Origin of the sequence: Paenibacillus sp. ALJ109b (assembly GCF_010747435.1) — a bacterium.
In the GTDB taxonomy this organism is placed as follows: Bacteria; Bacillota; Bacilli; order Paenibacillales; family Paenibacillaceae; genus Paenibacillus; species Paenibacillus taichungensis.
Window position 1 is genome coordinate 1 of record NZ_JAAIFP010000022.1, and the last position, 57,671, is coordinate 57,671.

The following is a 57,671-nucleotide window of genomic DNA, read 5'->3' on the forward strand; positions in this document are numbered from 1 at the left end:
GAGCGATAAGCTCATTTTGAAACTGACGATTCATTATGAATCAAAAGTTACTATCCATTTGTTCAGTTTTCAAGGAACTTGTTGTCCGTTTGTGTTAATGCTTGTCAACCGGACAGGAATCTTATCTTATCATGTTGACTGACTAACTGTCAACTCTTTTTTTTCGTCAGCGTTCAAAGCGTTTCGACAATCATTCGTTTGAGGCGACAAGAAATAATATATCATGATCTAATATATTTAGCAAGCACTTTTTATTAAGCTTTATATAAATACTTTATAATCCACAATCCCTCTAACTAAGGAGACTCTCAACTACATCAATCGACAGATTATATGAATGCAGAAGGAACAACTCTATTTACATACAGATACTTCGGGTTACTGAATAAATGAATTCTATTTATAAAACAGATGGGTGCATCTACTTGTGAACAAATAGTAATAGATAACCATTTAGAGGATACTTTTATATAAGAAGTGTCATCCCCTACACTTTTGATGCAAGTGATCCAAACGCTCTATAATAAGGTATATATAATATAGAATAAGGAATGAATATGATACTCCCTTTCAAGTAGTCACTGACACAGTACTCAATAATACTAAATTCAGAACCCGCTCTCTAATCACAATTGGCTTCATTTATATCGAAGATGCTCTGATGAATAACCTATATGGGGTGAACGCATATGAAGCAATGGCTAAAGAACATTCGAAAGGGTTATGGTAAAAAGCTCGTTTCCATTCATGCCTGGAATGCCTGGATTGTTGTCATCCTCGCGGTATCAGGTCTTATGTTGGTCGGTGGATTCTGGCGTGAGTTACTCGGGATTGGACGCGTATGGTTAAAGTGGCTACATATTATCGTCGGTCTAGCTATGCTTGCACCCGTGGTGTATTACTTACTTTTGGCCGGAAAGCACTGGAAACAACTTCGTAATAGGCCTTGGCAGAGAGCAAATACAATCGTTGTTCTTGCATTGCTTGTAGGGTGGCTGTTATCAGGTCTAGTGTTATGGCAGTTCAAACTCGCTGGGCCAAGATGGTCGAATGGCGCGCTTCTGGTTCATGATTTGCTGACTTGGGTGGGCCTGCCTTATATTATCTACCACTCCATCACGCGAACGAGATGGTTAAAAGATCCTGCACGCCGTGCAGTAAAAGCAACGACAGTTGTAGCAGAGGGTAAGAATGTGGCGAATCCAGGTGCTGCTCCTGAAGAAAATACGACGCCCGCAGCGATAGTTTCTACCGAATCTATACGTACCATTAAGGAGAGTCCTCTCCATCAACCAGAGAAACCTCAACCTGTGTATACACGGCGGGCATTTATCCGGTCTGCTGTAGGAGTGGGTTTAGCTGTGACTTTGGGGCCAACTTTTATATCATGGGTTGGACGAAACCTCAATATAGACAACAGTATTGATAGCATGCTGGAGAACGACCCCAATCACATGGTGCCCTTACCACAAGCACTGCCCGCTTCCTCCCCTCCCGTCGGAGGCGGGGCTGAAGGTCATTTTCGCGTATACACGGTAACACCGATACCTTCCTTTTCCAATGCAAACTGGTCATTCCGGATAGATGGGCTTGTTGAACGGGCGCAAGTATGGAACTGGGAGCAATTCGTGAAGCTTGCTCGTACCGTTCAGGTCAGTGACTTTCACTGCGTAACAGGCTGGTCTGTTTATAAGAACACCTGGGAAGGCATATCTCTTAAGCAACTATTGACCCAAGCCGGAGTAAAACCCGAAGCGCACAGCGTGAAGTTCTACTCAGGAGACGGTGTATATACAGATGCGATAACGATGGATCAGGCACAAATGGAGGATATTATGGTAGCTGTCATGCATGATGGCAAACCGATTCCAGCAGATCTGGGCGGTCCGGTACGATTGGTCATTCCCCAGATGTATGCCTATAAGTCCGTCAAGTGGCTGAATCGTATTGAACTGATCGAAAGCGAACATATCGGCTACTGGGAAGAAAGAGGATACGACAAGGATGCATGGCTTTCTGGTGCTTCACAGGCACGTTCCTGATTGGAGTTACTGCCGAGATACAGTTGAGTTTAAATAAATGTGCAAACCAAAGACCCCCGTTCCACTTATTCGTGGTACAGGGGTCTTTAAGTTATCTATTACTTATTCGAGTTACGCTGCGATTTAATCAAAGCCTACTCACATTCAGAATCTATCCCTGTTGATTCAAAAGACGTACAAGTTCGTCCTCATCCTCAATGGTAGGAATACCGAGATCATGAGCTTTGGTCAGTTTAGAACCTGCCTTCTCTCCGGCAATAACGAGGTCTGTCTTTTTGGAGACACTACCCGTTACCTTCGCTCCAAGTGCTTCCAATCGTTGCGTTGCCTCTTCCCGCGTGAGTTGATGCAGCGTTCCGGTCAGCACGACCGTTTTGCCACTGAAGAAGGAATCTTCCACAATCGCTACAGGTGCCTCAGGCGCCTGAGCTTTCACACCCAAATTCAGCATCTTCTCGATAGCTGCCTGTGTAAACGGGTCTGCAAAGAAATTCACAATGCTCTCAGCTACAATGCCGCCAACATCAGGTAGTTCAACGAGTTCCTCTGCCGTTGCATTCATAATGGCATGTAGGTCGCGGTAATGGTCAGCCAGCATACGTGTAGTCGATTTACCTGTATTCGGAATACCCAGTGAATATAGGAACGAAGCGAGGTCACGATCCTTACTCTGCTCCAGGGCAGCAATAAGGTTGTTCGCTTTCTTTTCACCAAACCGCTCCAGTTTCACCAAATCATCGAATTGCAATGTATACAGGTCAGCGGGCTCACGCACGTTCAATTCATCGTACAGCTGAATCGCCGTTTTCTCGCTGAATGTCTCGATGTCCATTGCATCACGGGAAGCAAAATGAGAAATACGGGCCACCGTCTGCGGCTTGCACGCCAGCTTGTTGTTACAGAATAAATGCGCTCCACGCTGTTCCAGTGGGAATCCACATGCCGGACATTGCTCAGGGAACACAATTTCCTCGCCATCACTCTCTTCAGTCACTTTACCCAGTATCTCAGGAATGACATCGTTGGACCGACGGATAAAGACCCGTGTACCCAAGGCAAACTTCAGATTTTTCCGCTCAATGTCACCTACGTTATTCAATGTGCAGTTCTGTACCGTCACCCCAGCTAACTCAACCGGTTCAACTCGAGCAAGCGGAGTTACTTTGCCGGTACGGCCCACATTCCAGACAACAGAGTTCAGAACGGTCGTAGTCTCTTCCGCCTCGAACTTATACGCTACCGCCCAACGAGGGAATTTATCCGTGTAACCCAATGCCTCACGGGTGCGCATGTCTGTGATTTTAATAACAGCTCCATCGATCAGGTAGTCCAGTTGACCACGGCTCTCTTGTATCGCAGCCAATTGCTCCATCACATCATCAAACTCATGGAAATACGTAATGGATGGATTGACTTTGAATCGATTCTCACGGAGAAAATCCATCATCTCCTGATGGTTGGCAAACTGAATATCATCCGAATAACCTACATTATAGAAATAGGCGTTCAACCGCCGCTCTGCGGTAGTCTTCGGATTCAGGTTGCGCAGCGCTCCTGCTGCGGCATTCCGGGCATTTTTGAGCGGTTCTGCTGCCGTTTCATTATATCGATTCAATACAGACAGGTTCATGATGCCTTCACCCTGGACTTCAATCGTGCCGCCTGTATACGGGATTTTGAGCGGGACAGACTTAATCGTTCTAACCTGAGCCAAAATGCCCTCGCCTACGGTTCCGTTTCCACGCGTAGAGGCTTGAACCAACTCACCGTTTGAGTACGTTAGATTCAGGGTCAGACCGTCAAACTTCAGTTCGATTACATAGCCAGGTTCGGGCAACGGATTGTCTGGATTTTTGGTATTGAAGTCATTGACCAGCTTGAGCACACGAGTATTCCAGTTTCGCAGCTGCTCTATATTCTGGGCTTTGTCCAAGCTCCACAATGAGGATAAATGGCGATGCGGTGTAAACCCTTTGAGCAGTTCACCACCCACACGCTGTGTCGGAGAATCAGGCAAAACCATGCCACTCTCCTGTTCCAGCGTAACCAGTTCGTCATACAGAAGATCATACTCCTTATCACTGATCTGCGGCTGATCCATCGTGTAGTACTGATAATTATGCTGGTTCAGCTCGGTAACGAGTTGCTCCATCCGGTGCATCGGGTCCATACAGGGCTATCCCTCCGTTATTATAATTTGGATCTATGTAGAAAGAACACTCAAATTTGCACTTGAACTAAGATGGCAGAACAACTCTCCGATCGCTGTTATCCCCAAATTTCTTTAATTCGTTATAAAGGGGGAAATCCGGGGATAAAGGCGAGTGGATGCTTACGAAGCAGCTTTCCTTAGGAAAGCTTTCAGCTCCGCTTCTTCAAGTTATTTCTGCCCTCTTAGTTATTGTGCATTTATTGAAGTTTCGTTCTTAATCTATTCCACTTTGGTAATGGGAGCAAAGCCTGCAAGCAGACGTTTTAGGCCAACCGGGGCCGGGAATGCGATCTGAAGCTCTGTGTCATTACCTGTGCCTTTCACCCCAACAATGGTACCTGTTCCCCATTTGCCGTGTTGTACTTTATCTCCGGCTTTGAAACCATCAGAACCAGCTCCGGCAGCGACCGGTTTAGATGCTGACGACGGGGCAGGCGTGCTGGATGTGCTGGACGACGTACTCATGGTAACTCGTGAGGAAGTAACTGACGAAGCGGAAGAACCACTTTGGCTCTGACGATCAAACAGCTTGCTTGCTCCGCCACCAAAATTGCTCCCTCCACTGGCACCAAGCCCACGGCCACCATATGATCCACCTGCGCTGCTACCACGACGATAGCGGTCACGAGCGATGGAGGTATCTTCTTTTAGCTCATCCGGAATTTCGTCCAGGAAGCGTGAAGGCGGGTTCGCCGTTGTGCGTCCGAACAAGGTCCGCATTTGCGCGCAAGACAGGAAGAGTTGTTCTTCCGCACGCGTAATGCCCACATAAGCCAGTCTGCGTTCTTCCTCCAGCTCCTCGTTATCCATAAAGGCCCGGCTGTGCGGGAAAACTCCTTCCTCCATACCAACGATAAAGACGACAGGGAATTCCAGACCTTTGGCACTGTGCATCGTCATCAGGGTAACTGCATCACTCTGATCCTCTTCATCATCGTTCATGCTGTCGATATCCGCAATCAGTGCGAGATCGGTGAGGAACGAAACGAGCGTTTTGTCTTCATTATTTTTCTCAAATTCCATGGTAACGGACAGGAACTCATCAATGTTCTCGAGCCGTGCACGGGATTCCAGTGTGTTTTCATTTTGCATCTCTAGTCGGTACTGGCTCATTTCGAGAATCTTCTCGGTCAATTCGGTCACAGACAGATACTCTACCATCTGATGCAGCGCGGCGATCATGTCATAGAACTCCACCAGCGCATTCCGCGTTCGACCGGCAAAACCAAGATCGTCCACGACCTGAAGCACACGGTATATTGAAATCCCCCGTTCTCCTGCTGCAGCTGCCAGCTTCGCTACGGTTGTATCACCAATGCTGCGTTTTGGTACATTAATAATCCGGGTAAGGCTGATATCATCATCAGGGTTGGAAAGCAGACGCAGATACGCCAGAATGTCCTTGATCTCTTTACGATCATAGAACTTGATGCCGCCAACGATCTGATACGGAATATCAGACTTGATCAAAATTTCCTCTATAACCCGGGACTGGGCATTGGTACGGTACAAAATAGCATGGTTCTGATAGGATTTGCCGTTCTTCACATTTTTACTAATCTCGGAAGTTACAAAATACCCCTCATCATGTTCGGAGTCCGCACGGTACACCTTGATCTTCGAGCCACCCTCTTTGTCCGTCCACAGTTTCTTCGGTTTGCGCCCAGTATTCAGGCCGATTACCTCATTCGCTGCATTCAGGATATTCGAAGTGGAACGATAGTTCTGCTCGAGCAAAATCGTATTGGCTTCAGGGTAGTCTTTCTCAAAATTCAGGATGTTGCTAATATCCGCTCCACGCCAGCGATAGATTGATTGGTCACTATCCCCTACGACGCAAATGCGGTGGTGACTGTCAGCAAGCATGCGGCAAAGCATGTACTGTGCACGGTTTGTATCCTGATACTCATCCACGTGAATGTACTGGAATTTCTTTTGGTAAAAGTCGAGAACTTCCGGTACTTCTTTGAAAAGTTGAATAGTCGCCATGATGAGATCGTCAAAGTCGAGCGAGTTGTTGGCTCTGAGCCGTTTCTGGTACATCTTATACACTTTCGCCACAATGCCTTCAAAATAGTCAGCAGCCTGCTTCTCATATTGCTCCGGACTGATCAATTCATTCTTCGCGGTGCTCATCATCGACTGAACAGCTTTTGGTTCAAATTTCTTGGTGTCGATGTTCTGGTCCTTCATACAACTACGAATGACAGATAACTGATCAGATGAGTCCAAAATGCTGAAATTGGAGGTGAAGCCAATGCGTTCAATGTCACGGCGCAGAATACGCACGCACATGGAGTGGAACGTTGATACCCAAATGTCACGCCCCTGAGAGCCGCCAACCAGTTGGGATACCCGGTCTTGCATCTCGCGTGCTGCTTTGTTCGTAAACGTAATAGCCAAAATGCCCCACGGGGGTGCTTTCCGTGTTGCAATAAGATAGGCAATCCGGTGGGTGAGCACCCGGGTCTTACCACTGCCCGCTCCGGCCATTATCAATAGCGGTCCATCCGTCGCCTCGACGGCTTGCCGTTGGGGGGTGTTAAGCCGTGCAACGGCATCATGTATATTTACAGGTTGCATGCATGCATGCTCCTTTCGTTGGTTGATCGATAAAACCAATGAAGGTTACACTCGGACTCCGACTGCAGCACCATCTTTCGATCGCTGTTATCCCCAAATTTTTTGATTCACCTTTTCAAAGGTGAAAATTCGGTGATAAAGGCGAACGCTTCGCTTCTTCAGATTGGTCCTGCTGTCTCCGTTGTAGTGTAAACAACATTACGTTTATACAACTTGTTTAATTAGTAAGGTCAAAGTTCTATTTTAACAGATCAGGAGGGGAAATTGGGGGAATGGTAAACTAAACCGATTAAACGGATTGTTTCACAGCTTGGACCGTCTCCAACGCCTTGTGCAAATCACTGTACACAATGTTGCCAACCACTACGGTGTCTGCGACCTGAGCAGCTTGTCCAGCTTTCTCCGGACTATCAATCCCGCCGCCATAGATGAGATGCGCCTTGGTGAGTTGTCTATGCGTCTCTCCAACCAGCTCCATATCACCAAACGTCCCACTATACTCCATGTATACGATAGGCAGGTTAAGCAGACGTTCCGCAGCCTGGGCGTAAGCAACCGCAGCATCCGTTGTTAATTCCGTATCCGCTCCGGTCATTCGGGCAACAGTGGAGTCGGCATTAAGAACAATATAGCCTTCTGCAATAAGCAGATCCCATGGAATCAGATAACCGTAACGCTCGATGGCTTGCTGGTGCTGTCCGATCATCCATTTGCTATCCGTTGCATTCAGCACCATCGGAATCAGATATCCGTCAAAACCAGGCACAACTGCCTCCAGCTCGGATACTTCAAGCACGCAGGGTAGCTCGTAGCGACGTATTCTGGACATCAGGTCAACCGTGTTTTCATAGGTAATTCCCGAAGACCCACCAACAATAATGGCATCGGTTCCCGACATACAGATTAGGTCGAGTGCTTCATCCGATATTTCCCGGTCCGGGTCTAGCTTAAATACATGTCTCCACTGCTTAATCATGTCTATCAACGAACATTCCTCCAGAGGTTCTTCTGCATCCTAAAAAGCTTGTAAACTAAGTCTAAGTCAGCAGGGAGTGAGTGTCAATGTTCGTATAAAAAGGGGAACAAAAAATCACAGACTTTTCCCTGGAATTGCAGGAGAAGCCTGTAATTTTAGATGGTAGGGATGTGATGCTACAGAATTTAAGCCAGCGCCTAGTGCCAGTTCGAACATCAATATCTTAAGTAGGGTTGGATCCAAAGTCTCAAGTAGGAACACTGCATCCTTTGAATCAACATTTAATACTCAAGGCTTCCAGGCAAAACGTGTGTCCATCTCATCCAGTTCCTGCTCGGTTAATACATCCGAATACACGCCGTACACGCCCCATTTCTCATAGTTTGCTACCTGATCGGTGTCATTAATGGTATGCACGTAGGTGACGGCTCCAGCCTGCTTCAGCTTGGCAACGAAATTCTGATTTACTTTATATTCCGGCATGGTTACGGCATCGATGTCATTCTTTTGTACAAAATCAACCACCTGGGCTTCAGTATCCTGCGTAGCATAAAGGGTATAGATAATAGAAGGAAACGCGTAGATTTCTTTCACGGTTTCGAGCATCGGCTCGTTATAGATCTGAACTACAACCCGATTAAGGATTGAAGAGTCATGTTTCTTGGCTGCGTCCACGAGTGATTTTAGCACCTGCTGAATATCCTCGTCCTTCTGTTCTTTTGTATCGGTCACGATATACATATCCGGGTACTTGGCCAATACATCCATAATGCCGTCGGCATCCATAGGTTGGTACATGCCCAGAATGGGCGTATTCATAAATTCATCATGTGTCAATGCCCCAGCCTGTTTGTCTTCGGGTAACTCCTCGTCCTGTCCCAGCATTTTGCTCATATTCGCGGTCCATTCATGTCTGGCTACTGCTTTGCGGTCCGAGGTCAGCATAAAGTCAATCTCAAACACACGTGTGCCCTTCTCATAATTGGCAATCATCGCCTCATAGGCGTTGGTGTAAGGCTGCTCACGGATACTGCCCATGGCATGAGCAATCAGTCGATAGGCCGTAAACCCATCGTGTTGCTCCTCGCTCTGACTGTCATAGGCAAAAAAGAGTGTGCCCACGGTTACGATGAGTAGTGTAATGACGGCGGCAATTCGTTTCATATAGCGTTCACATCCTTATCAGGGTGGTAGGGAAGGAAAAGAGTATGATTATCATGATATGACGAAGCATGTGCGGTTTTTCCTTTTTGATAGCTAACTACCCTGATTGGAGAGGTGTAAAACAAAAAGCCGCCCGAAGGCGGCTGTTAAATGGTGGAATGATTTGATATTCACACTGGTGGACAATCTAGCGCTTCAAGCCTAATAAGCATTCTTGAGGCCATTTCGAATGGTTTGCCATATAATTTTGATATCAAATAATAAAGACCAGTTTTCAATGTAAAAAATGTCCTGTTCAATTCGATCCTCGATCGACGTATCTCCTCGTAGTCCTTTACTTTGCGCCAAACCTGTAATTCCGGGGCGGACGTGATGTTTAATCATATATTTCGGAATTTCATCCCGGAATTGATTCACATAGTATGGGCGTTCTGGCCTTGGGCCAACTACGCTCATGTGACCTAGCAGCACATTGAAAAATTGAGGCAATTCATCCAGGCTGGTGCGTCTTATAAATGTGCCAAAGGTCGTACGACGCGGATCATTCTTCGTTGACCAACCGGTGTCCATTGCGCCTTCAGGGATAACTTTCATGGAGCGAAATTTATACATCATGAAGTTGCGTCGGTTAAGTCCAACACGTTCTTGTTTAAAAATGACCGGTCCAGGCGATGTCACTCGTACACCTATTGCCACAATGGCCATTACTGGAGACGTCAGGATGATTGCGACGAGAGAAAACAGAATGTCGAACGCACGCTTCATCAGTCGGTTTACTGCTATATCCAGTGGAATATCACGAACGTTAATCATCGGCATCCCTGCAAAATTGTCGAAATGAGGACGGGCCGGAAGATAATCAAAAAAGTCTGGAATAATCAGCGTCCGTACCCCCGCCTTTTCACACACATTAATAATATGCGAATACTTGTCATGAGCATCAAGTGGCAGTGCCAAAATGACTTCGTCAACAAGATGGGTTGATAAGAACTCTTCCAGTTCATCGATTCGCCCAAGGATGGGTTTGTATCTCGCCAGTTCTGTCTCATCCCAGTGACGGTAGTCATCCAGGAATCCAGTCACTTCGTATCCAAGCTCAGGGTAGTTTCTTAGGTTGTCATAGAAGCGTTTTCCTAGTGAGCCAGCACCGAGAATCAGTACGAACTGGCGGTTAAATCCTTTTTTACGCAACCGTTTCAATTGCAGTTTCACAATATAACGGTAGAACAGTGTGAAGGATAGATTGCCAATCATGTACATGGCGAGATATGCACGAGAGATGTTTACTTCTTTGAAAAAGAACATCAGGCTCAGCAGCATGAAGAAGGCCACGCCATGAGACTGAAGAATTCTCCAAAGTTCATCGACAAAGCGTTTTTTTCGCTTGGCTATATACAAAGAGGACATCAGTCCTGCCAAAATGGCAAGTACTGCGTAAACGAGGCTCCATAGCATATATTTTTCAATGGGCAGCGGATTCTGGTTTGTTAACAGATCACTCTCAAATTTCAGCCACCAGGCGAGAAGAAACGAAAGCTGGATCACGCCAAAATCAGCCGCAATATACAGTTGGGTTAGAAATCGCTGATTACGCCGAATCATGGGTTCACCTCGGAAGATACTTCATTCTCCGCTCTCATGCGGGTGGCAGTCTGCCCTGGGCGAACAGGAGGAGACAGCTTGCTGCGCAGCAGGGACAACGTAAACTTGAGCGAGATGCCCATCCACACGGCTGCATTCGTGAACGGATTGTATTTCTTGGCGTAGTGCTTGCGGTGGAACACCCACATCGCTCTATGAAACTCATACGTAATTTTCAAAGGTTTGCGACGGGCACTGCCGCCCTTGTAGTGCACAATATATGTACGCGGATAATAAAAAATGCCCCAACCCGCCTCTTTGATGCGATAACACCAGTCAATATCTTCTCCGTACATAAAAAACGTCTCATCCAAGCCGCCAACCTGCTCAATCGTCTCGCGGCGCACCAGCATGAACGCACCAACAAGACAGTCTACCGGATATTCATCATCCGGGCTGAGATGTCCCAATTGGTACTGGTTGAACTTCGGCCGATCCGGGAAGAGACGAGAAATACCGAATGCGTAATAAAAGGATGCCGATGGCGTAGGGAATCCCCGCTTGCACGCTTTGTCCAATGAGCCATCCGGAAGGATGACTTTGCATCCAGAAGCCCCCATCCCAGGATGGCGATCCATGAAGTAGATCATGGTATGTAGCGTGTCTGGTTGAACCACGGTATCGGAATTGAGCAGAAGGATGTAGCGGCCTTTGGAGATTTCCATGCCTTGATTGTTTGCAACGGCGAAACCTGTATTGCCATAATTTGCAATTAATCGAACTTCTGGGTATGCCTCTCGGATCGCTTCCACAGAGCCATCATGAGATGCGTTGTCCACAACGATGATTTCGTAGCTGTATGATGACAGGGAAGCATAGACGGACTCAAGGCAGTCCAGTGTGAGTTGACGGGTGTTGTAGTTGACGATGATGATGCTGGCGTCGACCATTTGGGATGATTCTCTTAATTGTAAACCGTCCGTCTGGGCGGCTTCTGCTACTTGGGTCATTTGTAAAACTCCTGACTTGTAGTGCTTTATATAATAATCGATCTTGAATTCAACAAAATAGATGATGATTAAACCTAGTAATAGCATCGCTACCACCCACTTAACGTGAGTATAGCATATTTTGGATAGAGGAGGCAGAAAGCAATGAAGACATTTTTAGAGTTTGCCCGCAATAATAACAAATTTCAGAACCATATTATCCAGAAAAGACTGTCTATAAAAAGGTGTCTTAAACGCATACCAAGCTCTATTAATAACACCTTTTTCTAAGCAATGAAGCAAGTCTCTTATTTCTTCCATTTGTGTATGGGTTAGGAATTCTTCATACATAGCAAGAAATAGTCTAGCCTGTTTACTTAAAATATAATGGTTTTTCCCGTTCACAAATCGATTTACACGCTTGCGCCATTTCTGAATCCATCCATCACGCCCCCCACCAAGTACATTACCTTGATGCTGCCGATACTGTATACCTGGTATTCCATCAAAGATTACTTCACCGAAAGTAGAGGCATACAGAAAAATCCACCAATCGTGCATAATCACCTGATTTACTTTGGACGGTAGACTGGCTCTGACTTGGTTAAAAGTAATGCTATTCATAACCATCGTGCACCCGACACACGAATTTTCCACTAATGCATTGTGTAGCTCAAGTCGCTTCTGAGGAACCTTAGGCCACACACCAATAGTGGTTAAGTGCTGATCTACCATCTGAGTTGAAGAACAATAAAGTAATGGAATTGCTGTACTTCTGTTCTGAAGCAATGTAACCGCTCGAATGAGCTTATCTTGTTCCCACACATCATCCTGATCACAAAAAGCATAATAGTCAAACGTAGGTGGTGAAGACCGCATTAATTCAAAGAAACTGCGAATAACGCCAAGATTCTGCTCTGAACGAAAATAAATCCGGTCCGGATATGCTTCTACGTATGGTCTCAACTTCTCTATTGTATCGTCTGTAGAGCCATCGTCTCTTATATAGATTTGAGTCTCCACATTTACTTGGGCCATCAAGCTGTCCATCTGTTCATTGATATAGCGCTCACCATTGTAGGTGGACATCATAATTAATACCTTGGGTTGTTTCACGTCGCACCTCATTGTTAAATAGCGTTAAGTCATTCTCTAATAGAGATTTTCTCTATTATAAACGAAATCTCCCGCTCATAAGTTACTGGGCGGGAGATTTAAATGACTCAATTTTGCTCTATGTGTATTTCTTTCAAAAAATCACGTAATCCTTCGCGCCAAGCTCTAAGGTCCTTTAAACCATTGGTACGGATTGACAAATGGTCCATCACCGAGTTTCGCGGGCGCGGGGCAGGACGAGGAAACTGATCTGTAATACAGGGCTCAAGCTCAGCCTGGATATCAATATCCGGGATTCTCTTCGCCTCTTCAAAGATCGCTTGAGTGAATTCATACCATGTACATGCCCCACTGTTGGAAGCGTGGTAGACACCGTATTTTTCAGTACTCATTAATTCAATCAGAAAATGGGCCAAATCAACCGTATACGTTGGTGAACCCTTCTGGTCATGTACCACTTGAAGCTTGGGCTTCTCCTGACCAAGCTTCAACATGGTTTTCACAAAATTATTTCCGTAAACGCCATACACCCACGAAGTACGGACAATAAACCATCGGGAAGATAACGATTGTACCAGCATCTCTCCGGCGCGCTTGGACTTGCCATAGACGCTCTGGGGATTGGTGTTATCATATTCCTGATAAGGTACATCGGAGGTTCCATCGAATACATAATCCGTACTTATATAGATGAGCTTTGCTCCAATTTGCTCAGCAGCTACCGCAATATTTCGGGTTCCTGTGGCGTTGATTAGGTAGGCTCCATCTACATCCGTCTCGGCGGCATCCACCGCAGTATAAGCCGCACAATGGATGACCGCCTCTGGATGATACGTCGATATAATATCATTGCTTTGAAACTGATCCGTAATGTCCAATTGTTCGCGACCACAAGCCATGACGGCATGCCCCTCTTTTTCCAAAAGAAGCACCATATCCCGTCCCAGCTGTCCATTGGCCCCAGTCACAAGTACCTTCATGCCTTGGCGTCTCCCAAACGAGAACCGTATTGCTTCGCATAGTAATCCTGATAGGCACCAGATTGGATACGCGTCCACCATTCCTTATTATCAAGATACCACTGGATGGTTTCCTTGATTCCCGTCTCAAAGTTATGCTTTGGCTTCCAGGCGAGTTCGGTCATCGTTTTGGTTGGGTCGATACCATATCTGCGATCATGTCCAGGTCGATCCTGCACATACGTAATCAAAGAATCGGGCTTGGCGAGTTGCTCCAGAATGGTTTTCACGATGTGCACGTTAGTCCGCTCGTTATTGCCACCAATATTGTACACCTCTCCATTGCGTCCCTGATGAATGACCAGATCGATGGCACTGCAGTGATCCTCTACATACAGCCAATCCCGAATGTTCAGCCCGTCTCCGTATACGGGTAGAGCTTCATCATTCAACGCACGCGAGATCATGAGTGGAATGAGTTTCTCCGGGAACTGGAATGGTCCATAATTGTTAGAACAGCGCGTAATATTTACCGAAAGACCAAAGGTCTCATGATAAGCACGGACCAATAGATCTCCTCCTGCCTTGGAGGCAGAGTATGGACTATTTGGTTGAAGCGGAGTCTCTTCTGTAAACAAACCTGTTGGTCCGAGAGAACCATACACCTCGTCGGTTGAAACTTGGACAAATTTGGTGATATTGTGTTTCTTGGATGCATCCAGTAACACCTGAGTGCCATTGACGTTCGTCTTCACAAAAACATCCGGTTCAAGGATACTGCGATCAACATGAGATTCGGCAGCAAAGTTAACCACCACATCCACGCCTTGACCGATGAGGCGGTCCATCTCTTTAGCATCAGTGATATCTGCTTTGACAAAGGTATGCCGCTTGTTGCCTTCAAGTGATTTTAAGTTTTCCAGATTACCGGCATATGTGAGTGCGTCTACGTTGATAATCTCATAGTCCGGGTACTGCTCAAGCATATAAATGACAAAGTTACTTCCAATAAATCCGGCACCGCCGGTAACGAGTAATTTCATGTAGTCGAAACCTCCTAATTACTTCACTTCGAAATCGAAGTTAATATCCGCATCTTGAAGCAAAGGATGCTTCTGGTCTTTCTCTGACAAAATCGGATTAGATGTAGGCCAATCAATCCCAAGTGCCGGGTCACTCCATAATATGCCTCGGTCGTTCTCCGGGGAATAGTATTCGTCTACTTTGTACAAGACTTGGGTGTTTGGGACCAACGTACAGAAGCCGTGAGCAAATCCCTTAGGTACCAACAGCTGACGGTGATTGTGCTCGCTAAGAATGAAACCCTCCCATTTACCAAAGGTCGGCGACCCTTTACGGATATCTACGATAACATCGTAGATTGCACCAGTAATAACGCGGATTAACTTGGTCTGTGCTTTCGGATTCAACTGATAATGAAGCCCCCGAAGTACACCAGACTGGGCAGACAATGACTGATTATCTTGAACGAATGTATGCTTAATTCCTTTATCTAATAAAACAGCTTCATTGAAACTCTCAACGAAAAAACCTCTATGATCACCATGAACCACTGGCTCAATCAAGTTTGCGCCTTGCAATTTTAAAGGGGTTATTATCATCTCCGTACCCTCCTACAATTTCAACTTGCCGAATTCTTCTCCGAAAACAATATCTTTAGCCAATTCATTAGCACGTGCTAATGAAGGGTGCGTACCTGCATCAGTCCACCAGCCTTGGAGAATATCAAAAGACAGTTGTTCTCTTTCAATATATGCATTGTTAACGTCTGTGATCTCTAATTCTCCTCTATCGGATGGCTTTAATGTTTTTACAATCTCGAATACGGTATGATCAAACATGTAAATTCCAGTTACCGCGTAATTACTCTTAGGAGCTTTAGGTTTCTCTTCAATTGATAGAATACGAGAACCATCAATTTCGGGAACACCAAATCGAGTTGGGTCATGAACTTCTTGTATTAGAATTTTTGCTCCAGCAGATTGAGTTTTGAAGTTTTCAACAAAAGGTGAAATATCATCTTCGAACACGTTGTCTCCTAGAATGACCACCATCTGGTCATCTCCGACAAAATGCTCAGCAAGATCCAACGCCTGAGCTATGCCACCAGCTTCGTCTTGGACCTTGTATGTAAAGCTAACCCCCATGTCACTTCCGCTACCGAGTAAGTTAACCACATCACCCATGTGATCTTTACCTGTTACTATGAGGATGTCTTCAATACCCGACTGTTTGAGTTTATAAACCGAATGAAAGATCATTGGATACTTCCCTACTGGAAGAAGATGTTTATTCGTGACTTTGGTAAGTGGATACAATCTTGAGCCAGTTCCACCTGCTAGAATTATTCCTTTCATTGCCTCTCTCCTATAGCATTTTTATAGTTTAGTTGTGCTGGTTGTACGTCATACTTTTTCTTATATAAGTCTAACAGAATTTTGATTAATAAAATATTTCCTTTCCAAGGGCTAATTTTGGTAGGAACTTTCCCTTTGGGATAAACCCTTTTAACAGGAATTTCTATCGTTCTATACCCCAATCTAGGTGCCTTGACAGATAAATACGCCAAGAGTTCATAGGTGTCGAATATATTTCTAAATGGTTGTAGATTCGAATCCAATAGTAAACGTGTTGAATGACCCCTAAAACCATTAGTAGTATCCGTATAGTGAAATTTAGCCATAAAGGAAATGAAAGGTGCATGTATCAATTTAATGGCCATCTTTCTGGATAAAGGAGTGTTAATCTCTTGTCCACCAGGAACATATCTTGATCCTTGCACAAAATCGTAACCTTCTTCTAGCTTTTCAATAAATAACGGGATAGATTCCACGCTATCTTTATTGTTTCCATCCACTGTTATAATGCCTTCATACTGTTCTCTTAAGCAGTATGCAAATCCCATTCTTAATTGTGCACTCAATTTCCCTTTGTCCTTCTTCGTTAACAAAGCACGAACATTATTAGAAACCAAAAACTCTCTATTTAAAGAGTCGTCCGTACTTCCCCCATCTAAAATAATTAGATCAATGATTTCGGAAGAGAAGGGCTTTAATTTCTCTAACTGCCTCTTAATCTTATCTCCCTCATTTATTACCGGGATACATACGCAATATTTACTTTTCTTAGGCTTAAATTCCTCAAGCTCAAATGCTGGCACTTTCCAGCCATCCGTATTCATAACACAATTGACTCTCCTTTATGAAGAATATATTTCCAACGCATAATTTAAAGAATTTTTCACATTTTCAATATTGCTAAATTCATTTAAGTTATTTTTCATTTCAATAGAGACCCACTTAGAGTACCCATTTTGGCGTAATTCCTCAGAAATTATTTTATGTTCAGTGTTCCCTGCTCCAATCAAATTTAAATATGGCTCACTGATATGAAAATGGTTGAGGTATGGAATGCTTTGTTCGATTACAACTGGTATGTTCTCGCGATTTATACTTAAAGCACCCGCATCTAAATGTAGTCGAAAACCAGGATGATTAACTTCCTTAACCAACAACATTCCCTCATCGCTATTTGTAATAAAATCACAAGCATACTCAGCAGGATTCGGTTCAATACACATAGTAACATTATTCCTCATTGCAATCTCAGCAAGTTCATGAAAAAAAGGAACTGCAATACCCATTTGCTCTTTTTTTGTTAAAGATCCCGCTAGTCTATTCTTTGGAGAACCAAAGACTAGAGACTGAACCTCTAGTTGACCGGCTAATTCCATAATTCGAGTGAGATATTGGACCATTTCAATCCGTGATTGTTGATTAGTGAATAAACCGAGTTGATTTTGACCAAACAACAATGATTGCATAGCTATAAACCGAACACCAGCACTCCGCCATCTTGTTTTCACTGTGTCTATCTCAACAATAGGAACGGCAACTGGATTTCCCCAAAATTTAGTTGGCGCTATTTCAATGCCTTCAACTCCTGCATTTTGCAGTAACTCTATTATAGCTTCTTCATCATCTGCATCCCATGCAATATTGGAAATAGAAAGCTTCATAGAATTATCTCCTTTTGTTCCTCAATAAAGTTAGAGATTTCTTGTAGAATCATTTTTTTAGATTTCATATATCCATCTTTTGAATTCTTGTTAAACATACTTGCATGTTTACTTCGCATATCATAAAAAACAGGAGCCTTTTCTGTTACATTTTTAAAAGATATATCTAAGGAAAATTCAGCAATCTCTTCAGCACTAACAGGTTCAGATGTCATGTTAACCAAACATATTTTAGAATCCAAAGCTATTATTATGTCTTCCCATAGATTATCCATGTTGTAGAATTGAAATTTGGATTTATGGTGCGTAATATCTAAAGCATTTGAATGTATAAGGTCATAAATAAAGTTTTTTTTCAAACCCTTTCCGAACAATCCCGGCAATCTAACAATTATATGATTCTCAAATTCACTCATTACAAATTGTTCCAAATAATATCTATGGCGACCATATGGCTCTGTTTCCTCTGAAAAAATCTCTGTATCTTCCATCACTTCTATGGGATTTTTGTAGACATCCACTGTAGAAATCAGGACAAACCTCTTTGCTTTAATTTCTTTAAGTGAGCTAATTAGTGAATTTATATTCTTCAGATCTTCTTCTGGAGATTGATTAGCCTTCCACTTGACTGCAGGAGCGGCGGCACAAATAACTAATTCATAATTTTTACCGTGAATAGTATTAATATTTGAAGAGTTATAAAGATCATCGAACTGTGTTTGTCTGAGTAATGTGCTTCCTACAAAACCTGTATAGCCTATCAGTGCAGTTTTGCTCAATTAAGCTCCTCCTCCGTTACTTATTTGAAGCTTTCTCCCGATCCCGAACTAGCTCAAGACGAGGCTTCTTTTCTTTGTACATTTCAACAGATTTCGTACTATAGAAAGGACGATTTTGAATTTCTATTAATATGCGAGATGTATACTCACCAATAATACCACCAATGAAGAACAATCCTGCAAAACCTAAGGAGATTAAGATCATTAATGTTGTCCAGCCTTCTACTACTGATTGATTGAAAAAGAAATTATAAATAGCATATCCCCCCATAAACAAGGAGAATAAAAAGAAGAGGACCGTTAATAGGTGTGCTGCACGCAATCCAAAATGAGAGAATGAAACAAGTGCATCTATAGCTAAAGTAATATTCTCCTGGTTAACCTTACGCGGCATTGCTTTATTCACAGCATTGTATTGATAATTGTACTTTGAATAACCAGTCAGCTCATACAAGGCTTTACGATATCGCACTCTTTCTTTTAGAGTTAACATAGCATTAAGTGCTCTTCTGGTGACTAACCTCACACTTTCTGTTGATAGAGACAGATTAAGGTAAGAGACAGAGTTTAAAATCCGGTAAAACATTCTGGATTTCCAACCTGCTTTTCCAGATGAAGCAGCGACAATATCACAACCTTTTGAGGTTGCTGTTTTGAATAGTTCATATAGCAATTCCATATTAAAATCAATGATTGGGGATTCAATCTCATAAACAAAGTCGCCCATCGACTTATTTAGTCCTGCCATCATGGCATGCTCAACACCATGTTTTCTTGATAAATTAATAATAGTCGTATCTCCGTGTGTGTCTCTTATTGCACTATGAGCTTCTTCCAGTGTTTTATCTTGACTATTATCATTAACTAGTATGATCTCGTAATCTTTAAAATGCGTATTCATAGAGTGATCAATTTCTTTTAAAGCCCGAGCAATTTCCTGCTCATTGTTATATGCATAAAGAACTACAGAGACAAACACTTGTTCTTTCACAGCACTTCCTCCAGATCATATATAGTATTAAATTTACCAGAAAAGATTGAAATAAAGCGCGGCTTTTGAGAAAACTCTTTCAAAATTGTCGGTCTCGAATCATCTAGCTCCGATGCACTTATTAAAGCTTTGACTGCAAACAATGATTTCTTATAGGTAAGTTCGATTTCTGAATTTAAATACTTCTTGGCAAGCTGATGCATCCGACTCCAAGCAGACTGCGGACGAGCTGAACAGAAATTACAGTTATCTAACTGCTCAGGTGTGCAATTTGGATTGTACTGTTGACAAGAAAATTGCGGCAAATTACTAAACGATGATTCATGTGGCGTATGACCAACAGAAGTTAGTGAATGAAAGCCACTCTCCCCAAATGGCATTACAGAAAAGAAGGGGCCATCCATTACTGTAATACCCACGTTTTTTAAATTGTTGGATACCGTTGTCATGATCACTTCGCAAATTTCATACTTAGTCGTAAACAAATCGTACTTAAATTTACTTAATATCTGATTCATGCTTGCATAAGTAGCATTTAGGATATTGGCAGCCGTGTACCTATCTCCATTAGCTTCATATAATACAAAGCGGTCACCATCCTCTCTTACTGAGCGGATATTCTTGTTAAACAGCAAGGAAACGTTTTTAAATTGATTTAGTTGATTCAGATACCATTCTCTTATGATATTAGCATCATAACTATATTCTAAGGTTTCAAATGTAGCTTCGACAGCACCTGGGTTAAAGTATGCATTACTATTGATTTCTTCCGCTGGAATATCTACAAAGTTACAAAAATTCAAGAATTGTTCGGCGTTTGTTAATGAATCACTAGCTGAAATTGCATATATTTTTTTGAAACGGTCGTTAATAGCGAAATTAAAGTCTCTGACAAAACGTTCGTAGTAATGAGCAGACTTCTTTGCTGTCGAGACACTTCTTGGATAATGATATCCGTTATGAACCCTAGCCTGATTAATGAAGCTAGCTCGTTGTAACGGCTGATCATCATACTCAATCACTGCTACTTTTAGATCTTTTTTAGCCAAATAATGTGCTGCGTATAATCCGTAGATGCCTGCTCCAAAAATGACGTAATCGTAATTCAAGACTTCATTCCCTTTCTTTACTTCGTTAGAAAACCAAAACATTTTAATAAAAAATAATAATCGTTCCTGCTATTAAAAGGATAACACCTAGCACTTTAAATGCTGTGAGTGGTTCGTGGAATATAAGAATCGATACGGCGACAATACCCAACGTTGTTAAGGCTTGAGAAACCGGAGACACTCTGCCAAGTTCTCCTTTAGACAAAGCAAAAATATAAAAAATAAAACTTATACCATACATAAAGGCGCCTGTCCAAATATAAGGAGATGAGACCATTTTAAGCAAGGACTGGAGGCCCAATCCGTTGAGATTAATTAGATTAATTCCGTGTTTTAACATTATCTGAGCCAGAATATTAAAAACCATGGCTAAGATCAATAAAATAATTAGCATTAGTCTCTCCATTTTCAATAAATATAATTTCTTTACCATCTCTTTTTCTCATTTTAATGATTGACAAACTTGTTAAAAGTCTTAAATTTCTCTTATCAAGGTAGCCCTGTCTTCCATCTGAATTCCACCTTTTTCTATTTCACATATATCCCATCCAGTTCAAACATCTCAGCGTTATAGTTCTCAAAATCTATTCGAATTCGAGAGATATTTTCATCGTGAATAAAATCATCAGAACCGGATATTGGAAGTACATAAGTCCCTTTATCACTTGCGTCTAGCCAAATTGAGTTTGATTCACTAAATCCTCCCCCATTATCCCAAAACAACTGAATTCTCATGTTAGATAAGTTTTCTCCGTGAAGAGTAAATAAAAGGCTATTATATTTTTTTTGTAGAGTTCTCGTATCTGTGTCAAACACAATAAAGGGATCGTTTCCTATGATTTTTATAGACTTACGATTTTTGTCATATTCTATACTATTAATCTGAGATACAGGAAGTTTGGCAGCATCCTCCCACTCACTTCTTATAGCGCTTTTCCCAATCCGAGAAGGAAGAGCACCCATATCCTGGACATTTAAGATTTTCGAATATTTTTCGTCTTGAAAATTATCAAATGTAAGTTCTTGTTCCAAATGATTATTAATAAACTTATTTATCATATTCCCCTGATTCTGAAACAAAATTGAAATAGTGTTGGCCGCGAGACAACAAGACAAAAATAACACTACCGAACCTACTTTAATTTGGTACCTTACGTCAATTACCTTAGTAATAAAATAAAAAAGTAAGATAGATAATGGTAGTATATTGATATAAAAATACCTTCCTAGCATCACATCAACTGATTGAGTATATGTGCCATATGCTAGAACTAATACGTTTAAAACAATACTTAGTGTAAAAATGGCAACCAGAGCGTTTATACCATTTACAGAATCTTTTTTTAACAATATTCTAAAATTAATATTCTTCCATACACCGATTATGATACTTCCAACTAGGATAGTATTTAGCAGTGTCATAAAAAAATAAAACGGATCTATAAGTATTGAACTTACTTCTTGAGGATTCCAAAAAGTAGATAAAAATCGGGATATAGATTCGAAAATATAAACGAACCCTAAATGCAGATGATCAGGATTTACAATAGAGAGAACAAATTGAACATGGAGAGACGTCCCAGTAAAAGCACCATATAAAACGTAATTATAAATTAACCATGGAGACATTATTATAAAGAAAATAATTAAATAAAATAAAGCATGACGCCATTTTCTATAAATTACAAAGTATATAAAAATTACACCCAGAATAAATATTGAGGTGAATTTGGTCAAGACTGTCGCAGCAGATAAAATGGATAATAATATTAAATGTGTTCTTGTCATGGTTTGTATATTAATTTTAATTATCATGTAAAACAAAAGTGTTGTAAGAAAAACTACTAATTGCTCATTGCTCAGCGTTATCATTCTTGTCATAAATCCAGGGCTCACAAAAAGAGCTATCACAATGCTGTAAAAAAGAATCTTATTTTCCTGAATCAGTTTTTTCTTTACCATTTCTGCATAAGCTTTGATAACAAAGAATAGGCTTCCTAAGATTAGCACAACGCCGAATAGGCGTAGTATAACGAAGCTAAGTTCAATATGTCCCTTGAATGGTAAAATTATCAAAGCGGATATTATATAATATAACGGAGGATGAACAGCTTCGTATTGAGGCGTGTTACCAGAAAGAGCACCAGCTCCGTTCAATTCCATTAAGCGCTGCACGTTAATTTGATCGAACAAAGTGGGAAGCTTGCCTTCATTAATAATATGCAAAATATAATCAAAATGAGCTCCTTCATCAATAGGTGAATAATAAGGAGTAATTATAACATAACCTATTGCCAATAGACTTATAAAGGAATATAGTACGACGTTGGACGAGAACCTTATCAACGTAATTAATATACAAAAAAGAAGAAAAGAAAACAAAAGATTTTGAAAAAAATCAAAACCTATCCCCAGATCATAATATATAAAAAGCGACACACCACAAAACAAGAACAAAAGTCCTCCAGTTATCAGTAAGACGAGATTACCTCTACTTTTTAACATAATCACACTCCATCATAATTTATGCAAACTACCATTAATTAAACATTAGCCGTCATATCCAAAAATTCAAATTGCTCGTTTTCCCTAAGTTCATAGAGGTAACCGGAAATTCCCTACGGTAACATCGAAGTGATTTATTCTTTATTAAAATCCCGCATACTGTTCATACAACCTCAAGAGGAACTCTGATCTCACTGCTCTTTGTTTTTCTTTACACGGCCGGCCTTACCGTGTCACAAAAACTATCCTCCAACAATAAAATTTCTGAGATGCAATCAACCATTTTTATGGGAAACCTTCAATAATCCCAGTCTGGATGTATGGTTAGAGAATAGCCTTCGTGCTTAACGTGGTGTTAATTTCTTGTTAATGCATGTTTAGTGAATAAGACATATCACTTTTTAGAGATAGATTGTCATTATAGTACGGATCTTTCTTTATAATTTCTGCCCATCTTTCTTCCATAAACTCAATTTCTCGCCTGAATCTTTCTTGTTTTTCCTTAGTATCTTCAGCCCCACGTGTTTTCGATTCATAATGATATAGTTGTACACTATTAACACAAACATTCTGGTAACCTTTCTTCAAAAGCTTTAAGCAGAAGTCAACGTCATTAAAGGCAACAGACAACTGTTCTTCCATACCTTCAACTTCTAGGTACTTTGCTTTTTCTATCATTAAACATGCAGCCGTAACTACTGCACAATTACGGTTAACTAGAAGAGCACCGAAGTATCCTGCATCGGAGATAGGCAAAGTTCTAAATGCATGTCCAGCAATTCCACCAAGGCCCATAATAACACCAGAGTGCTGAATAGTATTATCGGGATACAAAAGTTTTGCTCCAACCGCCCCTGTATTCTTGCGCTGCGCAAATCCTAGCATAACATTGATCCAATTAGGACTAATTATTTCGATATCATTATTTAGAAGTACGAGGTACTCCCCTTTGGCCTCTTGTACTGCAAGATTATTCAACTTTGAATAATTAAACGGTATATCTATTTCTACAATTTTCACTTGTTCAGGGTAGCCATTAGTCCACTTATCAAAAATATCTAATGTATCCCGTTCCCTACTGCCATTATCTACAATTAAAATTTCAAATCTATTATAAGTAGTAAGAGCAAAAATAGAACTAAGACAATTATCCAAAATCTCACCCAAATTTTTAGTGGGAATTATTATAGTTACTAGGGGTTCCTTCACTATATTGTAATGAAGCCTGTACATGTTAGGGTGTTCCTCAATTTCTCGAACTTCTGCATCCATCCCCCTTCGCTGAATGGTATCTTTAAGAGCTTTTATTCCCGCATAGTGCGTATAATTTTTAGCGCCTGCTCCCGATGCTGTTGATTCGGGGATTGTCCTCCAGTGATACAAGATTTTTGGGATATGATAAATCTTTTCAGTCAGTTCGCTAACCCTCAATACAAGATCGTAATCCTGACTTCCTTCATACCCTTTTCTAAAACCACCTACTTGGTCTACCAGACTTTTGCGGTATATACTGAAATGACAGGTATACATTTGGGATAGCAAAAGATCTGGAGACCAATCCGGCTTGAAATACGGAGAGTGGCGGACACCTTCTTCACTGATTTTATCTTCGTCACTATAGACTATGTCAGCTTCGGGGTGTTGATTAAGAAGCTTAACATTTTCATATAAGGCATTAATAGTAAGTTCATCATCATGATCTAGCAGACCTATGTATTCCCCTGTCGCTACATCTAGTGCTGAATTTGATGACTCTGATATATGCCCATTTTCATCACGAAAAACTATCTTGATTCGACTGTCTTTTTGCGCGTATTCATTCAATACCTTTTTAATATGCGGTTTGTCGGAAGCATCATCGGCAATGCAAAGTTCCCAGTTAGGATAAAGTTGGTTTATAACCGAATCAATACATAGACGGAGCCATTTTTCTTCAACATTATAGACAGGAACAATAATCGATATAAGAGGCTTGTATGTCATTCGCACGATTTCATCTTTAATTCTTTTGATATCAATAGATGTCAGCGCTTGATTTGCAACCCAGCTTTCATAGCTCCCTGTAGATCCAATGGCTTGATGGCCGGTATAGGCTTTAAACTTAGACCAAGTAGCCTTAAGGCCACTTGTCCGCAAAGTTTGAAAACCTTTCTTCAACAGCTGAAGAGTTACTTGATTTGTCAGTCCTTTTCGGTGAATGATTTCCCAGGCAAAACCAAGGACCATTTTAATTCGTGTCGTTTTTTTCAACCGTACATTCGTAAACATGAACTCTGCTTCATCTTCACCCGGATCAATTCTCAAATTTTGAGTTCCCGGAGGAATATAAACCGTAACTTCACGTTTCACAAACCCCTTCGGAATAGAAGAAAAAGTAAGGCTTTTGGACTCAGAAAATCCGTTCCCCTGATCCCAGTACATCTTAAGAGGGATAACGGACTTTGATTCAGATTCCCATTTAATCTTGTTCCAACCCGGAAAATACCTTCCAGTTACCAAAAAAGAGGGATCATTTCCAGTCGAGATCCATTTCTCGTTTTTCATTTCTAAATGAGAAATAGGCTTTAGCCTTGCTCTTGTTTTAATTCCGAGTAATCCTGCTAAAGCAGGTTCAATCCGACTCTTCCACTTACTTCTGATGCTCAAAACCAGTCCCCCTAAATCATCATTTCCCAACTAATTTTTTAATCAGTTTAGCCATTTTCCAAAATTTGGAGTTCTCGACATCCTGAAGTTGTTGGTGAGCTTTATTAAATTCTGATTCCAAAGTTTCATATTCACGATTCCGGTCCTCTAATGCCTGCTTTACTTCCATTATCGATTGCTCGTTATGTTGACTTTCCTGCTTGTGAAACTGCTCTATTTTTTGCTTGTCTAGTTCAGATTGATGAAGTTGATTGTTAAGATAGCGAATTTTATCCAACCTATTATTGGACTCTAACGTTATTCGTTTGTTGGTTTCTTGCAGTCGGCTAATTCCAAGAAACACCTTTTCAACTTCCAAAATCAGCTTTCGTTCATCTTTTGTTAACGATGTAACGTCAAAACTAATCGAATCAATTGAAACTGGTTTGGAAAAGTTCAATATGAGAAAAGGGTCGTCGTTAGAAAATCCATATATATCGTCAAAAGAGTATATATAATTCCCATCCTCGAAGTACTCTTCAACCAGCTCTCCTTGTTGATTTCTAATTGTTATATTATCAAATTTAAATATTCCCTTTCGATCAGAAGGGTCAATTCGTATAGACTTAATCGGTTCCACTCTACTATTGTTCCACAAAAACTTATGAATAGGCCTATTTTCGTCCACATCGATTTTAAAGCTTTCTTCCTCATTGAACCCTTTACCGCTATCTGTAAATACTTGAATTTTATCTTGTACACTTTTATCCTGTACTTCTGTCTCAACATTTTTTTTATTAACAAGCATCGTCGCCAAAGAAAAGAATGTTGTCTTAAATCTTTGCAATTCTTCAAGATGTCTTGGCGCCATGTTAATCAGGCTTCTCTTTTCAATAAGCTCCGACATGCCACGATCTTTGCTGCAAATAAAAATTTTCCGGTAAGAATCTTCAGCATAATCTTCAGCATAAATATTTGCATTGTAAAAGCGATCTAGCTCCATACGATAGTATTGCAACTCCGGAAAACAAGCGGCCACAAAATGAATCTCCATCATACTTTCCCAGATTGGTAGGCTGCCATGAGAAAGAACTCGATAATTCACCCCCAATTTATCCAAAAACATTTCGAGATCCTTTTGTACAGGAAGTCCATTCTCAAAATGTTCAGCCAACCAGCGATAATCTTCTTGAACCAAAGATTTATATACAGCATTCGTTCTGCGTTCTGCTTTACTCACTGATGGAGAAGCAAAAGGAGCCGTAATTATATAAAATTCGCTGCTAACTCGATGGATTTCACTAATAAAGTCATCCCTTTTATCAGGAGGTATATGTTCGAAGACATCCAACGCTACAACAATATCAAAATAATCATTGGAGAACTCCATTTTTGTTGCGTCTCCAAGGATGTAATCCGGATGTTTTTGCAAATCGGCCGGCAGTTCGATATCCAAATACTTAATTGAATCTCGAGGAAGAAACTTTTCTAAATTACGGTGTTCGTTAGCGCCTACTTCAAGTATTGTAAATTGTTCGTTTGCTTTTCTCATACTCTCTATTGCATCCGCTACATTTTTATATCGCTGAAACTGATCGAACGCTACATTGTTATAATGTTGATCGGATAAAGGACTATTCATTTGACCACGTCCCATTCATGATTGATATAAACCAAACCTTCAGAAAAATACTTATTGGCAATCTTAAATGAGAGTATATTTTCCCGATAATTGAGACAAACGATTCCTTCGTTATTAAAAATCCCTACATCTATGGAATAAGCGCCCCCAAGCAACGGAAGCTTTGGAATAATGTATTTCACTCGATGCTTTCCTCTCTTTGTAGGAATTGAAACCTTCTCAAGGAATGTGTTTGGACCAAAAATATAGTCACGTTTTGGAGTATAAATAGCAACACCTAAGAGTAAATCGGGAATTTCAGGCTCGTATACATCATAGTCAATCACGACTTCCAGCCTTTCATGTGTTCTAAAATTTTCCTTATTTATATGAGCCTCTGTTATATACGCCAAAATATCTGGATTCTCAGGCAAAACAAGCTCCTCTATTGCCTGATTCTCTTGAATATCTATAGTCACATTTCGCTTTACAATATGGTCTTCTATATAGTTTTTCATGAAGTCTTCATACTGATCGACGACTTCACTTGCGTCACCAATAGCTTCAACTACCCCATCCTTAATCCAAACTGCTTTATTACAAAACCTCTTTACTTGCTCCACTGCATGCGATACAAAAAGAATAGTTGTCCCTTTTGATTTCAGTTCCTTCATCTTATCGATACATTTTGTTTGAAATCTGATATCTCCTACGGCCAACGCCTCATCTACAATCAGAATATCTGGATCCACATTAATGGAAACGGCAAAAGCAAGTCTCGCGAACATTCCACTTGAATATACTTTGACCGGTTGATCGATAAAAGTACCAATATCAGCAAACTCAATAATCGCTGCTATTCTCGGCTCCATTTCTTCTCTCGAATATCCCATCATAAGTCCATTCAGATATATATTTTCTCTACCTGTATATTCGGGATTAAAACCAGCTCCAAGCTCAAGTATTGCTGCAATCTTCCCATTAACTTGAATGTTCCCACTGGTTGGTGATAATACACCTGTAATCATCTTCAACAAGGTCGATTTACCAGATCCATTTTTTCCCAATATGCCAAGTGCATCACCTTTTTCTACCGAAAAGGTAACCCCATTTAGGGCAGAAAATTCACGGTGATATTTTTTTTTAGTGATAGATAAAGCTTCTTTCAGACGATCTGCCGGTTTATCATAAAGTTTATACGTTTTAACAACTTGCTCAATTTCAATTATAGGCTCCATCATTTCACTCCTAGAGCACATCAGAAAAGTGTGATTTTAATTTTTTGAACGTGAGAACTCCTAGTGTTAACATACTAAAACAGAAGAACCAAAAATAAAGCATTTCATACGGTCTCTCATAGAATATTACATGGTCTATCAACGAATCCCTGAACCCTTGAACAATATAAAACATTGGATTGAGTTTGAAAATAAACGTCCAAAATTCATTCAACATAATAACAGGCCACCCAATAGGCGTGAACCAAAAACCCATTTGTAAGAGAATACCGATAATTTGATTTAAATCCTTAAAGAATAGAACAAGCGAAGCAGACAGTAATGACATTGAAAAGACTAAAAAAATCATACATATTAAATAGTAAAGTATTTGAACTGTATATACTGTTGGATAATATCCATAGAACCCATAGACAATAAAAATAAATAGAATAAAAAATAAATGAACGAAAAGTGCAGAACCTATTTTCACGAAAGGTAATAACTCTATACGAAAAACTACCTTTTTAACTAGATAACTGTACTCGATAAATGCATTAGTCGCACCAGAAAAAGCTTCCGAAAAAAAGAACCATGGAATAATTCCAGCTATAAACCAAAGTATAAAAGGTACCTCTGCTACATCACCACTTCTTAAACCCACTTGAAAAACAAACCAGTAAGTTACGATTGTCAATAATGGAGTAATAAATCCCCATACTACACCAAGATAAGAAGATGCAAATTTTGTTTTAAAATCATTTTTCGCCAGATTGAGCGCTAAATTCCTACTTTGATATATGGGCTTAATCAATTCTAAACTCTTTTTCAAGTGTCGCACTATAAAAGCCGTCAACACGGCTATTAATACACTGCCTAATAAATTCCCAACTATATGAAGTGTACTGAATCCTTCAAAAATAGTAGAAGCTATAGGAGTAAAATTAAATGCAATATACGGGTCGCCCCCTATAGATTTAATGTGTATGCTTTGATTTTGGTTTTGTACAATTTTGACTTCATTGGTTTTAATATTTATATTTTCTACCTCTATAGGTTGGGTAGATATGGCTTTAGCTTGCACATTACGAATAGATATGTCGGCTTTTTGCGTCCCGAGATCAATCCGAACTTTTAATGTGTTATTTGGAAGTTCATAACTCATTTTTTTCCATTGACCAGGTTTATCATAAATTAAATGTTTTGACTGTGCCTCGTTCCATTCACCACCCTCTGCAACTGTTAGAAAGAATACTTGATAGTCGTCTTCGTTGGGCGCATTTACTTCAAAACTTAAAGAAACCCTTGCCGAATCTTTTTGGTAATTATCAATCAAAAGAAATGAACCAACAAAAGCGATAACTGCAACAAATAATAAAACTATTCGTTTAAACAAAGACATTAAAAAGCTCCTTAACATTAGAGTACTCTATCTTTTTTTCATAAATTTATTAGTCTATAGCTTTTCTACTTTGGCCTATCCCATTATGTTATGCTAAAATATTGTCGTATCTACAAGAAAAGGAGAATCACACCTTGTCGAATCCAGTATACGGGAAATCTAATAAGACGTCGAGGAAAGCAAATAGCAACTCGACTACGCCACTGCTATGGACATTGACCATAGGACTCATCTTATTTTTACTCTGGTCCTCTTTCCAAGTTGCGTTATTTAATGGGCAATTGCTCCAATACGAGGGCCCCATTTATTGGGCAGTAGTAATTTCAACCCTCCTATTCGTTATTTGGGCAGCTGCCTCTTTCAAGGACATTAAACTAGAAACACAGCAAGATTGGCTTAAAATCGCGGTGATATTACTGCCACTCACCTACGTCTTGTCACTCGTAAGTGCAGCATCAAAGTATTTGGCAGTTAACATGATCCTTATCCAATGTATTTATGCCATGATCTTTGTAATGACTATGTACCTACTCAAAAACAACAAAACCAATCATATCATACAATCTTCCTTAATAGGAATTGCATATGTAATTGTCGGATTTGGATTGCTAAATTGGTTGGGTGCATTTAGTTTTGCGGGCAAGCTAGTCGGATGGTTCTCATCTGGTGTCGTGAATGGGGTCTATAATCAAGCCATCTGGAACGATTCAAACGGCCCACGACTTGCATCGGTGTTTCAGTATCCTAATACATACGCCGCATTCCTGATGGCATTTTTGTTCATTTCCATTTTCAGTATGATCCGTTCCAAAAAAGTGTACACGCAATTACTGCATGGCTTCATGCTTGTGCCAATTATCTTGTCGCTACTGCTGACGCTTTCCCGTACGGGTCTTGTCATGCTCCCAATAGTCTTTATCATCCTGTTATTACTATTGAAACCTGCTAAGCAAATTCTGTGGTTTATCTATTGTGGAGTAGCTGCAATTGGTACACTGGTTGTGTTGAATCCAATAAATACAGCAGGACTTGAATTGCAACAACAATTCTCCAACTCTCTCGCCGCTAAAGGATGGATGTATCTAATAGCTGCATCCTTAATCGTGGCTATCGTATGTTGGGTTATCCAGCGTTGGATCGCACCAATACTGGAGAACAGACTTCAATCCTGGTCAGCTCGCAAGGGCTCAAGTCTATGGATTCCACTAGGGTCTGTTATTTTGACAGTCATTGTTGCCGTACTTCTGCTCGGCACGAGTGTGCGCAACATTTTGCCGGACAGTATTAGTACGCGACTTGAAAATATCAATTTCCAACAGCACAGTGTGTTGGAGCGGATTACGTTTTATAAAGATGCTACGAAACTATTTGCAGACTACCCGATCATTGGTGCGGGTGGTGGAGCATGGACCACCTTGTATGAAAAGTATCAGAACAATCCTTATGTCAGTGCCCAAGCACACAACTTCTTCATGCAATACCTCGTCGAGGTTGGGATCATTGGATTTATTATCTTTATGGCATTCATTCTCTTCGTTTTCTATCAATATGTTCGTGCGTACGTAAGACGAAGCGAGGAAGAACGGGAGTCTCATTTTATGTACTTCATCCTGTCCATGTCCATTCTGGTACTGAGTATCCTTGATTTCAATATGAGTTATGTCTTTATTGGAATTCTTGTTTTCCTTGGTCTTGGCGGTATGGCTGCTGCGATGGATCCTAAGCCGATGCGTCGATTGAAGCTTAGTGACTCCACAGCACGTGGAATCTACAGTGCGATTGCCGGAGTAGCTGTAATCATCCTGCTCATTATATCTGTGCGATTCCTGCAAGCTAACCATTACGCTTACGAGGCAAAAGAAGTAGCTCAAACTAGTCAGGACTTCCAGGAGATCAAAGCGCCACTCGATAAAGATCTGTCGATTCGCAGCACACATACAGATTCGTTGCTGATGCTTTCTTCTCTTTATCAACAGGGCTATCAGCAGACACAAGATGACCAGTTCTATACGGTCTCTGTAGAGCTGCTCCAGCGTGGTCTTGAAGCAGAGCCATTTAATAAGAGCATGGTTAAGCAACTCATGGGTATATACGAATTGAAGGGTGAATCAGACCAAGCCTATACTCTCCAAAAAGAATATGCCAACAGCTACATCTGGGATATGGATTGGTATGAACAGCTGATCAGCCGTTCGTTCGATCTCGGATATCAGGCACTTGGACAAGGTGATACGGCTAAGAAGGAATCTTATTTCACATCAGGTCTGGATGCTTACCAGCATGTTATTGATGGTGTAGAACACCTCAAGACTCTCCCTGAAGGGCAGCTTCAAGGACAGCCATTTGAGCTCACTCCAACAATGACTCTTAATGCAGGGAAAATGAAATACATGCTAAATGATTCCGCTGGAGCTGCAATGATCCTTAAGGGTGGAATTGCTGAGGATCTGTCCGATGCGACCAACCGTGAAATTGCTCGTTGGTACCTTGCTGCTCTGACTAAGGAAGGACAATCGGATCAAGCGTTGTATGATAAATTGATTGCTGTTGCACCTAATGAAGCTGACGAGATTAAACAGATTGCTGAACTGAGCTTCTAATAATAACTTATCTCAAGTTAGATCAAAGCAAAAAGGTTTACCCTTGAGGGTAAACCTTTTTTGTATATAAAAATTTAAAGTTAATACTAGTTCGACGCCACAATCTTCTTCAGATAATTCAACAAATCTTCCCGCAGATCGTCATGCTGAAGTGCATAGTGAATCGTTGTCTCAATAAAACCCAACTTCTCTCCCACGTCATGACGAAGGCCTTCAAAATGATAGGCTAATATTCTTCTCTGCTCATTCAGACGAGATAACGCATCAGTCAGCTGAATTTCCCCACCGACACCTGCAGATTGTTGACCGAGAATCTCAAAGATATCCGGCGTAAGAATATATCGCCCCATAATAGCAAGATTTGAAGGAGCGTCTTCAGGCTTCGGCTTTTCAACCAAACGTTTAGAGAGGAATACTCGGTCATTGGTTTTCAAGATTTGTTCGCCATCCACAATACCGTAACGGGAAACTTCTTTCCAATCCACGGGCTGAACACCAACGATTGGAGACTGGTACTCATCATAAACTTCCATCATCTGCTGAAGACAAGGCTTATCCGCCTCAACGATATCATCTCCAAGCAGCACAGCAAAGGGTTCGTCTCCAATAAACTTGCGTGCGCACCATATCGCATGGCCCAGTCCTTTGGGCTCCTTTTGACGAATATAGTGGATATCTGCCATTTCAGAGGACTTGCGTACTTCATTTAATAGATCCCATTTCTGTTTATCGACCAGATTTTGCTCCAATTCAAAAGAATAATCAAAATGGTCCTCAATGGCCCGCTTGCCTTTACCGGTCACGATTATAATATCCTCAATACCTGAGGCTACTGCCTCTTCGATAATGTATTGAATTGTTGGCTTGTCAACAATAGGTAGCATTTCCTTAGGCATCGCTTTGGTTGCTGGCAAAAAACGAGTTCCCAGACCAGCAGCCGGAATAATGGCTTTACGAATTCTCATGATTTAACTCTCCCTCTTTATAGAGTAGATGATATGTATATCTATTCTTTCAATTCTCGAAAGTGCAAAATTGCAAAAAATACATTAATCATCAAGCTATGTAATCTAAAATAGTTAATTATAATATATCAGATATATAAATGCATGTTTTGTATTTTCAAGATGATTTTACTAGTATTCTATTCATACTATACTAAACAGGTTACACTTCTCATCCATATCAATCTTCTCTAATAAAATGATAGGGTGATACAAGTTAACAAACTGTACCACCCTATTCCACCAAAACAGCATACTTATACCATCAACAGCTCCCGAATATCCTGCTCAGATAAGGTCGTTGATCCCCCATCTCCTGGTTCGATCACTTCCGCAATCAGATCCTTCTTCCTCTGCTGCAGTTCCAGAATCTTCTCTTCGATCGTGCCTTCCGTAATCAGTCGGATAACCTGAACCACTTGCTTCTGCCCCATCCGATGAGCGCGGCCAATGGCTTGTTCTTCGACAGCGGGGTTCCACCACAGATCATATAGAATAACAGTGTCAGCGCCCGTTAAGTTCAGTCCGGTACCGCCAGCTTTCATTGAGATCAGGAATAGCTCTCCTTCCCCCTCGTTGAATCTGCGGCACATGTCGACCCGGCTCTGAGACGGTGTCTGCCCATCCAAATAAAAAAGATTCCTGCCTTGTGCTGCCAGCGTCTGCCGAATCAGATTCAGCATGCTTGCAAACTGGGAGAAGATCAGGATTCGTTTGCCTGCTGCCAGACAATCCTGAACCGTTTCGAGCAGCTGTTCCATTTTGCCTGAATCGCCCTGGTAGCCCTCAACAAACAGAGCCGGGTGACAGCACAGCTGGCGTAAACGGGTGATGCCTGCAAGTATTTTGATCCGATTCTTTTGGAAACCGTTCTCTTCCATATCCTTGGATGTCTCATCCTGAAGCTGGGAGAGGTAGGCAGCATACAGTTTCTTCTGCTCCACCGTTAGCTCAGAGCGCTGTACCGTCTCAATACGATCCGGCAATTCCTCCAGCACGTCCTTCTTCAGGCGGCGGAGAATGAACGGACGAACCATCCGGGCAATGCGCTCAGGCGGCAGGTCCCGGAATCTGCGATAGCTCGGAAACAGACCGGGGAATATCGCTTCGAAGATGGACCACAGCTCATCCAGCGAGTTCTCTACAGGCGTCCCTGTGAGCGCAAAGCGTCGCGGGGCCTGAATCTGCTTGACGGCCTGAGCCGTCTGAGAGGAAGAATTTTTGATCGCCTGAGCCTCGTCCAGGATAAGCGTATGAAATGTTCTTCCCAGATACATGTCCAGATCTCGACGCAGCAATGGATACGACGTTACGATGACATCCGCCTGATTCATGTCTGCCAGCATATTGGCGCGCTCTTCCTTTTGCCCTGCAGCAATCAGGACGCGTAAATGCGGGGCAAATCGCGCAAATTCATTCGCCCAGTTGTAGGTCAACGAAGCAGGTGCTACGACAAGCACTGGAGGATGGGTTGCTTGGCTTCGAATGGTTAAGCCATCCTGCGATATTCCCGATGCATGGGAATCCCCCCCTAGCCCCACCAGAGACGCTTCATCCCATGGCAATCCAGTTACAGGATCAATCCCTGAATAGGCAGCCTCTGAAGCGCCCTCTCCCAGTATCCCATTTTTCCCGTAACGATCTGGTCTTCCAACATCTCCGTCTAAAATCGGGTTCTCTCTTAGTTCAGCCGTGATATAGGCGATGCTTTGCAACGTTTTGCCAAGTCCCATGTCATCTGCCAGGATCCCGCCAAAACGATAAAAAGCGAGTGTGCGCAGCCACTGATATCCACTGGCCTGATAATCCCGCAGCACGGTAGCGAGTGCATTCGGCAGCGCAAAATCCATCCGCTCAGGATCACGAAGATCATCCAGGAAACGCTTCAGGGAACCTCCCCATTTCACATGTCCGGAAACCTCATCCCGGCCCGGCAGCTGTAACGCTCGAACGGCTGGCAGCCGAATGTGGCTGCCTTTGATATCGCCCGCTCCAAGCCCTAACGAGTCCGCCATGTGGGCGAAGCTGTCTGCTCCTTCATTTTCAAGCGAAAGAAAGACACCACTGCGCAAGCGGAAATACGGTTTCTTTTCCACAATGCTGCGCATGATTTCCTGAAGTTCCTGCTCGTTCACGCCTTCCATTTCAAACGAAATCTCCAGCCAGTCCAGCCCTTTCCCGAGATCTGCTCGAACTTTGGGAGGGGTGGGATAGGATGGCATCATGGCCTTCACGGCATTCGGGACATAGATGTCCACCTGTTGTTTCTCCAATTCGGGCACCAAATGATACATTACATCATAGATGGCATCTTCACGTTCACTTGCCCACACGCTGCCTTCCCGTTCCAGAAAGGAACGATCCAGTCGCTCAATCAGATTCCGCTCGGCATGACGATCACGCACCAGGATAACCTTTTTCTCTTCTTCATCGATCAGATATTCTGCCAGCGGGTTAATCACCATTACACCATAATCAAACTCCAGACGCGCAGTGATCCTTTCCCGGTAAAAATCAATATAGAGCTTCGGCGCAAGCTCCGGCTCAGCAATTCGTTCACGCACCTGGGCGTCGATCGACAGATGTCCAAGGGTACGCAGTTCCGGCACCACATGCTGCACGAACTCATCGACTTGCTGGGAGGAAATATCAATGCTTTCCTTAATCCCATATGAGGTGAGCGCCCTGCTCAAGTCTTCCAGACTGCGCATCTGCATCGGCTCCAGCGTGTGAAGTTGTCCTTCAACCACAGCAGCATCATAGGCCGGAAGAAGAATCAACTCGCGCAAACCTGAGATCTCGAGCTGGTACCCCTCATTGTCCCCCTGGGCAATCCGATAAAACAAAGGCAGTGCTCCTTCACCCAACGTGAGCGGTCCGTTCGCGAGTCCCGTACCTTCCATCCGGCTGTCGGCCTGAAGCAGCAATTCCAGCAGCGGTTTCCACACCAGCGGCGCAATCAATATATCCCGCCCATCCGAAGCCCCCAGATAACCGGAGATGGATTCTCGATACGCTTCCTCGCTCTGCCTCATACGAATCAACATGGACAGAATCTCCTGATCCTGAGGGCTGAAATAATGCATGGAAGGATCATAGAAAAACAGTTTGGTAAACGACATCGGCTCGCCCTTCTCAACGCAGTTCAGGAATTGCTTCACCTTTTGCACCACGTATAGTCGTTTACTTCCGACCTTAAGCTCCAGCGCGAGCTTGGCTCCCCCTTTGTGAACCTGAACGAGCTTGCATATAAACTGAACCTGAAGCTCTTCTCGCAGCGATGAGCGGGTGACAGGTGCCGTATATTTACGTTCACCCGCATGTAAGGGACTGCGTTCCTTGGCAAAGATGGACAGAATCTGGTCAGCTGTGCGATACGAAGGCTTGTCTGCTGAACGTCCCCAGCCTGGAGCGGAACTCGGGCGACCTGCCTGGGCAAAATGGACAACCGGTTGATGATCCGCTTCAGCAGCGGAATTAAGTCCGAAAGCAGAGGATCCATTCTTTTGTGCAAAAGAAAGTGATGTTGTACTCGTACTGGACTCCGTATATCGTTTTGAACTTGAACCTTCGTGTCGTTCCGGATTGTCATTCCTAGCCGAGTCTAAGGTTGAAGAAGAGTTGGGACGCTCCCACTCCTTCTCTTCCACCAGCGTACCTACTCTGGAAGCAGGGCCTACACCAGAGCGAGAAGGATTCCCTGAGGAAGGTTTGGATGACTCCTGCGAACTACTGGTACCCGCAGCGTTAAGCTCCTGCAGTTCACCCCATTCATGAATCGCCAGCAATACTGCAGCGACATGTTTGCAATAGTCATAATACCGGCCATCACCTGGACAAGTGCAATTTGCCTCAACTTCCCCTTTTTCGTCCAAATCCACCTTCACCTGATATCGTTCCGTGCCACGCACCATGGCTTCATAATGATGCTGATCGTCACTGACAATCAGATTGCTCACCCTGCCGGACTGGTTATAGGCTTCCCCTCGTTTAAATGCCGTGACCCCGCACAGCAATTTGATATCCATCATCGTGAATGGCGCCACGGTTCTTCGCCTCCTATATTTCTCTGACAAACAAGATACCACGTACAAATCTGATATCGGTATAGTTCAAGTCTATTTTATAGAAAAAACCCCAAGAGCTCCGTAAAGCAGAGATTGGGGTTGCTTCATACTTTCATGCATTTTGCTGATTGTTCCGGTTTCGATCTATTATTTCACCAGTTGACCACGCGTTACGCCAAGCTGGTTTGTTGCTTTCAGTGTTTTCCAAACTTGTGTACCACTGATTTCGCCACGCAGAGCACGATTGTACAGATCAATAACCTCGCGCACCTGCTCTGGGGATTCTTCCAGGAACTCCACACGGTAACGGGATACACCCAGATCCATAAAGTTGGTCAGATATTCTGCACCGGATTGTTCCACCGCATTATACACGGTATTACGGCAGCCTTCGTCCACACGTACCGGGTGAGACATACCGATCCGGTCTTGCAAGGAAGCCCGGTGATCTTCACATGGACGTCCACAGTTCGTAAAGTCCGTTCCTTCACTCATAAACGTACAGTACACACAGTGCTCGGTATGGAACATCGGCAAATGCTGATGAATAACGACTTCCGTCTGACTTGTACGGGAGTGTCCCAGCAAATCAACCATTTGCTGAATGTTCAGGTCATAAGAAGGTGTAATCCAGTCACAACCTGCTTCCAGGAACAGTTCCACTGCTTTGTGATTGGCAATGTTGAGTGAGAAGTCACCGATCAATTCCGGGTGCTTCGCATCCGGGTTCTCCATCCGGTGGCGCAGATAGAAGTACAGTGCACCCGTATTACGTACGAGTACAGCATCCGGCTGCAAACGCAGGATGTTGTTGTGATACCCGTTCTCGCCAGGCATATGAATGCGTGGTGTTGCCAACGCAATCTTGCGGCCTGCGGTACGAACAGCTTCCACTGCTGCCGGGAACTGCTTAATAAACTCGAAGTCGGCGTAGATCATGCCGACACCCGCTTCCAGCGCTGCCTCCACTTGTGGCAGGCTGCGGCAGAGCGCGGTCAGCTCCGCATGACCGCGAGCAACTGGCGCTGCTGGTTTAACCGCATCGCCGTAGACTTCCACCGCCCGTTTCACGTAGACGGGCGGTTTAGGGCGCTCGCCCGCGAGTTGTTCCACCGCCTGACGGCGAATGTTATTCAACTCGCGCATCGGGATGATGACGTCACCGTGCAGGTTGACGTCCAATTCTTCCAGCTGGAACACAGTGCCGCCCAGACGTCCGAATTGCTCTTCGAGCAGTTCGTGTGTCATTGGACGCTTCTGGGCAATATCCAGTTCCATCTCGGAATTCACACGGACTGTCGTGCCCTTCTGCACGTCCGTCCACCATGTGCTAAGCGGCTGCCCTGGGCTGCCGATAACTTTTACGTTTACCGGGAAGATACGATAAGGCTTCTCGGTTTCAAAGCTCTGGCGCAGACGTTTGTCCAGCGCCGGATCATTCGTTTTCCATACTTTGTCGCCAACTTTCACGCGGCGCAGGTCCACATCACTACGGCCTGGTACAACGTCCACGATCCAGCCTTCCTCGGCTTCGCCTTCAAGCTTCACGCCTTTGCGACGTACATCGTAGACACGTCCGCCTTCTTCCTTCTTCGTCGGATCTCCGGCATCAAATACGATTCCATCTCCACGTTTCACTGGTGCATCGAGCTTCAGGACGACACCATCACGCAATACTTGGTCCACACGCCCCAGATAAACACCACGGCTTTTCGGGAACGTACCGTCAACCAGCTGTTTATTATTCGTTCCGTCTAGGAAACCATGCGTGAATCCACGAGAGAAGCTCTGCTGCAATTCACGAACTTCTTCCTTACTTGGAGGAGTATTATCTCCATCAAAGTAACGGTCGATTGCTTTGCGGTATTTACTAACCACGTTGGCCACGTATTCCGGCGTTTTGAGACGTCCTTCGATTTTGAAGGAAGTTACGCCTGCTTCGATCAGTTCCGGCATCAAGTCAATTGCAGCCAGATCCTTCGGAGACAGCAGATACGCCACATCGCCCATTGGTTTATGCTCGCCATCCACCATCAGGTCGTACGGCAGACGACAAGCCTGTGCACATTCCCCACGGTTGGCGGAACGTCCGCCCCACATTTCAGAAGTCAGGCATTGCCCGGAATAAGACACACACAATGCACCGTGAACAAATACTTCCATCGGCAACTTCGCCTGTTCTCCGATCTTCTGAATCTGCTTCAGGTTGTTCTCCCGTCCAAGCACGACACGTTCCATATCAAACGGCTTCGTAAACTCCACCGCTTCCGGTGACGTAATCGTCATTTGGGTTGAACCGTGAATCGGGAAATCCGGTGAGATCTCGCGAATCATTTTGACCAGACCCAAATCCTGTACAATCACGGCGTCCACACCTGCATCGACACAAGCGTCGATCAGTTCTTTGGCATCCGTTAATTCATTTTCAAAAATCAATATATTAAAGGTCAAAAAACCTTTTACGCCATAACTGTGCAAAAACGCCATAATCTCCGGCAGCTCGTCCATACGGAAATTGTTCGCCCGTGCCCGTGCATTAAATTTTTCGACTCCGAAGAAAATCGCATCCGCACCGTTAGCTACCGCCGAACGCATACAGTCCCAGTCACCTGCGGGTGCCAGAAGCTCAACGTCTTCTCTTCGTATTGTTGCTGTTTTCATGTGTATCCTCCCCATAACCGGCATAGCCGGATTTCATCCCTGTACCCTGTAAGCTAAATCCTGTACCTTGATTCCATACGCCTGCATTGTCACTGTATCGCTATATCTATACATTATGTCTGTATTGCCTGATTCCCAAGCCTACAGTCATTCTTATTTTTCAGAACAGCAGTCATAACTCCTGAACTAGTATAGTGTACCACTTCTGCAACGACTCTTCTACGCTTTCCTGAAAAAACCGTTTATCATTTTCATTTCCATCTCAACATGCATATACGAAAAACCGGAAGGTCTCTTGACCCTCCGGCGACATACATCTATTTTATTTCAGCATTTCGCATTATTTAATAAAAGTAAATGAGTTCACGGCTTTTTCCAGCGCTGCTGCCTGGACTTCCGTCTTGTTGGCGTCATTCAGCCCGCTCGTAATGGTATACGTCGTTCCATTCTGTTCAAACACGATCTGACGTCCAGTATACGGCACACCATTGTCCACTTCATGATAGATAAAGGAAAACGCAGGCACACCCGCAAACGTCAACTCCTCACTGCTAAGCAACTTGAAGTTTTTACGGGTTTTGGTTGCTTCCGCATATGCCTCTCTAAGTTGACTGACGGTCATTTCAATCGATTTGTCCTCACTCGCGGCAATGGAGAATTGACCACCTGTGAAGGTATACACGACGGGAGAATACTCAAATCGATCATTGTACGGCGTCCAGTAACGTGGAATATCAACACTGTAATGATAACGTTTGGACGTTCGTGTCACAGCTTTTGTTTTATCCGTCAAATATGGGTCTTCATCCAGCTGTCCGAAATTATCAGATACAGTATCAAAATCAATCTCGACACTCTTCATGATACTCTTAAACCATTCACGATCCTTCGTCTGCTCCTCAGGGAACGTATACTCTGCATAATAGCGATAACCGTTTTTTTGCAAAAGAACATCGAACTCCGTCTGCCATCCATCTCCAAAGTTATAACGGAACTCATTCACCTCAGCAGTCTCGCCTGATACATCCATCGTATACGAACCTATCGGTTCATAACTTTCCGGCGTGAACGTCTCACGCATCCATTTGTCCAGTTGGCCGCTCCACTCTTTGACCGTCGCACCTTTCGGTGCAGATGTAACACGCAGCTGCAGATATGCACCATCTTTGGATTCGTATATCATCTGTGTGTTGTCCATGGACCAACCTGCTGGAATCTTCAGTTCAATGCCATAATCGTCATTCCAGGTAGAGCGCATACCCTCATCCACGGTTGAAAGATCCTTAATTGTACGATCGGACTGTGCATAAGTAGGCTGGAATGAATTAAGCAGCGCTGCACGTTTGCCCAGGTCCTTGTAATTCAGAGCTTCATAGTCCGCGAGGTATACGTCATATTGGCGACCATCATGGATATATTGGCGCATTTCCCATAATACCCCGTCTGCATCCTTAACCACAATCCGGGCATAAGGTATTTTCCCTTTGGCAATTGATTCCCGATCGAGCACGGTATCTCCGCTCTCTTTTGCTTCCTGAACAAGTTGCTGTAACAAATCATCCGAATCCAGACTCACATCCTGGTCACTCACGTACACTTCAAGATAATAACTGCTGTCCTCCGCGCCAAATGTCATCATGCGCTCCTGCTCACCCGTTTGCAGAATCATGAGGTCAGATGGGTAATTAATGGACCAGCCGTAATAACTGTTACCAATTCTCGTTTTGCCTTCGTCCAGATTAATGCCGCCCTCGTCCTCATCCACCGATTCATCCGTTTGCAATAATCGAATGACCATTTCTCCTGAACTGCTTGGGGCAAGTGTAGCGCCAATCCCAGCAGCTACCGGGCGAAGTGGCACCATGAGCACGCCATTTACCATTTTTGGGGCTGCGCCCATCTCTTTTTTGACTCCATCTACCCAGGCAATCGAACTGCCAATCGTTAAGGTGACAGTATGCGGACCTTCCTTAACCTTGACCACATCATTCTTCTCCAGTCGGATCTCGCTGCCAAAAGCTTTCTTGAATACACCGACAGGAACCATCGTAACCCCTTTGAACTTATATGGTTTGGCGATAGCCTGCTTGCTGCCGTTGATATAGGCGCTCGTACTACCCGCTGTGATCCGCAGCTCACTTGTTATAAGATCGGATGCCCACGCAGGCAATGCCGCTCCAATGCTCAGCATCCCGGCTAACATTCCTGTGCTCAGCACACGTAAAAATGATTTTTTCATTCCGTTCATTCGTCCTCTCTGGATCCGGATTGCTCGCCGGGCTTTATTGATCTTCATCTACAGTGAACTGCTCATCTTCATCGTCTTGGATATCCGCTCGATCAGCAAGGACCACCGTACGAGTGACAATATCGCCGTCCGTTTGCATTAACAGTTTGACCTTCTGTCCTGGCACATACGTTTTGAGCAACTCATTGATATCCACCACAGAGGACACACGTGTACCTGCCACACTGTATAACACATCTCCCTCTTTGATTTTGGCTTTCTTCGCTTGAGCTGACAGCACACCCGTAATCGTCAAAGGATCATCTGTAGGCAGGCCCACAATCGCTGACCAGCTCTCTTCCAATTGCAAGCCGAGGCTTGCACGCTTGATTTTTCCGTATTCAAAAAATTGATTGATAATATATTGAACGGTATCTACAGGAATCGAAAATCCAATACTCTCGATACCTACTGCTGAAAATTTCATAGAGTTAATACCGACAACTTCACCTTTGAGGTTGACCAGCGGTCCGCCGCTATTACCCGGGTTAATGGCCGTATCTGTTTGAATCAACCGATAGGTGGCCTCCACTCCCCGATTAAGACCACTTATTACGCCTACAGTCGCCGAGTTACGCAAAGAGAAGGAAATCGGTGTGCCGATGGCAATGACGGTTTCTCCAACGGTTGTTTGTGAAGCTTTGGCAAAGGTCGCCGGTTTAAGAGATTTGGCATTAATTTTGATTAGAGCGATATCGCTTAACGGGTCACTGTATATTTTGGTGATTTTATATGTATTGCCATCCGTCGTCACGACCAACGGATTGATTAATCCATCAACTACATGGGCATTCGTTACAATCCAGCCGTTGGAGCGGATGATCACGCCAGTGCCATGAGCCAGGTTATAGCGGTCCGATGTAACGCCATCCTGTGATTCAGTAGATTTGCCGATGATGCCTACAACAGACGGAGATACTTTTTCAATTACTTTAGGAACAGCTTCATTGCCCTTATACTGAAACGTTCCAGATTTGGCGTCATATTGCCCACTTCCTCCGAGCGCTTTGACCAAATCCTTTGAACTAACATATACTTGTCCGTCTACCACTTTGGCTTGCATACTTGATGAAGACTCCGCTGCTCCAGCCGTTGCTGCAACACTGATCGAGAGTACAGCAGCCATCAGTATGGCTACGCCCTTTTTCCCCAACACTCTCATTCTCTCACCTAACCCTCTCTATATATCCTCCGTTATGCAACCGAACCATATGATCCATTACTGAATCTCTTTCTCTATTATCTGCAATACCGGTATCCTCAAATTTAACATACAAATTATTCCTGTACAATCGCTTTAAGACCTAAATTTCCATAGAGAAGGCCGTATTATCCACACCACTCTGCAAAACACAAAAAAACACCCTCCTTAATTCCATGGAAAGTGTTTGTCTGTTCTTCTACTTGCTGTTTTCAAATAAGTTCAGCGTTGTCTACGAACCAAACCAACCGGTAATCATGGCATAGTCCGTCAAAAGGAATACAAGCAGACTGACCACTGCAAATCCGATAGCAAACAAATTCTTCTTCGGTGCGCGAAGCAGACGAACCACTCCGATGAAAATCAGGATCGTAAATAAGATGACAAAAATATCAAACGCATTAAAATTCGAAGTACTCGCCGCGGCAGCTTCTGCAAACAGCATGGATAGACAGACCTCCTCACCATAGTTGAACAGCTAAACGCATACCCTAATATCTTCCTCTATGTTATCTGTACCCTGCTTGTAATGCAAGCCCTATCATCCAGAAAAATGAAAAAAATCCAGTTTGGCAGTAGATTGATGGAATGCTTGCTCTACCACATATGTAAACACTTTCACCGATGTCATATTTAGATCAGCACAACGGCAAAATATCAGAAAACCCTTCTCCTCAGAAGAAGAGGGCATCGAATCATACATCGATGCGCCTACTTCATGAAAAGAAGGGTTAGATATTCACAAACAACCTGTACACTGGAGCATTTACTCCGTCAATTGCAACGTCTTGCTTCGTTCCGTATCCCGCTCCAATACTGGCTTCAAGTACTTACCAGTATATGAAGCTTCCACTTTAATAATATCCTCTGGCGTACCTGTCGCAACAATGGTTCCGCCACCACTTCCACCTTCTGGACCCAGATCAACGATATAATCGGCTGTTTTGATTACATCCAGGTTATGCTCGATAACCAATACCGATTCACCGGAATCCACCAGACGATGCAGAACGTTCAGCAGACGATCAATATCATCGACATGAAGACCGGTTGTTGGCTCATCCAGAATATAGATGGTTTTCCCCGTACTGCGACGATACAGCTCGGAAGCAAGCTTCACGCGTTGGGCTTCACCGCCGGACAAGGTCGTTGCAGGTTGCCCCAAGTTAATGTAGCCCAACCCCACGTCGAGCAAGGTTTGCATTTTGCGATGAATTTTCGGAATGTTCTCGAAGAACTGCGTTGCATCCTCTACCGTCATTTCCAGCACATCTGCAATATTTCTATTTTTGTATTTGACTTCAAGTGTTTCGCGATTGTACCGTTTGCCTTTGCAGACCTCACAAGGCACGTAGACATCTGGCAGGAAGTGCATCTCAATTTTGATAATGCCGTCCCCGCGACATGCTTCACAACGTCCACCTTTAATATTGAAACTGAATCGGCCTTTTTTGTACCCCCGCACTTTAGCTTCATTGGTCTGTGCAAACAGATCACGGATGTCATCAAAGACGCCTGTATAAGTAGCCGGGTTGGAGCGTGGTGTCCGTCCGATTGGAGACTGGTCAATATCAATGACTTTATCGATATGTTCCAGACCTCGAATCTCTTTATGCAGACCTGGGCGTACCCGTGCGCGGTTCAGATCACGTGCTAGCGTTTTATACAAAATCTCATTAATTAGTGTCGATTTACCAGAGCCGGATACACCCGTTACTGCGGTGAATACGCCCACTGGAATTTTTACATTCAGGTTTTTCAGGTTATTTTCCTTCGCTCCACGTACTTCCAGCCATCGGTCTCCGACACTACGGCGTTCCGTACGTATCGGAATAAATTTGCGCCCACTCAGATATTGACCCGTTAACGAGTTCTCGTCATTCATGATTTCTTCCGGTGTACCCTGCGACATGATGGTACCACCGTGGATACCTGCCCCCGGACCAATATCAATAATATAATCGGCGGCCATCATCGTATCCTCATCATGCTCAACCACGATCAGTGTGTTACCTATATCCCGCATGTGAGCGAGTGTGGAGATCAGACGATCGTTATCCCGTTGATGCAGACCGATACTCGGCTCATCCAGAATATACAGCACACCCATCAGGCTGGAACCAATCTGTGTCGCCAGTCTGATTCGCTGGGCTTCACCACCGGACAACGTTCCTGCAGCACGGCTCAGCGTCAGATAATCCAGTCCTACGTTTACTAGGAAGCCGAGACGACTGTTGATTTCTTTTAAAATAAGTTTGGCAATTATTTCTTCTTTTTCACTCAATTGTAGCGAATCGAAGAAACGACCAGCTTCTCCAATGGACAAACTTGTCACATACGCCATGTTGTGATCGTTAATCGTAACAGCAAGGCTTTCACGTTTCAGTCGCTGTCCTTTACATGTTCCACACGGCTTGGCACTCATATAACCTTCAATGAATTCACGGATACCTTCGGATGCTGTCTCACGGTAACGGCGCTCCAGATTATTCACAATACCTTCAAAGGTAACCAGCGCTTCTTTCCGTTGTCCAAAATCATTCTCGTACCGGAAACGAATTTTCTCCGTACCTGTACCCTGCAACAGCTTGTTCATTTGTTCAGCAGGCAGATCTTCTACAGGTACGTTTTGCGGAATGTTAAAGTGTTCGCATACCGACTTGAGGAACTGCGGATAATAGGTTGATGTGCCACCTGTCCACGCATCAAACGCACCGTCTTCAATTGTTTTGCTGCGATCCGGCACCAGTAAGTCCGGATCAACAATCATTTTGACACCTAATCCATCACAATCCGGACAGGCTCCAAATGGGCTGTTGAACGAAAACATGCGCGGCGCCAGCTCATCAATACTGAACCCGCACACCGGGCAGGCAAAGTTGGAACTGAAACGCAGTTCTTCTTCACCCATAATATCTACCAGCAGTTGTCCACCGGACAGATTAAGTGCAGTCTCAATAGAATCGGCCAAACGTGATTGCACATCTTCCTTGATCACGATCCGGTCAACGACGACTTCAATCGTATGTTTCTTGTTTTTTTCCAATTGGATATCTTCGGACAGATCACGTAATTCCCCGTTCACCCGAACACGGACAAAACCTTGTTTGGAGATATCGGAAAACACACTTTTGTGTTCACCCTTGCGTCCCGAGACAATCGGGGCCAAAATCTGCAATCGGGTACGCTCAGGATATTGCATTATGCGGTCAACCATTTGTTCTACGGTCTGGGAGCTAATTTCCACGCCATGATCCGGACAATGGGGATGTCCCACACGTGCAAATAACAGACGCAGGTAGTCATAGATTTCCGTAACGGTTCCCACGGTAGAACGCGGGTTACGACTTGTCGTTTTCTGATCTATGGAGATGGCCGGAGACAATCCTTCAATGGAATCAACGTCCGGTTTCTCCATCTGCCCCAGAAACTGCCGTGCATAAGCCGATAATGATTCAACGTAACGTCGCTGTCCTTCGGCATATATCGTATCAAAAGCCAGCGAGGACTTGCCTGAGCCACTCAGACCGGTCAATACAACAAAACGGTCACGCGGGATGGTGATATCAATGTTTTTGAGGTTATGCGCTCGCGCGCCTTTGATGACAATGTTCTCGCTCGCCAATGGTATTCATCCTTTCAATGTTGAAATTCCAACCTTTTTTAAAGGCTTTTCAATCCCTCCCAAACCCTCCCTTCCAAGGGAGGGCCCCAAAGGGCGCAGCCCTCTGGACACCCGAAACAAGCGGTGCAATGGTGAATGGTCGGGTCTTGCTATGTGAAGGTTGTCGTGTGCCCGCAGCTTCGTCCAAGATCCCGGCCGATCGCCGGTCTCTTGGACGGCCGCTCTACCACGAGAGGACGCTCACGGCTTTGCATCGCTCGCGAAGGTCGCCATTGCCTTCGGCTCGGCTCCCTTTGAACACCGGGACGCTCACGGCTTCGCCTCGTTCGTGAAGGTCGCCATTGCCTTCGGCTCGGCTCCCCTTGAACACCGGGACGCTCACGGCTTCGCCTCGTTCGTGAAGGTCGCCATTGCCTTCGGCTCGGCTCCTGGGTACACAACTTCCAAATGTTTTCCTATAAACCTTTTAACCAATTTCAACTTTTCTATCAGTATAGACCTGATTTTATGTTTTCAACATGTCTAATTATCGGTAGACATCAATGATTTCCTGACTCAACAAGAGAACGGCCACCCGGCCGTTCTCTTGTTGCAGATCTATCCTTGCTGCGACACATTCATTACTGTGCCTCTATCTTATATTTCTACAGTCTGCTTAATAAGCTATTCTGCGCGCAGTTCCAACAATGCATCGCGAAGTTCAGCAGCACGCTCAAACTGCAAGTTTTTGGCTGCGTCTTTCATCTCTGCCTCTAGGCGCTGAATAAGCGACTGACGTTCCTTCTTCGACATCTTCTCGGCAGCGCCTGTAAGATAGTCTTTCTTGGATTCGGCAACTTTGGTTGCTTCAATCACATCACGCACTTTTTTACGAATCGTCTGTGGTGTAATGCCATGCTCTTCGTTATATTCAATCTGGATTGCACGACGGCGTTCCGTTTCCTTAATCGCCTTATCCATCGAATCCGTCACTTTGTCACCATACAGGATAACTCGACCTTCGCTGTTCCGTGCAGCCCGACCAATCGTTTGAATCAGTGAGCGTTCCGAGCGTAGGAAGCCTTCTTTGTCGGCATCCAAAATGGCTACCAGAGAAACTTCTGGAAGATCCAGACCTTCCCGGAGCAAGTTGATTCCGATAAGGACATGGAAAACCCCTAGCCTTAGATCACGCAGGATCGCCATACGCTCCAACGTCTTGATCTCGGAGTGCAAATAACGAACCTTGATTCCGATCTCCTTCAGATAATCAGTTAGATCCTCGGACATCTTCTTCGTTAATGTTGTGATCAGGACCCGCTCATCCTTCGCAATCCGGTCGTTAATCTCACCGATCAGGTCATCGATCTGCCCCTTCGTTGGACGCAGTTCAATAATTGGATCAAGCAGACCGGTTGGACGAATGATCTGTTGTACCATCGTATCCGTATGCTCTATCTCGTATGGACCTGGTGTCGCGGATACATAGATAATCTGATCCATCTTCCCTTCAAACTCATCGAATTTGAGAGGGCGGTTATCCAGCGCAGATGGCAGACGGAATCCGTGATCAACCAGTACAGTCTTCCGTGCTTGGTCACCGTTATACATCGCACGGATCTGTGGAAGAGTCACGTGGGACTCATCGACCACAATCAACATATCATCCGGAAAATAGTCCATCAGCGTGTAAGGTGTATCGCCTCGTTCGCGGAATGTCAGTGGGCCGGAATAGTTTTCAATCCCTGAACAGAAGCCGACTTCTTTCATCATCTCAATATCGTAACGTGTACGTTGCTCCAGTCGCTGAGCCTCCAGCAATTTCCCCTGTTCACGCAATACTTCAAGACGCTCTTCCAGTTCACGCTCAATATTCACTAGCGCAACCTTCATCGTCTCTTCCTGGGTTACGAAGTGAGATGCCGGGAATATCGCAATGTGCTCACGTTCCCCAACCAGTTCTCCGGTTAACACATCAATCTCTGTAATTTTCTCAATCTCATCTCCGAATAATTCCACCCGAATCGCATGTTCACCCTTGGATGCTGGAAAGATCTCAATAACATCGCCCCGCACGCGGAACGTACCGCGCACAAAGTTAATGTCATTTCGCTGATACTGGATCTCCACCAGACGGGACAAAATCTGATTGCGCGGTTTCTCCATCCCTACCCGTAAGGACAGAAGCATGCTGGAATACGAATGCGGCGAACCCAAACCATAGATGCAGGATACACTCGCTACAATAATGACATCTCTACGTTCAAATAATGAACTCGTAGCCGCATGGCGCAACTTATCGATCTCTTCATTGATACTTGAGTCCTTCTCGATATACGTATCCGAGGAAGGAATATAGGCCTCTGGCTGAAAGTAATCGTAATAACTGACAAAATACTCAACCATGTTATTTGGAAAAAAGTCTTTGAACTCACTTGCAAGCTGAGCTGCCAGCGTTTTATTGTGGGCAATAATCAGTGTGGGACGTTGCAGCTTGGCAATCGTCTGTGCAATGGTGAACGTCTTACCCGTACCCGTTGCACCCAGCAATGTCTGATATCTCTTCCCCTCCTGAACACCCTTCACCAATTCTTCAATGGCTGCAGGCTGATCACCTTGGGGAGAAAACTCTGACTCGATTTCGAACGTTTTGTCGCTCATTATAATATCGCTCATTGCCGTATCTCACCCTATCGTCTAAAATAATAGTCACTATATATTGTCGAAGTTCCCCGAATTTACATATGGGAAAACTTATAGTAATAGGAATATTTGTTCCCGTTTAATTATACCTCGTCTGTGCAAGTGATGCAATCGCGAACTAAAGATAGGAGTGGGTTAATTTATGGATATTGCGACACTTATCGGCATTATTGCCGGGATTGCCGCAGTCATTAGTGGTTTTTTATGGGAAGGTGGCCAATTATCCGGTCTGATGCAAAAGACCGCTGCTCTAATTGTATTTGGTGGAACAATTGCCGCAGTTGTTGCCAGTTTCCCTGCACATCGGCTGCGTACGATTCCTGCTGCCCTCCGCATGGCCTTTGGGCGTAACAACAATGACTCAAGCCAGTGGGTTGAAGAACTTGTAGATATGTCTTCAATTGCTCGCCGCTCAGGCGTGCTTGCACTGGAACGAAAAGTGATGGATCATCCGCATCCATTTTTACAAGATGGTATTCAAATGGTTGTCGATGGCACAGATCAGGATGTTGTTCGCCAGATCATGGAGATGGAGATTGATTCCGTCGAACAAAAATATGAAGGTTATGCCAAAATTTTTGAATCAGCAGGCGGTTATGCTCCAACGATGGGTATCATTGGTACCGTGATGGGACTTATTCAGGTACTTGGCAGTCTGACCGATCCTACCGGACTCGGTCCAGCAATTGCTGTTGCCTTTACCGCAACCCTTTATGGGGTCGCCAGTGCCAATCTTATCTTTTTACCCATTGCTTCCAAAATTAAATCCCGTGGAGCAGACGAAATTCAAACGATGGAAATGCTGCTCGAAGGCGTACTATCCATCCAGAACGGGGAAAACCCTCAGCTTGTGCGTAAACGGCTCGAGTCCTTTACACTTACTCACCGCCAGATTACACGTCCTGTAGTGAAGGAGGGATTGGATGAGTCGGCGCAGTAAACGGCGCGGAAAACGTGAACCTGGAGATCATCGAGATCGCTGGATGATTACCTATGCCGATCTCATTACCCTGCTGCTGATCTTTTTTGTGATCATGTATGCCATGAGCAATCTGGATTCTGGTAAATACGATGTGGTTACTCAATCGTTGCAAAATACTTTCAACCAATCCAACTCCCTGCTTGATCAAGGTGAAGGCATTGGTGGTACAGCTGGACAAGCTATTACCAAAAATCCACCTTCTCAGATTCAGGGCGAAGACCCTGGAGAAGGTGAAGGTTCTCCTTCCGGCTCCGAGACAGGTACGCCAGAAGATGACGATCAGCCACTTACGGAGCGGGAAGAGCAATTCAGATCACAGGAGCAGGAGCTGCAAAATCTGTTCAATGTGATTACCCAGTATATCGAGGACAATAAACTGGAAAATCAGATTTTTGTTGCGGACAAGCCGCAAGGCATCTCTATCACACTCAGTGACCGCTTCCTGTTTGATCAGGGAAAAGCCGCACTCAAAAGTGATGCTTCACCCACTCTGAGCAAATTAGCAAGTCTGTTCCGTGATCTGAGCACAGTTGTCAGCATTGAAGGACATACGGACAACGTTCCTGTCGGGGCGAACGCTACCTATAAAGACAATTGGGAACTTTCCGGGGAACGTGCACTGTCTGTACTGCGATTTTTTCTCGATAAAGAAAAGCTTGACCCTGACGGATTTCAATATGCCGGATATGCGGATACACGCCCAACTGGGGATAATACCACCGCCGCAGGGCGGCAAAAAAATAGACGTGTGGAAATCACCGTCTTGCGTCAACTCCAGCCTTAATCTCCAGCATTTCGTATGAAGCATCCTTGCTTTATTATAAAAAGCACGTTCTTACTGAATTCGATTCAGCAGAACGTGCTTTTTGTTTATACTTCTATCTCTTATTGCTAAACGACAGATCCCTTATTTTCTTCGTTGTACAGCAATGGCACACGATGTGATTATCTTCATCATACAAACGATGCACACATTACGCATCTACGCCTGGCTGGCTGGGACGAAGAATCGCCGAACCCACCGTAAGCAAAATGGCTGCCATGCCAAACAGTATCAGCAGCGGCATTGTGATATCCGACAACGTACCACCAGCAGAGATCGTTTCCACCGCTTGAATCGCCCATTTCTGCGGAACAAAATTAGCGAGTTTTTGCATGTAATCCGGCATGATCGACAGTGGCCAGAAACAGCCACCAATCATACACGTCGGTGTGATAATCAGTGAATTTAGCATGGTTGCATTTTTGGATTCACGAATCAAACCGGCAACCGTACTCGCAATCCCCATGGAGACCAGCATAAATGCGGCCAGAATGAGAAGGTGGATGCCAAATGGAAGCCCCGCATCATAATGAAGCACCCATCTGCTAATCCCCAGCACCAAAACAATTTGGATCAAACCGATCGCAAAACTCCCCAGAAAATTGCCCAGTGCGATTTCATAAGCGCGGACCGGCGCCGTGTAGACTCTTGCCATCGTCCGCTGCCTGCGGTCTTCCATAATTACAGCAACTGTACTGGTCAGCAGACCCATCATGAACATAATCGTAAATCCAGTTACGTTGTTCAAACCCGGTTTTGGATAAATCTTCAGCTCAGTTGCTTCACCCGAAATCTGATGTTTACCAAGTTCAAGTAACAACTCTTTAAATTTTGCTTCTGCCAGAGCTGGATCAGGAGTCTCACCCGATGACGCATCTGTTGCTGCCAATACTGCCGAAACAGATTGATTCAATCCCGCCGCCAAACCTTCAACAGCAGCTCTAAGCGTATAAGAGCTTTCACTGACACGAAGTTCTACCAGCTGGACTTCAGGCTGTTTATCTTGCAGTAGATCGTCCGTGTAATGCGCCGGGATAACGAGTCCTGAACTCCCCCTTTGCTGCGCGATGGCTTCCTTAACTTCCGCAACGGTTTTCATGGGTTTCAGAAAATATTCTTCTTTGCGGCCAAGCTCATTCAAGATCCATGCACCTGCTGCCCCCTGATCCTCGTTTACATAAGGAATGACTGCACGTGTTCCCTCCTCGCTCCCGAACAGAGCAATTGTTCCTGTGACGACAAGGCAAGGAAGAAGAAAGAATGTGATGAAACCACGTTTGCGCAATATCGTGCGCCGAATCATCAGCCAGGCAATATTCAGGCTATTCATAGCGATATCCCGCCTTTCTATAGATCAGTCCCGCTGCTGCCACCATTACCGCACATACCGCACCAAGCATCATGATGCTGTACATAATCTCACTTACGGGGGCGTTCAGCATCATCCGCAGAAAACTTTGTAAAGCCCAATGGTTTACCGTAAATTCACTTATTCGCTGTACAAAACCAACGGCAATGGGTCTAAATCCACCGCTAATAAACGTCATGGCAATAATGATGCCTTGAAGAGCGGCGCTTGCGGATGCGGAATTCTTGAAAAGCAGGGCAACAATCACGCCAAGAGTCATGGAAGCCAGCGTAATCAGCACACAAATCAGAACAATCAACCCTGGATGTGTGCCCCAGTTCACACCATATAACCAATGCGTCACCAGTACGATGATGATGGCCTGCAAGAAAGCAATTAGGCTGTTGCCTGCAATTTTCCCTGCAAAAATGACCCCATTGCCGATTGGAGCTGCCTGTAAGCGAGTTAGCGTTTTTTTGTCCCTTTCACCAAACAGGCTGTTGCTGGTTGTCATGCCTGAATAAAGCATGAACATGGCGAGCATGGAAGCCGCATAATATTGTGAGGCGCTATAAGAGGTGCCCACTTCTCCGGGACTGCTTACGGCTATATATGAAGAGTTCGCGCTATTGGTCTGTGAATGCTCAGCCATTGCAGCTACTGCGTCAGGACCTAACACTTTCGCCGCAGCTACTTGTCTGTTTAGTTCATCTGTGAACCGCGTAAACAAAGTCTCACCTACAACATTGAGCGTGCCATCCTTTCCCAGTATCCATTGCAACCTTGCCTCTTCCCCTTTCATAATCTGCTCCTCCAGATCTGATGGGACGATTACGGCAAAATCCAGATCACCCAGTCGCAGTGCACTTATAGCCTCTTTTTCCGTAGAAATGTTCTGCACCTTCATCATCGCGGCTACCGCCGGAGATGTCACAAATGTATTTAGTGCGTTAATGATCGCATCCGAACCGGAATTCTTTTCAGTTTGAATGATCCCTACTCTCACCGGGTCAGGAATGGCGTCTTTTGCCGTCCCCATTGTACTGGAAAGTGCAGTACCCAATATAAAGATGAGCAGCAGCGGCAGGATAAACAGATTCAGCAGAACCGAGCGAATTCTCAGAATCCGCCTTAACTCAAAGATGCAAATATGCCATATGTTCATCTGAATCCTCCTAGTCCCGAAGCGTACGTCCGGTCAGATTGAGGAAGAGCGTTTCCAGATCAGGCTCTTCGACCTTGAGCGATTGAATGGAGATCTCATGTTTGCTGCAAATGAAGAGCATATCCTGTAGATCCTGCTGTGCAGAAGGCAGCGTAACGGTCAATGTATCGTCTGATACTTCTACCGCCCGCACACGGGGATGAAGTTTTAGCTCCTCCACAACATTGGGACCAATGCCCGAAGTAGTGAGTACTATTTTTTCCTCAGATGCAACTCGTTCTCTCAACTCTGCTTCGGTGCCACAGGCAATGATATGCCCCTGATCCATAATCGCTACCCGGTGACTGATTGCAGCAACTTCCTCCATGTAATGACTTGTATAAATGATGGTTGATCCCATCTGATTAAGCGTACGGACCGACTCCAAAATATGATTCCGTGATTGCGGGTCAATGCCCACTGTTGGTTCATCCATAATGATTAAATCCGGCCGATGCATAATCGCACACGCAATGTTCAGCCTACGTTTCATACCGCCAGAGAAAGTGGACGGGGCATCCCTCGCTTTGTCCTGCAAACCTACAAATTCGAGGGATTCCTGCACCCTTTCTTTAAGCATTTTTCCACGGAGTCCATATAGTCGGGCAAAAAAAGTTACATTCTCCGCAGCGGTCATCGTTTCGTATAGAGCCAGATCCTGTGGTACCAGCCCGATTTTGCGTTTTACTTCAAGCGGCCGCTCCTTGACTGATATGCCATCCAACCGAATTTCACCTTGATCCATATTTAAAAGACCGGCAATCATACTAATGGTGGTACTTTTCCCTGCTCCATTGGGTCCAAGCAATCCAAAAATTTCACCTTTACCGACACTCAGATTTAAATGATCCACTGACAGCTTGCTACCGTATCGTTTCACGACATGATCCACTTCAAGCATAGCCATAGATTATACACTCCTCTTCCGTCCAGCTTCCTACGACTGGATTTTCATATCTTCATATCTGTATTGTAACGAATTGTGATCTTCTGCGAAGGTACGAAAGGTCATGAAACAAAGGTGACTTAAGTCATCTTCGGTTGGGAAAACTGCCTATGATATAATCGACATACATAAATTGAACTAAAGGATATTACATACATTACCGAAAGGTATACCTTAACTTCTAAAAAAAAGGATGTCTCTGACATATGCCGATGCGGTTGCTGCAATACGGTTTACTCATAGTTCCCGCGGTCCTCTACATTCTGGTGCTACCACAGGAACAAGAAGATAGCTATACTCTGTATATTATCATTGCGCTAGGACTCGCGGTGTGGAAAGACTTCTCCCGTTCAGGTATGCAGCTTTTGCTGCTCGTGGCCGAAATCCTCTTCAGCTGCTGGCTGATCGCTTTATATGGCCCATTTATGTTTTTCCTCTCCTTATCCGCGCTTTATGTGTACATGTACAGACTGGATAGGACCCAGCGGTGGTTAATGCTCGCCATTCAGCTTATAGCCAGCAATATTGCGCTACATTGGTATTACGCCCCACCACAGGAGCTTCATGCATGGCTTACACTTCACACCAACACGGCCATTCCTTTTATCTTCACTCAAGAGACAATGGCTCGGGTTGCAGGTAACTTGCTCCTGCTCATCACCGCAACACTCTCTTGGCAGGGTTCTAGAAGCGCGAGCAGCCGTGGGCAGCTTGAACAGGTGTACGATGAGCTGCGAAGTAAACATTACGAGCTTCAGGAGGCACGCGAACAATTGCTGCAATTCACGAAGCAGCTTGAAGGAGCAGCACAGGTTGAGGAACGTACCCGGATATCCCGACAGCTTCATGATGATATTGGTCATCGCTTGATTCGTACCAAAATGATGTCTGAGGCAGCCCTCCTGACCCTCCCTATACATCCTGAACAGGGCACGGAAATGGTGAGACAGATTCGGGATCAATTGGCCGCCAGTATGGATGACATGCGCACCACGCTTCACAAATTGCGTCCTGACTCTTACATATCCGATGCCTATGCATTAGATCGTCTGCTTGAAGACGTTGGCCGGGAAACAGGTGTGAAAACGCGTTATGAAGTGCGAGGGCATTCACATGTACTCTATCCCAGTATGCAGATTGTCTTGTACAAAAATGCCAAAGAGGCCGTGACCAATGCACTCCGACATGGAAATGCTACTACGATTTCTGTGGAACTGGAATTTGGAAAAAGAGAAATCTGTATGGCCATCAGCAACGATGGGAAGATCCACACCCTTTCCACCAAGGAACAAACGAAAGGAAGACATGAAGGATCTCCTGCTAAACCGGGCGTAAAGGCAGAGTCTACAGGACTCGGCATGGGACTTGAAGGAATGCGCCTACGCACACAATTGGTTGGTGGGAAACTGGAGATTAAGTCGGACTATCCCTATACGGTGATTACACGCCTGCCCATGGCGAACAAAGCTGAACTGATCTGAAAAAGGAAGTGATTTGCTCATGTCTGACCTGAATGAAATAAATAATTCGAGCCATTCTGTTCATCCTCAGTCCATTCGGCTGATGCTTGCGGATGATGATTCCTTTATCCGTGAAAGTCTCAAAGTCCTGCTCGGACTCGACCCCGGCATTACCGTTACAGGTACAGCTTCAAACGGCCGGGAAGCTCTGGAACTGTTGGAGTCAGGGAAAATTGCCGACGTTGTACTTATGGATATTCGCATGCCAGATTGTGATGGAGTTGAAGGTACCCGAATCATTAAAACACGTTTCCCTGACGTTCGTGTACTGATGCTTACCACGTTTGACGATGATGAATATATTATCCAGGCTTTGCAAAACGGAGCCAGCGGTTATTTGCTCAAAAATGTGCCACCTGACCGGATCATTCAGGGCATCAAGACTGTACATAACGGGGATATGTTGATTCATCCCGATATTGCTCGTAAGCTCGCGAGTCTACTCCGTCCTGCTGCAGCGCCTCAGATACATGAACCCATTGACTCTTACGGGCTAACCCGTATGGAACTGGCTGTTGCAGAGGCTATATCAGAAGGGCTGTCCAATAAAGAAATTGCCGCGAAGCTATTCTTGAGTGAGGGCACGGTCAAAAACTATGTTACCGATATTCTTGGCAAGCTTAGTTTACGTGATCGGACTCAAATCGCTATTTTCATGTTAAAAAAGTAGCAAAAAGGGTATTTCCCTCGCCTAATTAGGCGGAGGAAATACCCTTTCGTCATTACATCTCTACAGATCTTTGCTCCCCCGCCGGGGCGGGCGGCAATGCCAGTGGAGCCTCAACATCAAGCTGATCTTTCCGACGTCGTG

General features: G+C 44.1%; 40 protein-coding genes and 1 pseudogene (1 of these 41 running past the window's edge). 6 read left to right on the top strand and 35 right to left on the bottom strand.

Annotated features, from left to right (window positions below; translation table 11 throughout):
* The first annotated feature begins 689 nt into the window (after nucleotides 1-689).
* Entirely contained in the window at nucleotides 690-2,042 is a 1,353-nt protein-coding gene (locus G3352_RS20225) for a molybdopterin-dependent oxidoreductase (RefSeq protein ID WP_163759222.1), read from the top strand.
* Between the two features lie 151 nt (nucleotides 2,043-2,193).
* On the opposite strand, the gene ligA is transcribed toward G3352_RS20225, so the two are convergent.
* The 22 genes from ligA to G3352_RS20335 form a co-directional block, all read right to left on the bottom strand.
* Nucleotides 2,194-4,212: an NAD-dependent DNA ligase LigA gene (ligA, locus tag G3352_RS20230; protein ID WP_163759224.1), complete on the bottom strand. Its 2,019-nt coding sequence runs from the start codon at nucleotides 4,210-4,212 to the stop codon at nucleotides 2,194-2,196.
* A 261-nt stretch (nucleotides 4,213-4,473) separates the two neighbouring features.
* Nucleotides 4,474-6,837 (bottom strand): DNA helicase PcrA, encoded by a 2,364-nt coding sequence (gene pcrA / locus G3352_RS20235; protein ID WP_163759226.1) that lies wholly within the window; start codon nucleotides 6,835-6,837, stop codon nucleotides 4,474-4,476.
* Nucleotides 6,838-7,126: 289 nt separating this feature from the next.
* On the bottom strand, nucleotides 7,127-7,813 hold the full coding sequence (gene pcrB, locus G3352_RS20240; RefSeq protein ID WP_481856314.1) for a heptaprenylglyceryl phosphate synthase: 687 nt from the start codon (nucleotides 7,811-7,813) through the stop codon (nucleotides 7,127-7,129).
* Between the two features lie 288 nt (nucleotides 7,814-8,101).
* The gene (locus G3352_RS20245) at nucleotides 8,102-8,977 is read right to left on the bottom strand and encodes a phosphatidylinositol-specific phospholipase C/glycerophosphodiester phosphodiesterase family protein (RefSeq protein WP_163759230.1); all 876 of its coding nucleotides are present in this window, start codon (nucleotides 8,975-8,977) and stop codon (nucleotides 8,102-8,104) included.
* A gap of 201 nt (nucleotides 8,978-9,178) precedes the next feature.
* Nucleotides 9,179-10,579, bottom strand: a complete 1,401-nt coding sequence (locus G3352_RS20250) for an undecaprenyl-phosphate glucose phosphotransferase (RefSeq protein WP_163759232.1) — start codon at nucleotides 10,577-10,579, stop codon at nucleotides 9,179-9,181.
* Nucleotides 10,576-11,508, bottom strand: a complete 933-nt coding sequence (locus G3352_RS20255; protein WP_163759302.1) for a glycosyltransferase family 2 protein — start codon at nucleotides 11,506-11,508, stop codon at nucleotides 10,576-10,578. The genes G3352_RS20250 and G3352_RS20255 overlap by 4 nt, the downstream gene beginning before the upstream one ends.
* Before the next feature lie 216 nt (nucleotides 11,509-11,724).
* A complete protein-coding gene (locus G3352_RS20260; protein ID WP_345940783.1) occupies nucleotides 11,725-12,663 on the bottom strand; it encodes a glycosyltransferase family 2 protein in 939 nt (312 codons plus the stop codon).
* Nucleotides 12,664-12,770: 107 nt separating this feature from the next.
* Nucleotides 12,771-13,643, bottom strand: a complete 873-nt coding sequence (gene rfbD / locus G3352_RS20265) for a dTDP-4-dehydrorhamnose reductase (RefSeq protein ID WP_163759234.1) — start codon at nucleotides 13,641-13,643, stop codon at nucleotides 12,771-12,773.
* Entirely contained in the window at nucleotides 13,640-14,665 is a 1,026-nt protein-coding gene (rfbB, locus tag G3352_RS20270; RefSeq protein WP_163759236.1) for a dTDP-glucose 4,6-dehydratase, read from the bottom strand. The genes rfbD and rfbB overlap by 4 nt, the downstream gene beginning before the upstream one ends.
* Before the next feature lie 18 nt (nucleotides 14,666-14,683).
* A complete protein-coding gene (gene rfbC / locus G3352_RS20275; RefSeq protein WP_163759238.1) occupies nucleotides 14,684-15,244 on the bottom strand; it encodes a dTDP-4-dehydrorhamnose 3,5-epimerase in 561 nt (186 codons plus the stop codon).
* A 12-nt stretch (nucleotides 15,245-15,256) separates the two neighbouring features.
* Nucleotides 15,257-16,000, bottom strand: a complete 744-nt coding sequence (locus G3352_RS20280; RefSeq protein WP_163759240.1) for a sugar phosphate nucleotidyltransferase — start codon at nucleotides 15,998-16,000, stop codon at nucleotides 15,257-15,259.
* Nucleotides 15,997-16,824, bottom strand: a complete 828-nt coding sequence (locus G3352_RS20285) for a glycosyltransferase family 2 protein (protein ID WP_163759242.1) — start codon at nucleotides 16,822-16,824, stop codon at nucleotides 15,997-15,999. Before G3352_RS20285 ends, G3352_RS20280 begins: the two co-directional genes overlap by 4 nt.
* A gap of 18 nt (nucleotides 16,825-16,842) precedes the next feature.
* Complete coding sequence (locus tag G3352_RS20290) at nucleotides 16,843-17,661, bottom strand: sugar phosphate isomerase/epimerase family protein (RefSeq protein ID WP_163759244.1); 819 nt, start codon at nucleotides 17,659-17,661, stop codon at nucleotides 16,843-16,845.
* Nucleotides 17,658-18,440 carry an NAD-dependent epimerase/dehydratase family protein gene (locus G3352_RS20295; protein WP_240343160.1) on the bottom strand — a complete coding sequence of 261 codons (783 nt, stop codon included), beginning with the start codon at nucleotides 18,438-18,440 and terminating at the stop codon, nucleotides 17,658-17,660. The genes G3352_RS20290 and G3352_RS20295 overlap by 4 nt, the downstream gene beginning before the upstream one ends.
* A gap of 16 nt (nucleotides 18,441-18,456) precedes the next feature.
* Nucleotides 18,457-19,431 (bottom strand): glycosyltransferase, encoded by a 975-nt coding sequence (locus G3352_RS20300; RefSeq protein WP_163759246.1) that lies wholly within the window; start codon nucleotides 19,429-19,431, stop codon nucleotides 18,457-18,459.
* Nucleotides 19,428-20,540: an FAD-dependent oxidoreductase gene (locus G3352_RS20305; protein ID WP_163759307.1), complete on the bottom strand. Its 1,113-nt coding sequence runs from the start codon at nucleotides 20,538-20,540 to the stop codon at nucleotides 19,428-19,430. Before G3352_RS20305 ends, G3352_RS20300 begins: the two co-directional genes overlap by 4 nt.
* A 43-nt stretch (nucleotides 20,541-20,583) precedes the next feature.
* On the bottom strand, nucleotides 20,584-20,973 hold the full coding sequence (locus tag G3352_RS20310) for a DMT family transporter (RefSeq protein WP_205524964.1): 390 nt from the start codon (nucleotides 20,971-20,973) through the stop codon (nucleotides 20,584-20,586).
* A gap of 95 nt (nucleotides 20,974-21,068) precedes the next feature.
* A complete protein-coding gene (locus G3352_RS20315) occupies nucleotides 21,069-22,838 on the bottom strand; it encodes an ArnT family glycosyltransferase (RefSeq protein WP_163759251.1) in 1,770 nt (589 codons plus the stop codon).
* 573 nt (nucleotides 22,839-23,411) lie between these two features.
* Nucleotides 23,412-25,691 (bottom strand): glycosyltransferase family 2 protein, encoded by a 2,280-nt coding sequence (locus tag G3352_RS20320; protein ID WP_163759252.1) that lies wholly within the window; start codon nucleotides 25,689-25,691, stop codon nucleotides 23,412-23,414.
* A gap of 19 nt (nucleotides 25,692-25,710) precedes the next feature.
* Complete coding sequence (locus G3352_RS20325; protein ID WP_205524965.1) at nucleotides 25,711-27,312, bottom strand: class I SAM-dependent methyltransferase; 1,602 nt, start codon at nucleotides 27,310-27,312, stop codon at nucleotides 25,711-25,713.
* The gene (locus tag G3352_RS20330; protein ID WP_205524966.1) at nucleotides 27,309-28,529 is read right to left on the bottom strand and encodes an ABC transporter ATP-binding protein; all 1,221 of its coding nucleotides are present in this window, start codon (nucleotides 28,527-28,529) and stop codon (nucleotides 27,309-27,311) included. Before G3352_RS20330 ends, G3352_RS20325 begins: the two co-directional genes overlap by 4 nt.
* A 10-nt stretch (nucleotides 28,530-28,539) precedes the next feature.
* Nucleotides 28,540-29,910: an ABC transporter permease gene (locus G3352_RS20335; RefSeq protein ID WP_163759257.1), complete on the bottom strand. Its 1,371-nt coding sequence runs from the start codon at nucleotides 29,908-29,910 to the stop codon at nucleotides 28,540-28,542.
* Between the two features lie 134 nt (nucleotides 29,911-30,044).
* Here G3352_RS20335 and G3352_RS20340 point away from each other — a divergent pair, with 134 nt between their 5' ends.
* Nucleotides 30,045-32,510 (top strand): O-antigen ligase family protein, encoded by a 2,466-nt coding sequence (locus tag G3352_RS20340; RefSeq protein ID WP_163759259.1) that lies wholly within the window; start codon nucleotides 30,045-30,047, stop codon nucleotides 32,508-32,510.
* 86 nt (nucleotides 32,511-32,596) lie between these two features.
* Here G3352_RS20340 and galU read toward each other — a convergent pair whose 3' ends face one another.
* From galU to uvrB, 9 genes and pseudogenes are all read right to left on the bottom strand, one after another.
* Entirely contained in the window at nucleotides 32,597-33,475 is an 879-nt protein-coding gene (gene galU / locus G3352_RS20345) for a UTP--glucose-1-phosphate uridylyltransferase GalU (protein ID WP_163759261.1), read from the bottom strand.
* A 296-nt stretch (nucleotides 33,476-33,771) separates the two neighbouring features.
* Nucleotides 33,772-36,636, bottom strand: a complete 2,865-nt coding sequence (locus tag G3352_RS31730; RefSeq protein WP_481856315.1) for a DEAD/DEAH box helicase — start codon at nucleotides 36,634-36,636, stop codon at nucleotides 33,772-33,774.
* Between the two features lie 666 nt (nucleotides 36,637-37,302).
* Nucleotides 37,303-37,545: pseudogene (locus G3352_RS31735) on the bottom strand (SWIM zinc finger family protein); the annotation flags it as partial.
* Between the two features lie 183 nt (nucleotides 37,546-37,728).
* On the bottom strand, nucleotides 37,729-40,242 hold the full coding sequence (locus G3352_RS20355) for a U32 family peptidase (protein ID WP_163759265.1): 2,514 nt from the start codon (nucleotides 40,240-40,242) through the stop codon (nucleotides 37,729-37,731).
* Nucleotides 40,243-40,582: 340 nt separating this feature from the next.
* On the bottom strand, nucleotides 40,583-42,481 hold the full coding sequence (locus G3352_RS20360; protein ID WP_240343161.1) for a stalk domain-containing protein: 1,899 nt from the start codon (nucleotides 42,479-42,481) through the stop codon (nucleotides 40,583-40,585).
* Between the two features lie 43 nt (nucleotides 42,482-42,524).
* On the bottom strand, nucleotides 42,525-43,691 hold the full coding sequence (locus tag G3352_RS20365; RefSeq protein WP_240343162.1) for a S1C family serine protease: 1,167 nt from the start codon (nucleotides 43,689-43,691) through the stop codon (nucleotides 42,525-42,527).
* A gap of 271 nt (nucleotides 43,692-43,962) precedes the next feature.
* Nucleotides 43,963-44,175, bottom strand: coding sequence for a hypothetical protein (locus G3352_RS20370; protein ID WP_076287653.1), 213 nt, complete (start codon nucleotides 44,173-44,175; stop codon nucleotides 43,963-43,965).
* Between the two features lie 321 nt (nucleotides 44,176-44,496).
* Nucleotides 44,497-47,355 (bottom strand): excinuclease ABC subunit UvrA, encoded by a 2,859-nt coding sequence (gene uvrA, locus G3352_RS20375; RefSeq protein WP_163759267.1) that lies wholly within the window; start codon nucleotides 47,353-47,355, stop codon nucleotides 44,497-44,499.
* A gap of 663 nt (nucleotides 47,356-48,018) precedes the next feature.
* The gene (uvrB, locus tag G3352_RS20380) at nucleotides 48,019-50,010 is read right to left on the bottom strand and encodes an excinuclease ABC subunit UvrB (protein ID WP_163759269.1); all 1,992 of its coding nucleotides are present in this window, start codon (nucleotides 50,008-50,010) and stop codon (nucleotides 48,019-48,021) included.
* Between the two features lie 169 nt (nucleotides 50,011-50,179).
* On the opposite strand from uvrB, the gene G3352_RS20385 reads away from it, so the two are divergent.
* Both G3352_RS20385 and G3352_RS20390 read left to right on the top strand, forming a co-directional pair.
* Entirely contained in the window at nucleotides 50,180-50,977 is a 798-nt protein-coding gene (locus G3352_RS20385; RefSeq protein WP_072733566.1) for a flagellar motor protein, read from the top strand.
* The gene (locus G3352_RS20390) at nucleotides 50,961-51,803 is read left to right on the top strand and encodes a flagellar motor protein MotB (RefSeq protein ID WP_163759271.1); all 843 of its coding nucleotides are present in this window, start codon (nucleotides 50,961-50,963) and stop codon (nucleotides 51,801-51,803) included. The genes G3352_RS20385 and G3352_RS20390 overlap by 17 nt, the downstream gene beginning before the upstream one ends.
* Before the next feature lie 190 nt (nucleotides 51,804-51,993).
* Here the strand turns inward: G3352_RS20390 and G3352_RS20395 are convergent, their stop codons facing one another.
* The 3 genes from G3352_RS20395 to G3352_RS20405 are packed head-to-tail and all read right to left on the bottom strand — an operon-like array spanning nucleotide 51,994 to nucleotide 55,301.
* Complete coding sequence (locus tag G3352_RS20395; protein WP_163759273.1) at nucleotides 51,994-53,172, bottom strand: ABC transporter permease; 1,179 nt, start codon at nucleotides 53,170-53,172, stop codon at nucleotides 51,994-51,996.
* Nucleotides 53,165-54,355, bottom strand: coding sequence for an ABC transporter permease (locus tag G3352_RS20400; RefSeq protein WP_163759275.1), 1,191 nt, complete (start codon nucleotides 54,353-54,355; stop codon nucleotides 53,165-53,167). The genes G3352_RS20395 and G3352_RS20400 overlap by 8 nt, the downstream gene beginning before the upstream one ends.
* Before the next feature lie 10 nt (nucleotides 54,356-54,365).
* Nucleotides 54,366-55,301 carry an ABC transporter ATP-binding protein gene (locus G3352_RS20405; RefSeq protein WP_163759277.1) on the bottom strand — a complete coding sequence of 312 codons (936 nt, stop codon included), beginning with the start codon at nucleotides 55,299-55,301 and terminating at the stop codon, nucleotides 54,366-54,368.
* A 245-nt stretch (nucleotides 55,302-55,546) separates the two neighbouring features.
* On the opposite strand from G3352_RS20405, the gene G3352_RS20410 reads away from it, so the two are divergent.
* Complete coding sequence (locus tag G3352_RS20410; RefSeq protein WP_163759279.1) at nucleotides 55,547-56,821, top strand: sensor histidine kinase; 1,275 nt, start codon at nucleotides 55,547-55,549, stop codon at nucleotides 56,819-56,821.
* Between the two features lie 19 nt (nucleotides 56,822-56,840).
* Nucleotides 56,841-57,530, top strand: coding sequence for a response regulator transcription factor (locus tag G3352_RS20415; RefSeq protein ID WP_163759281.1), 690 nt, complete (start codon nucleotides 56,841-56,843; stop codon nucleotides 57,528-57,530).
* A 52-nt stretch (nucleotides 57,531-57,582) separates the two neighbouring features.
* Here the strand turns inward: G3352_RS20415 and G3352_RS20420 are convergent, their stop codons facing one another.
* Nucleotides 57,583-57,671, bottom strand: the final stretch of a protein-coding gene (locus tag G3352_RS20420) for a PDZ domain-containing protein (RefSeq protein ID WP_163759283.1). 1,237 nt of this gene lie beyond the right edge of the window; the window shows 89 of its 1,326 coding nt (coding positions 1,238-1,326); its start codon lies beyond the right edge, outside the window — the gene reads right to left on this strand; its stop codon occupies nucleotides 57,583-57,585.

Bases quoted from the DNA above. Each gene is read 5' to 3' on its own strand.
- G3352_RS20225 (WP_163759222.1), top strand. From the start codon at position 690: ATGAAGCAATGGCTAAAGAACATTCGAAAGGGTTATGGTAAAAAGCTC.
- ligA (WP_163759224.1), bottom strand. From the start codon at position 4,212: ATGGACCCGATGCACCGGATGGAGCAACTCGTTACCGAGCTGAACCAG.
- pcrA (WP_163759226.1), bottom strand. From the start codon at position 6,837: ATGCAACCTGTAAATATACATGATGCCGTTGCACGGCTTAACACCCCC.
- pcrB (WP_481856314.1), bottom strand. From the start codon at position 7,813: ATGATTAAGCAGTGGAGACATGTATTTAAGCTAGACCCGGACCGGGAA.
- G3352_RS20245 (WP_163759230.1), bottom strand. From the start codon at position 8,977: ATGAAACGAATTGCCGCCGTCATTACACTACTCATCGTAACCGTGGGC.
- G3352_RS20250 (WP_163759232.1), bottom strand. From the start codon at position 10,579: ATGATTCGGCGTAATCAGCGATTTCTAACCCAACTGTATATTGCGGCT.
- G3352_RS20255 (WP_163759302.1), bottom strand. From the start codon at position 11,508: ATGGTCGACGCCAGCATCATCATCGTCAACTACAACACCCGTCAACTC.
- rfbD (WP_163759234.1), bottom strand. From the start codon at position 13,643: ATGAAGGTACTTGTGACTGGGGCCAATGGACAGCTGGGACGGGATATG.
- rfbB (WP_163759236.1), bottom strand. From the start codon at position 14,665: ATGAAATTACTCGTTACCGGCGGTGCCGGATTTATTGGAAGTAACTTT.
- rfbC (WP_163759238.1), bottom strand. From the start codon at position 15,244: ATGATAATAACCCCTTTAAAATTGCAAGGCGCAAACTTGATTGAGCCA.
- G3352_RS20280 (WP_163759240.1), bottom strand. From the start codon at position 16,000: ATGAAAGGAATAATTCTAGCAGGTGGAACTGGCTCAAGATTGTATCCA.
- G3352_RS20285 (WP_163759242.1), bottom strand. From the start codon at position 16,824: ATGAATACGGATGGCTGGAAAGTGCCAGCATTTGAGCTTGAGGAATTT.
- G3352_RS20290 (WP_163759244.1), bottom strand. From the start codon at position 17,661: ATGAAGCTTTCTATTTCCAATATTGCATGGGATGCAGATGATGAAGAA.
- G3352_RS20310 (WP_205524964.1), bottom strand. From the start codon at position 20,973: ATGGTAAAGAAATTATATTTATTGAAAATGGAGAGACTAATGCTAATT.
- G3352_RS20325 (WP_205524965.1), bottom strand. From the start codon at position 27,312: ATGAATAGTCCTTTATCCGATCAACATTATAACAATGTAGCGTTCGAT.
- G3352_RS20330 (WP_205524966.1), bottom strand. From the start codon at position 28,529: ATGGAGCCTATAATTGAAATTGAGCAAGTTGTTAAAACGTATAAACTT.
- G3352_RS20335 (WP_163759257.1), bottom strand. From the start codon at position 29,910: ATGTCTTTGTTTAAACGAATAGTTTTATTATTTGTTGCAGTTATCGCT.
- galU (WP_163759261.1), bottom strand. From the start codon at position 33,475: ATGAGAATTCGTAAAGCCATTATTCCGGCTGCTGGTCTGGGAACTCGT.
- G3352_RS31730 (WP_481856315.1), bottom strand. From the start codon at position 36,636: ATGTCGTTTACCAAACTGTTTTTCTATGATCCTTCCATGCATTATTTC.
- G3352_RS20355 (WP_163759265.1), bottom strand. From the start codon at position 40,242: ATGAAAACAGCAACAATACGAAGAGAAGACGTTGAGCTTCTGGCACCC.
- G3352_RS20360 (WP_240343161.1), bottom strand. From the start codon at position 42,481: ATGAAAAAATCATTTTTACGTGTGCTGAGCACAGGAATGTTAGCCGGG.
- G3352_RS20365 (WP_240343162.1), bottom strand. From the start codon at position 43,691: ATGAGAGTGTTGGGGAAAAAGGGCGTAGCCATACTGATGGCTGCTGTA.
- G3352_RS20370 (WP_076287653.1), bottom strand. From the start codon at position 44,175: ATGCTGTTTGCAGAAGCTGCCGCGGCGAGTACTTCGAATTTTAATGCG.
- uvrB (WP_163759269.1), bottom strand. From the start codon at position 50,010: ATGAGCGATATTATAATGAGCGACAAAACGTTCGAAATCGAGTCAGAG.
- G3352_RS20385 (WP_072733566.1), top strand. From the start codon at position 50,180: ATGGATATTGCGACACTTATCGGCATTATTGCCGGGATTGCCGCAGTC.
- G3352_RS20390 (WP_163759271.1), top strand. From the start codon at position 50,961: ATGAGTCGGCGCAGTAAACGGCGCGGAAAACGTGAACCTGGAGATCAT.
- G3352_RS20395 (WP_163759273.1), bottom strand. From the start codon at position 53,172: ATGAATAGCCTGAATATTGCCTGGCTGATGATTCGGCGCACGATATTG.
- G3352_RS20400 (WP_163759275.1), bottom strand. From the start codon at position 54,355: ATGAACATATGGCATATTTGCATCTTTGAGTTAAGGCGGATTCTGAGA.
- G3352_RS20405 (WP_163759277.1), bottom strand. From the start codon at position 55,301: ATGGCTATGCTTGAAGTGGATCATGTCGTGAAACGATACGGTAGCAAG.
- G3352_RS20410 (WP_163759279.1), top strand. From the start codon at position 55,547: ATGCCGATGCGGTTGCTGCAATACGGTTTACTCATAGTTCCCGCGGTC.
- G3352_RS20415 (WP_163759281.1), top strand. From the start codon at position 56,841: ATGTCTGACCTGAATGAAATAAATAATTCGAGCCATTCTGTTCATCCT.